Consider the following 57671-nt stretch of genomic DNA (forward strand, 5'->3'; position numbering starts at 1 on the left):
CATCCTAACGCCTACCTCAAAAGGGAGCCAGCGGCGCAATCTACGATCAGCACGCGTACTTGGCCAGAGAGTATATCCCCAACGCCCTCACATCAACTGTACGTCTCAGGGCCGGCCGCAAGGCCGGCCCTTCATCATTTTTACCACCAACTACAATTCAACAGGATATCACCATGGCGGATGAGGCGTTGCATCGTGCGATCGGACAGCTGGAAGGCCAGATATCCGCGATGCAGCAGCAGCTCGCCGCCCTTGCCCCGCAAATTCAGGTGAGCCGGCAGGAATCCAGCGACGGTCGGTCACGCATCTATAAGGAGCTGGAAGCCTTGCGGGCCGAACACTCCACCAGCAAGGCGAATATCGAGCGGCTGGCGGATGACCTTGCCGAGGCAAAACCCGTGATGCACGAGATCAAGCGGTGGAAGGAACGGTTCATCGGCATGCAGATGCTGCTTGGCGCCGGCGCCGCTGCGATCGGCGGCGCCGTTGTGCTGTTCTGGAAATGGATCGCGATGAAGATCGGTCTTGGCTGATCAAGCGTTGGCGACGTCGTCCAGCGCAAAGCGATCGGCGACCATGCGCCCGGCATTGACGCGGGGCTGCACATAGATTTCCAGAAAGACCGACGAACTTTCCCATCCGCCGGCCGTCATGGCTGTGCGGACATCCATTCCGAGATCGATCGCCCTGGTGGCGAAGGTGCGTCGACCGCAGGTATGCGGCGGCTTGTTTTCGATGCCGGCCCGCTCGCACACAGCCTTGATCCGCTCATTGACCGAGTGCCGAGAGGTGTAGCGGAATACGCGGTCATCCGCGCTTTGGTCCACCCTGAGATCGCGTAGGCGCCCGACCAGTCCATCCGTGATGTAGCGCACGGAGTTGGTCGATGTTTTCGTCTTGAGCAGCAAGGCCGTCCGGGCGTTCAGGTCCACCTCGCTCCAGCGTAGCGCGACGGCCTCGCTGATTCTGGCGCCGGTTTGCGCCATGAACATCACGATCGCGGCCAGATGTGGCAGGACGTCACGATCGCATTGACGGGTGAAGTCGTGCATCCATAGCGGCGACGCGGCCTTGAGGCGCTTTGGCTTGTCCGTCTTGAACCGCCGCACGCGGATCAACCCGCACCATCCCTTGTCATATCCCCACATCAGCACCGCACGCGCCGGCGTCACCGCCTGGCGATTGCGCGTTGATCCTTTGGCGAGCGGATAGATCACTTCCGCCATCTCCCTGATGTCGGCAGGGTAGATCGATGCCAGCGGCCGATCGCCGAAATAGTCGATGATCGGCGGAAGATAGCGCTGCTCGCCGCCGGACTTGATATAGGCATCCGCCGCCTCGCGAAAGCTGCGGCCAGTGCGGATGTCGGAAAGGTGTATTGGAGTAACGCCCGTGGGGCGGAATGACATGTCCATTACGGTCTCCCAAGATACCAGAAAAACATTCTTGAAGAGGGTCACGGGCACGGGTCGAAGGTTCGTATCCCTGTGACCAGAACATTCCAGTTTACGGACCGATTGCGGACCGAATGACTGGACGAAACCGGAACGGACGGTGATCAAAATGACGTGTCCGCCCCGGAATTCCTGGGCTTTCGCGACGCCATCTCCGTTCGGGACGTGGGGGTCGAGTGTTCGAATCACTCCACTCCGACCAGTTCGAAAACCTCGCTTCGGCGAGGTTTTTTCGTTTTTGCCGTCAGGAAAACACATCTGTGCCGCCCGGTAACCCCCGGACGGCTTTGTCGACCGTGCATTCTTCTGGTGCCCGACGTGGCAGGGCGCGCCGATTATTCCGACGCAGACCCTGCCGGCCGGGCGGCAAATTGCTTCGACAGCCCCGCGGACGCATAAAGAATGGCCGCAGAGATCACCGGGGCCGCGGTCAGCGCGATCATTTTCAGCGGGACATGCATCTGGGCGGTAAAGCCGTCATCGGCCGCGAACTGCAGCAGGGACAGCATGATGGTCTCGGCAGCGGCGGTCACCAGGATGACAGGCGTCAAAAGCGCGAGTTTCTCCCCATAGGCGCAGACGAAGACGATCAGCAGGATCGTCACGGGTTCCAGCGAGTTGCGCCCCAGGCCGTCGGCGGAATAGCCCCAGAACACGACCATCACGAACAGGGCGGCCACAATGAAGCTGCCGCCGAAAGCCGCCGACTGGCGGTTCCAGCGATGGAACAGCATGGAGACGCAGGCCGCGGCCGCGGCCACGAAACCCAGCTGTCCCGGAAGGCTTTTTGAATATTGGATAAGCCATCTGGATGCATCGTTCAGCGGTCCGAGAAGCCACGCCTTGATCAGGCCGTCGTTGTAAATGGCAAAGGGCGTCAGCGTGTAATAGATGTTGCTGATCCGCGGCGAAATCCATTCCTGAAACGTGGTCGCGGCTTCAAATCCCGTGCCTCGACCAAGAAGATAGGCCGCGAAGGGATCTGGCTGTCCGAGATGGACTTTGAAAGCCAGCCAGGGTGCCATGGTGGCAGCGCCCGCTATGGCTGCCGGCATGCAGAAGCGCGCCGCCCTTGCGATCCACGGCCCTTCGCCGTCCGGTGTCCTGGTCAGCACGAACAGGCCCAAAGCTGGGATCATCAGCGCTCCGACGGGATGGCTGAGCCACGACAATGCGGTGAGGAAGCCTGCCAGGTAGAGCCTGCGCCTGATGATGAAGGCAACGGCGAGCAGCAACAGATAGATCGCCAGAAGCTTGGGCCAGGTGAAAACGGTATTGATCAGGACCACAGGCGAGAGCGCCGCCCAGAATAGGGCGAGATTGGTGCGTGCCGGGTCCGGCGTCAGAGACCGTGTCAGGTGGAACACGCCGAGGATCACCAGCGCGTTCGTGAGCCAACCATAGATCGACGCAAACTCCTGGCCACCCCCGACAATGCCGAGCAGGAAGAACAGCGCGTTGATGCCGAATGGAACCAGCGGCCCGCGCGACGTCAGACCCCACTCACCGAAATAGTCCTCGACCTTTTCGACACCATCATAGTTGTGGCGGAAGTAGTCGGCGGTCGCGAAGGGGATTTCATGGTCGGAAGGCGCTGCGATCATCCGGCCGGGCTGAACCGAGCCGGGCATGAATTCCTGCGAAATGGGCAGGGGATTGTTGCCGATAATCAGGGCCTGAAGCATGACCGCAGCAAACAGGGCATAGGGAAGCGAGATCCGGAATCGAACGTCCTTTGACCGGACCGCAAACACGATCGGCAGGGCAAAGGCCACCAAGAGCCCCCAGCGGATGAAATCGTTGCGGAACCAGGGGAAGAACCATAGGCCCGCACCCAGCACCGCCAGGCATAGGATACCGATAACGGGCGCGAGAATGGCCTTGCTGCTGTCAGCGCCGCTGTTTCGAAAAACAAGTACGGGCCAGAGCGTGAGATAGGACACCAGGACCACCTGATACAAAGTCTTGAGCATCAGGAAGAGACTGAAAAGCATGAAAACGCTCCGTCGCGAATTGGCGGATGATCTGCGTCGGCGACGTCAGGCAGAATGGCTTGGGCGAGTTACATCAGCCGATCATCGCGGGGACGCATGAATATGCGTCTCTCCTGTCAAGGCAAAGCCCTTCGACGTCAAGGCTTTGATGTGCGGATGGTCGGGGCGGGGCCGAGACCCGCCGCCCTGCTATCTCGCCGGTTTGGCCGGGGCCGGCACCACGATGATGCTGGTTTTGTCGTGGCCGACAACGAGGTCGATCGTCTGGCCGGCCTTGACCATGACAGGCTCGGGGAAGGTGTGGAGGACCTGCAGCCAATGGCCTTCATGGGCCTGGTCGGGATGGTTGCTGAAGGTGATGTCGTCGATGAGATCCACATCAAGCCATTGCACGACGCCGGTGGCGCGGCCATCGGCCTTGGCGGTGATCGACATCTTGCGCAGTTCCGGCGCAAAGCTGCGGGCGGTCAGGTCGACCGAGACCAGTTCGAAATCGTCCGACAACCGTGTCCAGTCCGTCATGGCGCCATGCAGCGGCAGGCGTTGCGGCGCAAGCGAATTGAACAAGGTCATGTCGAAGCCGGAGACATCGGAGACATGGGCGTAATTCGATAGCGTCTGGCTGTCGGCCAGGCAGCCGATGGCCCGCGCGGCCCGGGGAATGATGATGGCATCGTCCTCGATCAGGCGCGCATGGGCGTCCTCGAAGGTCTTGAGCACGTTTTCCGCCAGCAGGTCGCTCGACAGGATTTCGGAGACGAAGATATCGGCCTTGCGGGGCAATTCGCTGCCGACAGAGAGGTCCGTGGAGCTCTTGCCGAACACCTTGATGGCCTCCCCATAGCCGTTAGCAGCGACGATACGCTCGGCCGTGCGCGCCACCGCCGGCACCATCTCGCAGGTCACGATGTTCTGCGCCCCGGCCCGTGCCGCCATCAGCGACAGCAGGCCGCTGCCGGTGCCGATATCCAGCACCTGCGCATCCGCCCCGCGACGCTCGACAGCACGCAGGATCGCCGCCTCGAAGGCATCGTTGCGGACACCATCGTTCATCATGGCCGGATGCCAGAAGGGCACGACGGTCGCCGCAAGCCGCCGGAACTGATGGGCGGCATGGATGTTGCCCGGCTGCAGAGTCAAAAGCTGCGACAGTTCCACCAGCGCGTCGTCTGTCCGGCCGGCATCGGCCAGCGCGACAGACAGGTTGGTGCGCACCACGGTATTGGTCGGCGAAATCGCCTTGGCGATGCGGAAACAGTCCACGGCTTCGCCATAGCGCGACAGCTGATGCAGCAGCATGCCCTTTTCGATCAGGCCCACCACATGCCCGGGATGCTGCGTCAGAAGCTTATCCCAGTAATAGAGTGCCAGTTCCCGGTCGCCCCGTTTGGCCACGACGCCGGCAAGCAGCGGCAGCACGTCCAGCATGCGGTATTCCGCTGCCAGAACATGGGCATATTCCCTCTGCGCCAGTTCCAACTGTCCTGCCGCCTGTAGCCCCATGGCGGTATCAAGGGATTTGCGGGCGCGTGTATGTCTGTCGTTGATGTCAATGCTGGTCATGATATCCCTTGCTCCAGGCCGGCTGCGAGCGGCCTCGATATTTTCAGCCAGTGCTAACGTGCCAGTCTTGTCCAAGCCTGTTGCACAAGCGGCGGCTGAGGCCTTTCGCCCGTCGGCAAGGACCACTGGAAGGCATTTGACTCCATGGTCGGAACAGGGCCTAATCGCGCCTGAGACGACAACAAGGCCAGGTCTTCGGACCAGACGATTGCTGTGCAATTTCAAACATCACCGTCCGGCGGGCCGCTGTCCGTCACGAGGTCGAAATGGGGGCGCGTAGAAACATGGCTTGGGCAGCAAGCCGACGGCCCGGCACCGAGGCCATTCTTCCGGCACCAGCGCTTTTCCAAGACTGAAATCTCCATGGAGTTGTCATGTTCATCCAGCTTTCCCTCCTGATCGGTATCGTCGCCGGCCTCCGCGCCATGACGGCGCCCGCGGCCATTGCCTGGGCTGCCTATACCGGCCTTCTCGATCTCTCCGGCTCCTGGCTGGCCTTCATGGGGTCCATCTGGGCCGTGGGTCTCTTGACCGTTTTGGCGGCGTTCGAATTCGTCACCGACCAGTTGCCGTCGACACCGAGCCGCAAGGTGCCGCAGCAGTTCGGCGCGCGCCTTCTTACCGGCGCTCTCGCCGGTGCCGCGATCGGCATGCCCCATGGTGGCTGGATCCTCGGCGTGATCGCCGGTGTGATCGGCGCGGTCATCGGCACCTATGGCGGGGCGGCAGCACGCGCAAAGCTGGCCGAGATCTTTGAGGCCGATCTGCCGGCTGGCCTCATTGAGGATGCGGTTGCGATCGTTGCGGCCATCGTCATCGTCCTGTTGCTGCCAGCGGCCATCGGAGCAACTGCATGAGAGCCTTCGACGCGATCATCATCGGCGCCGGCCAGGCCGGCCCCTCGCTTGCCGGTCGATTGAACGATGCCGGGCGCAAGGTCGCGATCATCGAACGCAAGCATGTCGGCGGCACCTGCGTGAACACCGGCTGCAAGCCCACCAAGACGCTGGTCGCGTCAGCCTATGCTGCCCATCTTGCCCGCCGCGGCGCCGATTACGGCATCATCCCGACCGGGCCTGTGCGGGTGGATATGGCGAAGGTACGGGATCGCGCCTATCAGGTGACGCTGGATTCCCGCGCCGGCAATGAAAGCTGGCTGGAGAGCATGGAAAACTGCACGCTGATCCGCGGCCATGCCCGGTTCGAAAGCCCGACCACCATCAGGGTCGGCGAGGAACTGCTGACCGCGCCGCAGATATTCCTCAATGTCGGTGGCCGTGCGGCGATCCCGGATTTTCCAGGCATCCAGGATGTGCCCTACCTGACCAACAGCGACATCGTTGTGCTGGACCGGGTGCCGAAGCATCTCGTCATCGTTGGCGGCAGCTATATCGGGCTGGAATTTGCCCAGATCTATCGCCGGTTCGGTGCTGAGGTGACGGTGGTCGAGAAGGGACCGCGCCTGGTCAGCCGCGAGGACGAGGATGTGTCGCAGGCGATCCGCGAGATCCTCGAAGGCGAGGGCATTCGCATTCGCACCGGCGCCGAATGCATTCGTTTCCGCTGGCATGAGGACGGTGTGGCGGTCGGGGTCGATTGCACTGAGGGCGCGCCTGAGGTGATCGGCAGCGACGTGCTGCTGGCGGTCGGCCGGCGTCCGAACACCGATGATCTCGGCCTGGACAAGGCGGGTGTGGAAACCGATACGCGCGGCTACATCAAGGTTGGCGACGATCTCGCCACAAATGTCGAGGGCATCTGGGCGCTGGGCGATTGCAACGGCCGCGGCGCCTTCACCCATACCGCCTATAACGACTTCGAAATCCTCGCCGCCAACCTGCTGGATGGCGAAAGCCGCAAGGTTTCCGACCGGGTGCTCGGCTATGCACTCTACATCGACCCGCCGCTCGGCCGTGTCGGCATGACGGAAGGCCAGGCGCGCCAGAGCGGTCGCAATATCCTTGTCGGAACAAGACCGATGTCGCGCGTGGGTCGCGCTGTTGAAAAGGGCGAGACGTTGGGCTTCATGAAGCTCATCGCTGATGCCGACACACGAAAAATCCTCGGCGCATCGATCCTCGGCACCGGCGGCGACGAGGCAATCCACGGCATCCTCGACCTGATGAACGCCGATGCGACCTTCGACACCCTGCGCTGGGCCGTGCCGATCCACCCCACGGTCTCTGAACTCTGGCCGACGGTGGTGCTGGAGATGAAGGCTGGGTGAGGGGCTGCAAGGTAACGTTGTCTTTGCGGTGCGCCTCTTGGGCGTTCGCGCTCAACATACCCCCCTCTGGCTTGCCAGCCATCTCCCCCTCAAGGGGGGAGATCAGCAGAACGGTGCCCCGCCAGCCAAGCCAGCAAACGTCGGGTGTTTTGGGCGAGCGGTCTCCGCAATCGGATCTCCCCCCTTGAGGGGGAGATGGTCGGCAGACCAGAGGGGGGTTGGCGCATGCTACGAAATGCATGTTGGCGAGCGGTCTCCGCAAACCGATCTCCCCCCTTGTGGGGGAGATGCCCGGCAGGGCAGAGGGGGGTATCGCGTATGCTAGAATTCGCATGTTGGCTAGCGACCTCGGCCATAGGATCTCCCCTCTTGTGGGGGGATGAGGCGTGGTCGGCGAAGCCGAGCAATCGATCCCGTGAGTCGGTTGCAATGCCGGACGCCGGCAGACCAGAGGGGGGTGAACCACCGATATGTCGGCTTGCCGACGACCTCCCAATAAGCAACTGACATACACGTACCCCAAGACATGCAAAAGCCCCCGCGAAGGGGGCTTTCACCATCGCACTTCCGGGCGATGTAGAAGACCTTAAGCGGCCTTCTTGTTGACCTTGCCTTCGGCCAGGCTCGACAGGTTCTGGTCGGTCTGGCTTTCTTCCTGCAGGGTCTCGTCCAGCAGCTTGGCGGCATCCTTCATACCGAGATCCATGGCCCAGCGCTTCAGCGTGCCGTAACGGGCGATCTCGTAGTGCTCGACGGCCTGGGCCGAGGAAATGAGACCGGCGTCCAGCGCAGGCTGGCCCTTGAATTCCTCCATGATTTCTTCGGCTTCGGCGATGATGCCTTCGATGGCGTCGCAGGTCTTGCCGCGGGCCTTCTTGCCCATCAGTTCGAAAACCTGCTCTAGGCGCTCGATCTGGCCTTCGGTCTGTTCGCGGTGCAGGTCGAATGCCTGCTGCAGCTCGGCCGACGATGCGGCGCGGCGCATCTTCGGCAGCGCGCGCAGGATCTTCTTCTCGGCGTAGTAGATGTCTTTCAGCGTATCGAGGAACAGGTCCTCAAGCTTCTTTTCCTTGTTCATCTCGGCTATCCCTTTGTTAATCGGTAGGCGCCCCTCTCCATCGGGCGCATCGGTTAACGGAGGAGTTGCAGGACAGTTCCATCGTTCGGACAGACTCTTTCACGCGAAAAGTCTTGCATTCCAGGGAACATTTTTGCGGTCTTCTAGATCACCGCGCAGACCGTCTTCGTCTCCAGGTAGTTGTCGAGCCCCGGTGCACCATTCTCATAGCCCCAGCCGGATTGCCGGTGGCCGCCCTTGGGCAGCTCCGGCGAGAAATAGGAATGGCAATTGATCCAGATGGTGCCCGCCTTGACGCGTGCCGCCAGCCGATGGGCGCTGGACAGGTCCTGCGTCCACACGCTGCCGGCCAGGCCATAGGGACTGTCATTGGCAAAGGCGATCGCCTCCTCCACGTCGTCGAAGGGGGTGACGGCAACGACAGGCCCGAAGATCTCTTCGCGCATCAGCCGCATGTCGGGCCGGACGGAAGTCACGACGGTCGGATCGAAGAAGGTCGAGAATTCGCCGTGCTGGGTGCCACCGGCGGCAATCTCTGCCCCCTCGGCGCGTCCCTCGGCGATGAAACCCGCGACACGATCGGCCTGTTTGCGGTTGACCAGCGGCCCGAGATCGGTTGCGGGGTCAAGCCCGTGGCCGAGGGTGAGCGCACCGGCCGCCTTCGACAATCCTTCCACCACCTGGTCATGCACGCTGCGATGTGCATAGACGCGCGAGCCGGCGACACAGACCTGGCCGGAATTGGAAAAGATGCCGCGGGCCACCCCCGGAATGGCCAGCGCCATATCGGCATCGGGCATGATGATGGCCGGCGACTTGCCGCCAAGCTCCAGCGTCAGCTTCTTCAGATTGCCTTGGGCCGCGCCGACGATCAGCTTGCCCACCTCGGTCGAGCCGGTAAAGGCCACCTTGTCGACATCGGGATGCGCCGTCAGCGCCGCACCGACCGTCTCGCCAAACCCGGACACCAGATTGACGACGCCCTTGGGCAGGCCGGCCTCCAGCATCAGTTCGACCAGCCGGATGGCGGTGAGCGAGGTTTCCTCGGCGGGCTTCAGCACCACAGTGCAACCGGCCGCCAGCGCCGGCGCCAGCTTCATCGCCGCCATCAGCATCGGCGAGTTCCACGGCGTGATCGCCGCCACCACGCCGATCGGCTCGCGGGTGGTATAGGCGAAGATTTGCTTGCCCTCCGGCTGGTAGCCGATCGAAGTGGGGATGGTGGTGCCGAGAATCTTGGTGCAGAAGCCGGCGAAATAGCGGAACTGCTCGGCAGAGGCCGGGATCTCGCCAAACCGGCCCGTCTTGTAGCTCTTGCCCTGGTCCAGTGTTTCAAGCTCTGCCAGTTCCTCGACATGGGCGTCGATCAGTTCGGCGATCTTCCAGAGCAGCTTGCCGCGATTGGAGGGTGTCAGCCCCTGCCATTCCCTGGAGGTCAGCGCCCGCCGCGCTGAGGCCACCGCCTCGTCGACATCCTCAGCCGTGCCCTGCGCCAATTCCGCCAGAAGCCGGCCGGAGGCGGGGTCGAAGCTCTCGAAGCGGCGGCCATCGCCGGCCTCCCGCCAGATGCCGTCGATCAGGATCTTCTTTGGCCCTGCGGCAAGAAAGGCCTTGGCGCCCAGGCTGCGGGGTTCCGGGGTGGTGATGGCTATGGTCATGTCATGCTCCCAGGGCGAGGCCTGCCTCGCGGATGCGGCTCACGGCATTCAGTGCGCCGCGAATGATGGAATGATAGCCGGTGCAGCGGCAGATATTGCCCTCCAGCCCGGCGCGGATCTCGTCTTCCCCGGCATCGGGCTTTTCGGTCAGCAGCGCTGCCAGCGCCATGGAAAAACCCGGTGCGCAATAACCGCACTGGAAGGCATTCTCCTCCGCCAGCCCCGCGCGCAGGGCTAAAGCCAGTGGATGCGCCTCCAGCCCTTCAACGGTCATGATTTCGGCCCCGTCTAGCTGATAGGCCATCACAAGACAGGCATTGACCGCCTTGCCATCCATCAGCACCGTGCAGGCGCCGCAGCGCCCGACCGAGCAGGCGACCTTCGTCGCGGTCATCGACAGGTGCTCTCGCAGGATATCGGCGAGCCGGGTATCGACAGGACAGGTGAGGGTGGTGAGTTGGCCGTTGAGGGTGAAGCTTGTGTTCATGCGGTCACCGATCCCACGGTAGAGTTGTCGCCAAATGTAAAGACCCTCTCTGGCCTGCCGGCCATCTCCCCCACAAGGGGGGAGAAACGCTGGGAGCGGCGCCTCGCCCAGTCATTGACGTTGGTGTGTCGCGAGCGGGCAGCACTAGGTCTTCTCCCCCCTTGTGGGGGAGATGCCCGGCAGGGCAGAGAGGGTTTTGTCACGGCCCATCCCACCCTTGTCGCAACCAACAACCGCCTCCAAGATCCCCTCAGCCGAAAACGGCGTCACCTCAGGCCAATAGCCAATCGCCGCTGCCACGGCGTTGGCAATCGCCGGGGTCACCGCGCCGATGCCGAGTTCGCCGGAGCCGCGAGGCCCGAGATCGTCGCCGGGGTCCAGCCCCTCCAGCGCGAAGATCTTCAGCGACCGCGGCGTGTCCTGGATGCCGGGCAGCATATAGGTGTCGAGATTGGCGGTAAGATAGCGCCCGTCGCGCATCGGCGCATCTTCGCTGAGCGTGAAGCCCAGCCCCTGGATCGCGCCGCCCTCCAGCTGCCCCAGATAGGCCGCAACATCCATGACAGGCCCGGCCGCCGTGTGCTGGTTGAGATCGAGCACGTGCACCTCGCCCGTCACGCGGCTCACCGCCACCCGGGCAAGAGCAGCACCGAAAGCAAAGATGTAGCGGGCATTGGCGTTGGGATAGTCGGTCTTGGGAAACTCATAGGCCACGGTGACACCAGGCAATTCGTCCTCGGCCAGCCCTTCCGCCAGGTCCCGGTAGCTGATCAGGATCTCACCGCTGTTGGATCCGCGCTCCGCCATGCCGCCGGGGGCCAGCACCAGATCGTCGGCATCACGCCCCAGCAGCCTTGCCGCTGCCGCCTGCATCTGGCTGATAAACTCGGGGGCCGCCATCCTGGCCGAGGCCCAGACCACATAGGTGCCGCGCGAGGCCGTGGTGGAGCCGGATTCCGGCGCAAGCCGAGTATCGCCGATCAGCGGCCGCACATCGTCGCGGGCACAGCCAAGTTCGGCCGACAGCGTCGCCTGGATCAACGGCAGCAGCCCCTGGCCCATCTCGTCAAGCCCATAGGCGCCCTCGATCATGCCGTCCTTCGTCAGCGCCAGCCGCCCGCCGGCCGGGTCCGGCACCACGGAGCCAAGGCCATTGCCCTGATAGTTCAGCGCCATGCCGCTGCCGATAACCCATTCGCCGTCGGCACTTTCACCCCTTGGCATCTGCCAGACTGGCGAAGCCTGTGCCGCCTGCAGCATGTCCGCCACCCGCTCCGAAGGCGAAACCACCTGGCCGAGATAACCGGGCGATCCCGCTTCGCGGAGATTGCGGGCGCGGATCTCGATCGGCGAAAGCCCCGTCAGCGCCGCCAGCCGGTCCATCTGGCATTCCACCGCAAAGGTCATCTGGTTGGCGCCAAAACCACGAAACGCGCCGCAGACCCCGTTATTGGTATAGGCAAGCCGCCCATGGGTGGCGACATGGGGCACGACATAAGGCCCGACAGCATGTTCCAGCGCCGTTTCCAGCACGCCCGGGCCGAGCGAGGCATAGGCGCCGGCATCGGCCAGCACCTCGACCTCCTGCGCCACCAGACGGCCAGCGGCATCGCATCCGGTCTTCATGCGGATCGTCATCGGGTTGCGCTTCTGGCCCGCAATCACGGATTCCGCGCGCGACAGCTGCAGCCGGACCGGCTGCCCCGATTTCAGTGCCAGCAGGGCCAGCGCCGGCTGCACCGTCAACTCGTCCTTGCCGCCAAAGGCGCCGCCGGTGGGCGAGGTCACCACCCGGATCTTCTCTTCGGCAAGCCCAAGGATACGCGACAGCTGCAGCCGGTCGCGCCCGCCATGCTGCCCGCCGACAAACACGTTGAGCGTGCCGTCAGGCTCGACAAAGGCATGGCCGCCCTCGGTTTCCATGAAACCGTGCATCTGCCGCGGCGTGATATAGGTAGCCTCCACCACATGGGTCGCCTCGGCAAAGCCGCTGTCGATGTCCCCGCGCTTGAAGACCAGTTCTCGCTGCAGATTGCCCGAGGCGTGAACCGGTTCTGCGCCCTCCGAAAGCGCGCCCTCGGGACTGTCGACAAGCGGCAGCGGCGCGTAATCGACCTTGATCAGCGCAAGCGCCCGTTCGGCCGTCTCCGCATCCACGGCCGCGACCGCCGCCACGGGATCGCCGATATAGCGCACCTTGTCGAAACACAGCGCCGGCTGGTCCTGCACCACGATGCCGAAGGCGTTCGCGCCCTTGATATCGCGATGGGTCACCACGGCCACGACACCCGGCAGCGCTTCCGCCGCCGTCGTGTCAATCGACAGGATTTTCGCATGCGGCACGCCGGCCCGCAGGATACGCCCGACCAGCATGCCGTCGGCCCGCGCATCGGTCAGATAGGGAAGGGTGCCCGCGATTTTTGCTTCGATATCCGGCCGCGTGAACCAGCGATTGTCCTGCCGCGCGCGCGACAATTCGATCTCCTCTGCTAGCGGCTCCGCCGGCTGCACGGGCTTGGACGAGGGCGTGAGGCGACGCCCGGGCAGGGACCCACCGAGCCCATGGACCAACGCATTGGCGCCGACCCGCTGCCGATAAGAGCCGGTGCGGAAGTCGTCATCGGGTGCCTGGATGGTCGCAAGAAGGCAGGCATGCACGGCAGCCCAGTCGATATCGTCAAACGCTCTGCCAGTCAGCAGTGCCTCTGGCGTTGCGAGGCGCGCCGGCGTCACCACCCCGCCGCCAACAGCAAGCCGCGCAGCCGCCAACACGCCGTCATCGATCTCCAGCACGCCAGCGACATTGATGACGGCAGGGGCAAAAGCGGTTCTCAGCCCCGTCTTGCGAAAGGTAAAGCGGGCGTTGGCCGGCTGCGGCTTCAACACGATGCCCGTGATCAGTTGCGGTCCTTCCGAGCGCGCGGAAAGCCAGGCGTCCAGCGGCACCCGCCGGCACCCGCCGGCATCGACAATCTCAAGCTCCGCCTCAAGCACCAGCAGTGCCGGCAGCAGGCAACCGGTGCGCCCCGCGATATTGCCGCCAATCGTTGCAAGATTGCGCACCGCCGGCCCGGCAACGTTCTTGAGCGCCGTCTGCAACAGCGGCAGGTGCGCTTCCATCTCGGGCGCGGCGATCAGGGAGTTGAGCGTGGCGAACGCATCAATCCTAATACTGCCATCGTCCTTCGTCACCGCTGCACCCGTCTTGAACCGAGTGAGATCGATCATGACATCGGGCTTTCTGAGCCCCTTCGCCCATTCCAACTGCAACGCCGTCCCGCCGGCGACGAAGCGAGCACCGTCATGCTCGGCAAACAAGGCAATCGCTTCGGCGGCGGAGGCGGGACGCAACAACTTCATGCGGCGCGCCTTTGTGGGAGTAGGAATGTTGGAGCGCTGGTACCCCCCTCTAGCTTGCCAGCCATCTCCCCCTCAAGGGGGGAGATCCGATTGTCGCACCGGCTCGCCCTATGAATTGGCCCTGAATGGCCAGGGAAAGGCAGGGACATCGCCACGAGTCGATCTCCCCCCTTGAGGGGGAGATGCCCGGCAGGGCAGAGGGGGGTATGGCGAAGGCACCAAGATTGACGTCCGCCCCCCAGATACACCCTTGTGTTGCCTGAAAGAGGCGTCACCATGGGCCAATCTCCCCCCTTGAGGGGGAGATGGCTGGCAAGCCAGAGGGGGTATCCAAGCACCCCAAGCCGATGCCTCCCAAGCCCCGCCCCATCAATGTCCTCCCGCCGTCGTGCCAAACCGAACGCCTTTTTCCTTTAGCCAGCGGCGATAGGCGATGGACGACGAGTCTGCGCGGGTCGGGATCTCCGCGCGGGGCTCCAAAGGCAACAGCAGTGGGCGCTGGTTTTCGACGATGATCCGGTCCTGCAGGAAGATCACCTGTTCGAAATTCAGCAGCGACTTGTGGGTGGAGATGCTGTCGACGAGGTACATCACCGGCGTTGCCCGGCACAGGCCTTCTTCCATCGGCTGGATGAACAGCGCGATCGCGTCCAGCCGGTTGGGCGAGGTGGGACAGACCCGGTAGAGCATCACCACAAAGGGCGAGGGCACCCGGTAGGTCAGGTGCACGAAGTCGCCCTTGTCCTCGGTCGCGGCGATGCGCGGCTGGAAGAAGGTGCAGTTTGTGGCCCAGACCTCGTCCACATCGCGCCGGATTTCCGAGAGGTAATGCGGCACTTCGGTGTGCGGCTCGGCCCCCAGGATATCCGTGTGCACGAAGGGGAAATGCGCCATGTCGAGGAAGTTTTCCACCACCCGAAGGCCGGAGGCCCGCATCGTCACCCAGCCGCAGGGCACATAGCGGCGATCCTCTTCCTCGGCCTCGGAAATGTGGACGACATCCTTCACCGGCTTGCCGAGCGTGGTGAACAGGCAGCCATATCTAACCTGCACCGGCAGGTCAGGGCCGCGCCGACCATCGCCCAGGATTTCCCGCGCGATAAAGCTGCCGCCTTCTCCGGCGAAATACTCGATCTCCTGGCCCAGCAGCTTGGTGGCCACGGGCCGAGAGGTCACCTCGCTCGCCGTCGCAATCGCATACCAGTCGTTCAGCACGGCCTGGTCGGTGGTTTTTGTCATGCCTCGACCTCCCTTTGCGTCCACTGCTTGGTGCCACCGCCATTTTCCGCCAGCCACGCGGCGCGCCGGGCAAAATGGTCGGGCGCCAGGCGGTGGATGCGGCCGATGATCTCTTCGAGGTCGCCGGTCATCAGCTCGCCGTCCTCGACGATCACCTGCCCATCCACCATGGTCATGACGACATCGCTGCCGCGCACGGCATGCACCAGATTGTGCTGCAGGTTGAAATACGGGCCATCGGCGAAGAAGGGCGTCATGCGCGGCGTGTCGCAGCGCACGGCGATGATGTCGGCCCGCTTGCCGGCCTCCAGCGAGCCGATTTCGTGGTCGAGCCCGATGGCCTTTGCCCCCAGGATCGTCGCCATGCGCAGGCACTGCCAGCTATCCATGGCGGCGGCATCGCGATGCCGCAGCTTGCCCAGCAGCGAGGCCGTCTTCATCTCCTCGAACATGTCGAAATTGTTATTTTCCTTCTCGCCATCGGTGCCCAGGCCAACGGCAATGCCCGCCGCCAGCATGTCCGATATCGGCGCGATGCCGGAGGCGAGCTTCATGTTCGACACCGGATTATGCGCAACCGAAACCGGATATTTCGCGATCAGCTCCACCTCGGACGGATCGAGCCAAACGGCATGGGCGATCATGGTGCGCGGCGTCTCGAAGAAGCCGAGATCCTCCAGGGCAAACATCGGCCGCTTGCCATAGCGGGTGATGAATTCCTCCACCTCGATATCGGCTTCGGAGCAATGGGTATGGAAGCCGGTCCGGTGCTTCTTCGCCATGCCTATGGCGCGGCGCTGTCCAGCCTCGTCGGCATAGAAGAGATGTTCGAGACCGACCCAGACATTGATCCGGCCATGGGCCTTGCGATGCCAGGTCTCGATGACAGCCTCGTTCATGTCGAGCGTGTCGAAGTAATTGTAGTCCGGATGCTCGCCGACATAGGGCACGGCGACCAGCCGCGTGCCGAGCTCATCGGCGGCGCGGGCGCTGCCATCCATATGCCGCCACATGTCCACCACGGTGGTGGTGCCGGACAGGGCGGATTCGGCGTAGCAGAGATAGGACGCCGCCTCTGCCTCGTCAGGCCGCAACATGCGATGCATGGGATTGATGTGGATCGTCAGCCAGTCCCACACCGGCAGATGCTCGGCCGTGCCGCGCAGGAAGCCGGAATGCGCATGGGCATTGATCAGCCCCGGCATCAGCACGGCGCCCGGGTTGCGCCGCACCGCGAAATCCGGATAGGCGGCCCGCACCGTGTCGTACGGCCCCACCATCAGGATGCGCCCGTTCTCCACCGCGACAGCGCCATTCTTGATGACGCTGTTGTCGGCATCCATCGTTAGGACCGCTTCACCGGTGATAATCATTGCGGCAGTGTTCATGCTTTCTCCGTGCCTTCCGCGTCAGGCGGAGCTTGATGCAAAATTCAGGCCGTTCCGGCCAAAGCCGCCGAACGCCCCAGCAGGAAATCGGCCGCGCGCTCGCCGATCATGGTGACGGGCGCATGGGTATTGCAGGTGGGGATGATGGGGATGACGGAGGCATCGGCGATCGACAGGCCGTCGATGCCGCGAACCCGCAGCCTCTCGTCGGTGACCGCAAGCGCGTCCTCGCCCATCTTCGCCGTGCCGCAGGTATGGAAGAAGGTGGAGCAGCCCTGGCGGACGAACTCCACCATGTCGGCCCGGCTCGGCCGGCGTCGCGGGGCGGCAAAGCCATCGAACAGATCGGCAAAGGCTTGCGTCTCTGCCAGATCCATCATGGTGTAGCAGGCCCGGACCAGCGCCTCGAGATCGGATGGCTCGGCCAGGAAGTTCGGCTGGATCTCTAAGGGACCACCGGGCTCGGCGCTCAACAGCCGGAGATAGCCAACGCTTTTCGAATGCATCAGCCCGGCACCCAGCGAAAACACCTCGCCCGAGAGATCGTAGCGATCGCGCAGCGTCTGCTCGGCCGAATTGCCCTGCACGGGAAAGGCATGCACATCGGGCTGCACCAGGTCAGGCAGCGATTTCCAGTTCAGCATCGTGCCGCCGCCATTGTCGGTCTTGGGTCCGAGCGGCTGTTTCGACCGGCAGACAATGGCCTGCACCAGCGGATGGTCCTGGAGATTTTGGCCAACACCCGGCAGATCGGCGGCAACGGGAATGCCGAGCCGCTTGAGTTCTGCCGGATCGCCTATGCCGGAGAGCATCAACAGGCGCGGTGTATCGATGGCGCCCAGCGCCAGCACCACATGGGTCGTGACGCGGGTTTCCACCGGATGGCCATCCACCAGATGCAGCACACCCACGCAACGACCGTTTTCGAGGATCAGGTTGATCGCCAGCGAGCCGGTCAGGACCGTCAGCCGCTCATGCCCGAGGATCGGCCTGATGTAACCGGTCGCCGCACTCCAGCGCTTGCCCTGGGATATATTAAAGTTGGAGGGTGTCGCGCCCTCGTTCGTCGCGCCGTTCGGGTCGTCGATGATGGGAATGCCCAGTTCGCCCGCGCCCTCCATCATGGCCCGCGCGACCGGGTGTAGGCCCTTGCTGGTCTCGATCCTCAGCGGCCCGCCGGCGCCACGAAACGCCGTCTCGCCGCCTTCCCAGTCTTCCGCCCGCTTGAAATAGGGCAGGGAATCGGCAAACCGCCAGCCCGGCGCACCGGCTGCATCCCAGGCATCATAGTCAAGCGGATGGCCGCGATACCACATCAGCGCATTGATGGCCGAGGAGCCGCCCAGCACCTTGCCGCGGGGAATGCCGATCACCCTGTTGTTGATGCGCGGCGTCGGCGCATAGCTGTAGCCCCAGTCCCACCGGCTGCGCCCCAACGGCACCCACTCGCGCGGATCGTCGATCTCGGCAACATCAAGACCCGCGTCCCCCGCCTCGATCAGCAGCACAGTGGCCTCCGACCCATCCACCAACCGCCGCGCCACCGCACAGCCACCAGAGCCTGCGCCGACGACGATGTAGTCGTAGGATGTTTGGAGGGGACGGTGGGGAAGGGTGAGGGTCACGCGACGGCCCTCTGCATGTCCGGTAGAGAAAAAAGACCCTCTCTGGCCTGCCGGCCATCTCCCCCACAAGGGGGGAGAATACCTGTGGCTGGCCGTCTGCGCCCCAAGAGTTGCCGCAACCTGATGTATCGATGGCCGGAAGCGAGCGCGGTCCGCGAGTCTTCTCCCCCCTTGTGGGGGAGATGCCCGGCAGGGCAGAGAGGGCCTTTTAAAAGCTCACCCATCAATTGTGCTCGCTCGGCCCCATGATGACGATGCCCTCCGTGGCCTCCACATGGCGCACGAAGATGTATTTGTCCTCCCGCCCGTCGGAATGCTTGCGCTTGATGTCGGGCTGCACCGTGCCGGACACCTTGGCGACGACGATATAGGGCACCTCAGCCTTCAGGCCGGCCTCGCAATGGGCGTCGAACTCCTCCAGCGTGCGCGCGGTATAGGCATGCTCGATGCCGCAACCCCGGGCAATCGCGGCGATATCCACCCGGCCAAAGGCGGTGTGGGTCGGCGGGCCGCCGATCGACTGGTAGCATTCATTGTCCCAGACGACGGTGAAGAGATTCCCAGGCTGCTCGTTGCCGAGTGTGGCGAGAATGCCGAGATTGAACATCATGCCGCCATCGGTATCGAGCGAGATGATCCGGCGATGCGGCAAGCCGGTGGCAAGGCCGAAGGCCTGGGGCGTCACGCAGCCGAGTTGCTGCTGGAACAGGCTGGCGGCGCGCATATGCGGCGCGGCATTATACCATTCGTCGACGGAGGCGCCGAGCGAGAGGATCACCAGTTCGTCCTTCAGCCGTGCGGCGAGACGGGTCATGCAATCGAAGCGTTTCATCGGACGATGCTCCCCCCAAGTGCGATGGCTGAGTGGTAATAGGCGTTGTAGGACCAGTTATAGGCATCGACGATCGACTGCTCGATCTCGTCTTCCTCCCGCACCACGCGGTAGGGGATGCGCAGCGCGTTCAGCACCGGCTCCATGGTTATCCCATGGGGAATGGCCCACCAGTTGTTTTCGCCCAGCTCGCCGCGATAGCTCATCAGCATCACGACCGGAATACCGGCACCAAGCCCCATGCGGGCCAGCGGCTCGACCGAGGCGCGCAGCCCGGAATTTTCCATCACCAGCGCTGCCCGCTTGCCGGAGAGAAACACGCCCCCGCAGATCGCCGCGCCTTCGCCCTCGTTGGTCACCCGGATGGTCCTGATATCAGGATCGGCATCGAGCGCCGGATATAGCTCCTTGAACAGCGAATCCGGCAGGTAGCACACGGTGCTCACCCCTGCCTTCTTGAGGCCGCGGATCACGGCCTCGACGGAAGATTGTTTCATGTCATGCCCTCTTTTCGAAGGCAGGGTCGCAAAGTCGTGATGTTTCGAATAGTCGGCAATTTGCGAAACGATGTTTGCGCAAAACGCAACACCTGGGGAAGGCAACAGGTGTTGCCCTAGCCTTGAATGCGCCAGTTCAGGGCCGCGGGCAGAAACTATTCGAAAAGCTCGGCATGCGTGCCCGTTGCCACGAACACGATCAGGTTCTTCTTGTCATCCAGGGTGTAGATCAGCAGAAAATCCCCGCCGATATGGCATTCCCGATGATCAGCCCAGTCGCCTTTGAGTTGGTGATCCCTGTAGATTGGCGGAAGCGGCGAGTCATTGGCCACGAGGAGCATCATAACCGCTTTTAAGGCGCCCAGATCATGGCGCCCACCCCGCGAGAGGCGTTCCCAGTCTTTCAGGAACTGCTTGGTATAGCTCGAGGCGCGTGGCAGCGCGGCTCGCTTGGACGAGGCAGGCCTGCGCCCTTTATCCTCATTCGGCAAGCTTGCGTCCCTCAAGCGAACTCAGAAGCTCGCCTGCGGTATCGAAAGTCTTGCCCTTGCCAGACTTGATCGCTCTTGCCTCCTCCATGGCCGCGATCGTGCGGGCATTGGGCCTGGTCAATTCTATCGGCAAGGCCTTGTCATGAGCGATACGGGTCATCACCATCCTGATCACATCAGAAGGGGTCAGGCCAAGGCTGTCGAGCACCACAGTGGCGCTATCCTTGATCGAGGAATCGATGCGAGCCCGCACATAAGCATTGGCAGCCATTTGCGCCTCCTTTTACGTGGTGCATATGTAGCTCATTTGAGCATCATTTTCAACTCGACGGCCGTCACCCCTCCCGGGCCGCCGTCGCGACCTTCTGGATCGCCTGCTCCAGCAGCTTGCCCATGGCGGAGGCCGCGTCGGACATTTCCTTTTCCGAGCGGGACACGAGGACCAGTTTGCGGGGGCCGAGCCGGCTGTCGCGCAGCGGCACGAATTTCAGCGTGCCGGCCGCCAGTTCGTCCTCGATGCCCACACGGGTCTGCAGCACGGCGCCGAGATTGCGCTTGGCCAGTTCCACCATCAGGCTGATCGAATTGGTGCGCGAGCGGCGCGGCATGTCAACGAGCGAGCGGCTGAAGGCATCCTCCACCGACGATCCGAGGCTGAGGCTCGAATCCCAGAGAATGATCCGTTCGGTCGCGAGATCGAACAGCTTGATCTCCTGCCGCTTGGCCAGCTCGCTGCCCGGAACGGCCAGCACCCCGATCGGCAGAGACACGGCCGAAAGCCGCCTGATGGTGCGCGGCACCTTGACGTCGAAGACGACGGCGAGATCGCATTCGCCTTCCGCCACCGCGTTGACTGCCTGTTGCGAGCCTAGCACCTTCATGTCGGCGGTGATGCCGGGGTGACGCGTCCAGAATTCCTGCAGCACGTTTGGCATCAGCCCACGCGCCACGCTCTCCACCACCGCCACCGAGACGGTGCCGCGATGCAGGCCATGGAGATCGTTGATCTCGTTGCAGGCGCGGTTCAGTTCCGAGAGCGAGATGCGGGCGTGATAGAGCAGCAGTTCGCCCGCACTGGTCAGCTTCAGCCGCTGGCGCACCCGCTCGAACAGCGGTGCGCCCATCTCCTCCTCCAACTGCCGCAAGATGCGGCTGACGGAGGAGGGGGCGACATTGAGCGAGATCGCCGCCTGGCGGATCGAGCCGAGCCGCGCCACCAGCTGGAAATAGTGGATGCGGGTCGAGACGAGACCGAGGCGGTAAGGGTCCATCAGGCGCCCTCGAACAGCGGCACGATCTCCATCTGCGGCACGGTGACCAGGCCCTTGTCGGTGATGCGGATTTCCGGGATGACCGAAAGCGGGATCAGGTTGAAGCCCATATAGGCAATGGTGCAGCCGGCCTTGTCCCATTCCACCTTCAGCGCCTTTACCTCCTCGGCCACCTCATGGACACGCTTGTCGGAGAGAAGCCCCGCGATCGGCAGCGGCACCATGGCGGTCACCTTGCCGTCCGCCACCACGCAGGCGCCGCCCTGGTGCTCTTCGATGGCCCTCAGCGCCACCTGCATATCGGCCTCGTTGGTGCCGGCAATGATGATGTTGTGGCTGTCATGGCCGACGGACGAGGCGACGGCACCCTTCATGATGCCGAAATTGGACAACAGCCCATGGGCGACATTGCCCGCGGATTTGCCGTGCCGCTCGATCACGGTCACGAAGCACAGGCCGTGCCGCTCGAAATGGGTCTGCCAGTCATTGGCGGGCTCCAACGTCACCTTGTGATGGCCGAGAATGATGCCGGGCAGTTCGGTCTTGATGGTGTTGGCCACCACCTTTTCCGTCGGCAGGTCAGGCGTGAGCTTGATCGCCTTGGGCAGCTTCACCGTGTGATAGGCGGCCTCCGGATAGCGCCATGGCTTGGACAGGGTTTCGTCCAGCAGCGGCGTGATCTTCTTCTGGTCCACCACCAGTTCGCCGCCATACCAGGTCGAAACCGGCTTCAGATCGTCGTCGAGCAGCACCAGGTCGGCGCGCCGCCCGCCGCCCATGCCGCCGATTTCGCCTTCCATGCCGAAGCGGGTGGCGCCATGCAGAGAGCCCATGGCCCAGGCCTGTTCGCGGCTCATGCCGGCCACGCGCGCCTCGCGCACCACCCAGTCCAGGCCGAAATGCAGGAGGTCGTCGGCATCCCGGTCATCGGTGCAGACCGCGATCCGCTTGTGGGATGCGCCAAGCTCGGTCACGGTCTTGATGGCGAGCGGCAGGGAATGCCAGGGCGTGGTCGGCGGACCACCGCGCAGGAAGAGCCAAATGCCAGCCTCCAGCAGGTCGTCGGCAATGTCGCGGTCGATCGCCTCATGGGTGTCAGTCACGCCGGATGCCGCATAGGCCGCGACGAATTCCCGGCCATAGACATGGCCCGAAACCGGCCGCCCGCGCGACAGGGCGGCAGCGAGGATCGCATGGCTGCGCTCGTCACCCATGGCCACCGGCACGAAATCCATCTTCTCGCCCAGCGCAACAGCTTCGGGCCACTTGTCGAACAGGGCGGCGATCTTGTCTGGCGTCAGGTCGCCGCCCGCCGTCTCAAGATCCGGCGTGGTCGCCGGCACGGTGGAGGGCACGGTGAGGAAGATCGACAGCGGCGCATGGCGCGCATCCTCCAGCATCGCCTCGACGCCGGCAACATCCATGACATTGCCGATCTCGTGGCTGTCGCAGAAGATCGTCGTGGTGCCATTGAGCAGCGCCGCTTCCGCATAGGCGCAGGCGGTGACCATGGAGCTTTCGATATGGATATGCGGATCGACAAGGCCAGGTCCGATGATGCCGCCCTTGGCGTCGTAGAGCTTGGCCGAACCGCTCTTGTAGCTCCCCGCCGGCTTCACCGCCGCAATGCGCCCGCCCGAAATCCAGACCTCCCGATCCGGCAGGATGCGCTCGGAATAGGTTGACAGCACCCGCGCCCCCTGGATGACGAGATCAGGCGACGCGCGCCCCGAGGCCACATCGGCCAGCCTGCGGGTCATGGCTGAAAGCGGCGCTACGGAAAATCGGGTGATGGGCATGGTGGTACTCCTATTGTGCGTCTTTGTTGCTTCCAGTGAGCGGGTAACCCCCCTCTGCCTTGCCAGGCATCTCCCCCTCAAGGGGGGAGATCGGCAGGCGGTAAGTCCTCGCCCGCCATCTTCCGTCGAGTTGGGGCGAGGCGCCGGCTCCAAGTGATCTCCCCCTTGAGGGGGAGATGTCCGGCAGGACAGAGGGGGTACGCAGTCACTCAGCCTCAATGATCATTCAGACTCAATGATAATCCGGAATCCCCGGCATTGTCTTGAACCCCTTGATCGTGCGGAAGCGTCTTATCCATCGTCTGAGCGCCGGGAATTCGTCGTGGTCGATGCCGAAGTCGCGGGATAGGGCGAAGATCGGGAAGACCGTTACATCGGCAATCGTCGGTCCAGTGCCGGCAAACCACTCCATGCCGTCGATCTGCCGCAGCGTCATGTGGTCGTCCATGATGCGGAAGGCGCGGCGGGCGGAGGCCTTGAGGCTATCGAGATCCCCCGGCAGGCCGAATAGCGCCACCTTGCGCGCCTCGATCGCCGCGGGCAGGGCGCTGGCGGAAAAGTTCAGCCACTGCATGACCGACCCGAAGATGGCGGCATCCCCTGGCAGCCAAGTGCCGCTCGCATCATACGCCCTGGCGAGATAGGCCAGGATCGCCTCGGTGCCGTAGAATATCAGGTCGCCGTCTTTTAGGATCGGCAGGCTGCCCAGCGGGTTCATCGCCAGCATGGTGGGGCTGTTCTGCTCGTTGCCGGGCACCATGTCCACCGCGAAGGTCTCGTAGTCCAGGCCCAGCATCGAGAGCAGCAGGCGCACCCGGTAGCTCGAATCATCCAGTTCGTAATTGTAAAGCGTGAGGGTGGACATCAGGCGACCTCCGCCAGGGCGGGCTGGCTTTCAAGCGAAAGCCGCAAACCTTCTGCCCATTTCGCCACGCGGGCGACAGAGCCGGGGGCCGCGTCGATCAACACCATATGCAGGCCTGTCTTGGCCGGCCCGATGGATTGCAGGGCGATGATGAGGCGCAGGCCCGCGCCGGAAAGCGAGACGAGATTGCCGCTGATCGTCTTACACTGCGCCGGCTCGGTTTCGCCGGGCAGGGCGGTCCGGGCCAGCAGCCCCAATGCGAGGTCGAGCGGGCAATCGACATAGAGGCTGCGGACAGGTGTTGCACTGCCGGCAACATCTGGAAGCTCGGCCGGGTCGGCTCCTTCTGCTGCAAGCGAGGTCCAGATGATCCCGCCTTTTTCCGCCACCGCATAGGTCGGGATCTTGATCGTCTTGGGAACCTCCAGATCCGGATGGGCCGGGATATACTGACACTGCCCGCCGGTATCGTATTGCCAGCCGTGATAGAGGCAGGCGATGTGGTCGCCGCGCACGAAGCCGAAGCTCATGCGCATGCCGCGATGCGGACAGCGGTCTTCCCAGACATGCGCCGCGCCCTTGCTGTCGCGCCAGACGACGATTTCCTCGCCGCCGATGATCACGCCAGTCGAGGTCGACGCCTCGATCGTGCCGGACAAGGCGATCGGCACCCAGCCCCGTTCATCCGTCATGTCAGCTCCTTCAGATCCAATATTGGTGTGTGTCACGATGTTGCGTAGGGCGCATCACTGCGCATGACGTCGCGCACGATGCAGTCATAGGGACCAAGGCTGCAGGCCATCTCGAACATGTCGACAAGATCAGGCTCCCCCGCCACTGAAACGGTGATCGCGGTGTCGCTGCAGGCGCCGATGTCGAGGCTGATATCCAGCCGCCCGGCGCGATGGCGGGCAAAGCTGATGAAGCTGTCGCAGGCGATATCGCCCTTGAAGGTGAAGTCCACCTGATGCGTCATGCCCCTCGTCCCCAGGCGGCGGTGGGCTGTGGCGCCATGCTGGTCGCTGTCAAATCAGGCTCCTGCGCAATCGTTTTGCATGTGGCTATTTTTTAGTCATGCATGCTATTTAATCAGTCTATCCGCTGCCGCCCTCGAAATTCAAGCGCTTTTTTCGCCTGACTTGTTGCGTTTGGCGCAATCAGCGGATCGCCGAACAGGTTGAATTGCGAACAGTATAGTTTGGTCGAAAGGGGTTGCCCGGGCGTGCGCTGCGCTGGCCTCTGAGGATCTTAACAGTTTGAAAACCATCTGAAATCGTGGAATTTTCGGGCGCTCAGCGACCACCAGTCGCTCCTGTTCGTCCGTCGCGCACGGCTTTGTGCGAGGACTAAATCTGGACCGGCCTCGTGATTGGCATGCTTGTTGCGTTCCTTTTTGATCGGCCTGATGGCGTTCCCGGACCGGTTTCGGACGGGCGCCAGACAATCAACCAGAAGGGGAACACATGATCGACTTGCGTAATCTCTCCCGCCGCGGCTTCCTGAACATGGCAGCTGCCGGCTCTGCTGCGATGATGCTGCCGACCGGCCTCGTGCGTCCGGCCCATGCCGCGCCGCTCGCCGCCATCAAGGAAGAGGATGCCGTCATCGGCTTTGGCCATGTCGGCCCGATCACCGACGAGGGCTGGACCTGGAGCCACCATCAGGGCCTGCTGGCCGTCAAGGAAGCCTTCCCGAAGCTCAAGAAGGTCCTGGAAGTCGAGAACATCCCGTATTCGGCCGATGCCACGCGCACCTATCGCCAGTTCGTCAGCGAAGGCGCCAACATGATCTTCGACACCTCGTCGAATGGCGACTTCCTGCATGAAGTCGTTCGCCGGGCGCCTGAGGTGGCCTTCATGGAATGCAACGGCCACCTGACCATGGACAATCTCGGCTGGTACTACCTGGCCCACTGGTATCCGACCTATGTCGTCGGCGTCGCTGCCGGCATGCTCTCGAAGACCGGCAAGCTCGGCTACGTCGCCTCCTTCCCGGTCGCCTCGGTCTATGCCTCCACCAATGCCTTCCTGATGGGCGCGCGCACCGTCAACCCCAATGCCACGCTGCAGACCATCGTCATCAATTCCTGGTTCGACCCGCAAGCCGCAACCCAGGCAGGCACGGCGCTGATCGACAACGGCTGCGACTTCCTGTTCGGCATCATGGACGAGGCCGGCTATCTGCAGGTCGCCGAAAAGCGCGGGGTCTGGGCCGCTATGTGGAACACCGACATCCGCCGCTACGGCCCGAATTCCTATGTTTCGTCGATCATCATCGACTTCAAGGATTTCTATGTCGACCAGGTCAAGAAGCGGCTGGCCGGCGAATGGACCCCGACCGAAAACCTCTTCGCCATGGGCAAGGGCGTCGACCGCGACGTCTGGGGCGAGAAGGTGCCGGCCGAAGTCGGCAAGGCTGCGGATGCCGTGCGCGACAAGATCATGGCCGGCTGGTCGCCGTTCGAGGGCGAGCTCAAGGACGCCAAGGGCAATGTCAAGGTCGCCAAGGGCCAGCGCATGACCGAGCTCGAACTCTACAACTGGGATTGGTCCGTCGAGGGCGTGACGGGGCTTTGAGGGCGGGAAGGTCCGGCGCTCTTCTCTGCCGTCATCCCGGCCTTGAGCCGGGATCCAGCACGCCCAAGTCCTTGGGCGAGAAACACTCTCTCACGGCGCGGACGCGCCGTGGCTGGATGCCGGGTCAAGCCCGGCATGACGGTTGGGAGTAGGGGCCTCGGCCTGTTCCTGCCACCCGTGCGCGCGTCGAAGGGTTGCGGTAGGGCACGATGGGAGCGGCAAACACTGCCGTCATCCTCGGGCTTGACGCGAGGATCCACTCCGCCGGCCGAATGCTCTCCGCCAGTTGATGGAGCAGGTGCGGTCGACGGCAGCAGATGCTCGGGACAGGGCCGAGCATGACGGGAGAGGGTGAGGCTGCCGCCTGTCCCTGCCAAATGCTGCCACCGGAGGGTTGCGGTAGGGTAAGATGGGAGCGGCACCCACCACCGTCATGTCAGGGCTTGACCCGAGGATCCATCGGCACTCGACGGGCTTGGCTGTGGATCCTCGGGTCAAGCCCGAGGATGACGGCGGAGCAGGGGCGACGGCAGAGATAAGGGTGACGGCGGAGCGAGTGGGGACGCCGCTGGCGAGGCAGAGCGCAGCGACTGGGTTCCGCCCGACCCACCCACCAACAACAACCGGCAAGGGACCCCGGCCCCTTTCCATCCTGCAATCCGATCATCCTCGTTTGCGACAGGCCGCATGACAGATCAATCGAAGACCTATGTTGCACCACCCGGCACCCCGCCGCTCGTCCAACTCAAGGGCATCGCCAAGTATTTCCCCGGCGTCATCGCCAATCAGGATGTCGATATCGAGGTCCTGCCGGGGGAGATCCACGCGCTGCTGGGTGAAAACGGCGCGGGCAAGTCGACGCTGATGAACATCCTGACCGGCATCTATCAGCCGGACGCCGGCGAGATCATCATCGATGGCTATGCCCGGGAATTCTCCTCCCCGGTCCAGGCCATCGCGGCCGGGATCGGCATGGTCCATCAGCACTTCAAGCTGGTGCAGGCCTTCACGGTGGCGGAAAACATTCATCTGGGCTGGAGCGAGACGCCGCGCCGTGCCTCCGCCGCGGTACTCGAAGCCCGCACCGCCGAGCTCGCCAGGCGCTTCAATCTCGACACCAAGCCATCCGCCCGCGTCTCCGATCTCTCGACCGGCGAGCAGCAGCGCGTCGAGATCCTGCGCGTGCTGGCCCGCAAGGCCAAGGTGCTGATCCTCGACGAGCCGACGGCGGTGCTCACCCCTGCCGAAGCGCGCGAGCTGTTCAAGGCCCTGCGCGAGTTCGTCTCGACAGGCAATGCTGTCATCTTCATCTCCCACAAACTCGATGAGGTGCTTGAGATCTCCGACCGCATCTCGATCCTGCGCGGCGGCCGCAAGGTCGCGACCGAAATGGCGGCGGATTGCACGCCGGCCAGCCTCGCTCGGCTGATGGTCGGGCGCGACATCGTGCTGGCCGACATGCGCGGCCGGCCCGAAGGCGCTGCAAAAATCTCCGCCGAGCCGGTCATGCGGCTCGAAGGCGTGCGCGCCTTGAGCGATGCCGGTCGCGAGGCGCTCCATGGCATCGATCTCACCGTGCATGCCGGCGAAATCCTGGGTGTTGCCGGAGTTGCCGGCAATGGCCAGCGGGAATTGTCGCAGATCCTCACCGGCACGCGGTCGATCAGTGCAGGGCGCATCCTGATCGACGGGAAGCCCGTGACCCATGCCGATGCCGCAGATTTCGTCGCTCGCGGCATTGGCCATATTCCGGAGGATCGTCTGCATTCCGGCCTCGCACCCGGCCTTTCGATCACCGTCAACGCGGTCATGCGCGAATATGGCAAGCCGCCGGTCACCAAGGGTGGTTTCTACAATCCCGGTGCCGCCACCACGCTTGCCAAGGAGATTGCGTCGGTTGCCGAAGTCGCCATTCCCGATTTCGCCATGCCGATCCGCAATCTTTCCGGCGGCAACCAGCAGCGCCTGGTCGCCCGCCGCGAAATGCGCGTCGCCTCCAAGATCCTGGTCGCTGCCTATCCCAGCCGCGGTCTCGATGTCGGCGCCATCAACACCATGCTGCGCTACATCGTCGAACTCAGGAATGCCGGCGCCGGGATCGTGCTGATCTCCGAAGAGCTGGAAGAGCTCTTGAACCTCTCGGACAGGATCGCAGTGCTCTACGAAGGAAAGATCATGGGCATTCTCGACAATTCAGGGGTGGATATCGAGGAAATCGGCCTGCTGATGGGTGGCCGCACCGCCGCCATGAAGAAGGAGGCCGCCCATGGCTAATCTGCGTCTGCAGCGACTTCCCTCGGCCACTCCAAGTGCCGCCCTCGGCGCCCGCATTGGGGCCATCGCCCTGGCACTTGTCATTGCCGGGCTGATCCTGGCCGCCACGGGCCGCAATCCCCTTGATCTCGGCGCCCAGGTCGTCAGTTCCTCGCTGGGTTCTTCTTTTGGCATGGAAGATCTCGGGCTGCTTGTCATTCCGCTCATCCTGACGGGCCTTTCGGTCACGGTCGCCCAGCAGATCGGCGCCTGGAACATCGGCGCGGAGGGCCAGTTCTATGCCGGCGCCTTTGCCGCCACAGCCGTCGGCCTCTTCGTGCCACTGCCGACGGGCTTGAGCCTCGTTGCCATGTTTGTCGCCGGTGCCTTCGGCGGCCTGGTCTGGATCCTGGTGCCGACGCTGGCGCGGGCCTATGCCAATGTCAACGAGTTGATCACCACGCTGCTGCTCAACTTCGTCGCCATCCTGATGGTCTACTACGTCTCGACCGATGTCTGGCGCGAGCGCGGCGGCATTGCCAATTCGGCGACGCCGCGCATCAAGGTGGAAATGCCGGAATTCTGGGGCCTCGTGCATTGGGGCCTGCCGATCGCCGTCATTCTCGCCGTGGTCATGGCCGGCCTCCTGACCTTCTCCAAATGGGGTTACGAGGTGCGGTTGATCGGCTCCAATCCCTCGGCTGGCAAATATGCCGGCATCGCCGCCAAGAAGCACCTGATCACCGTCATGCTGATTTCGGGCGCCATTGCCGGCATCGCCGGCATGCTGGAAATCGCGGGCACAGTGCATCGCCTGCAGGGCGGCATTTCCAACAATTACGGCTATCTCGGCATCATGGTCGCGGTGCTGGCGCGCGGCTCCTGCCTCGGCGTCATCTTCGCCGGCGCGCTGATGGCCTTCATCCTGAATTCCGGCATCATTCTCCAGACGCAGGGGCTGACCACCTCGACCGTTCTGGCGATCACCGGCCTCATCCTGTTCCTGACGGCGATCGGGGATGAACTGTCCCATTACCGCGTCGTCCGCGACAAAGCCTGAAAGGATCAGACATCATGGATCTCCTGACCGGTCTTTTCACCACGGCCTTCCTCGCAGGCGGCGTGCTGGCGCTGGCAGCCCTTGGCGAGGTGCTGGCCGAGCGCGTCGGTGTCGTCAATCTCGGTGCCGAGGGCCTGATGGCCATGGGCGCCGTCACGGCAGTCGCGACTGTCACCGCCTTTCCGTCGCCCGTCCTCGGCTTTCTCGCGGCGCTTGTGGTCGGCGCGCTGTTTGGCAGTGTGTTTGCCCTTGCCACCGTCATCGTCAGGGCCAATCAGGTGCTGTGCGGCCTGGCGCTGACGCTGATCGGCACGGGGCTGGCCCAGACCATCGGCAAGGCCTATTCGGGCATGCCGGTCCCCGTCACCTTCGAGGGCGTGAAGATCCCGCTCTTGAGCGAAATCCCGATTTTCGGCCAGGCCTTTTTCAGCCAGAATATCCTGGTCTACCTGATCTTCATCATCCTGCCCTTTGGCTTGAGCTACATCATGTTCAAGACTCGCCACGGGCTGAACCTGCGCGCGGTGGGTGAAAACCCGGCAGCAGCCGATGCCGCCGGCATCCCGGTCACGCTCATCCGCTTCGGCTATGTCGCCGCCGGTTCGGCGCTGGCGGCGGGCGCTGGCGCCTATCTGGTGCTGGCCTTCGTGCCCTCCTGGTCGGATGGCGTGGTGGCAGGTCGCGGCTGGATCGCGGTGGCGCTGGTCATCTTCGCCGGCTACCGCCCCGTTCCCGCGGTGCTTTCGGGCCTGCTGTTCGGCTTCATCACCGCGCTTGGGTTCGTCGGCCAGGCGCGCGGCTGGCCGATCGCGCCGCCCTTCCTGTCGATGCTGCCCTATCTCGGCACCATCGCCTTCATCATCGTGCCGGTCATTGCCTGGCAGCGCATGCGCCGGCTGATGGCGGCCCCGGCGGCCCTGGGCGAGCCCTATTACCGGAGCGTGCGCTGATGGCCACGCTCCTGGTCAAGAATATCGCCCATCTCGCCACCTTCGACGATGGCGCGCGGGAATTGACCGATGGCGCCATGCTGATCCGCGACAATGTCATTGAGGCGGTCGGCACGACGGGCGAATTCGGCCAGGTCGAGGCGGATAGCGTGCTGGATCTCTCCGGCCATATCGTCATGCCCGGCATGGTCAACATCCACCACCATATGTACCAGAACCTGACTCGGGTGATGGTGCAGGATGATGAACTGCTGGTCTGGCTGAAGACGCTCTATCCCATCTGGTCGAACCTGGACGATGACGCCATCGGCGTCTCCTCCCGCGTGGCGATGGCGGAACTGATCGCCTCGGGCTGCACCACGTCGTCGGACCATCTCTATATCCTGCCGAATAACTGTACGCTCGATGCCACCATCGATGCAGCGCAGGAAATCGGCATGCGCTTCCATGCCGCCCGTGGAGCCATGTCGCGTGGCCAGAGCCAGGGCGGTCTGCCGCCGGATAGCTGCGTGGAGAAGGAGGAGGACATTCTTGTCGATGCCGAGCGGCTGATCCACCGCTATCACGACAATTCCCGCCATTCGATGAGCCGCGTCATCCTCGCCCCATGCTCGCCGTTCTCGGTGACACCAGGCCTGATGAAGGATGCGGCGGCCCTTGCCCGTAGCCACCAGGGCGTGCATCTGCATTCACATCTGGCAGAAGACCTGTTCGAGGAGGTCTATTGCCACGATATCTATGGCATGCGGCCGGTCGGTTTTGCCGAATCCGTCGGCTGGCTCGGGCCGGATGTCTGGTTCGCCCATTCGATCTTCATGACCTCTGACGAAATCGATCTGTTCGCCGCGACCGGCACCGGGGTGGCCCATTGCCCCTCAGCCAATATGCGCTGCGGCCAAGGCATCGCCAAGATAAGGGAAATGCTGGACAAGGGCGTGAATGTCGGCCTGGGCGTCGATGGCTCCGCCTCCAACGACACCTCCAACATGTTCATGGAAGCCCGGCTGGCCATGATGCTGCAGCGGGTGGCGCCGAACAAATACCTCTCGGAAACACCCGGCGGCCGCGGCGGCTTCGGCGGCACGCCCTCGGCGCTCTCGGCCCGCGAGGCGCTGACCATGGCGACCCGTGGCGGCGCAAAAATCTTCGGCCGTGATGATATCGGCTACCTCGCACCGGGCATGAGCGCCGATTTCATCGCGGTCAAGCTCAACCAGCTCGGCCTTTCCGGCACCCAGCGCGATCCGCTCGCAGCGCTTGTCATGTGCGGCCCGTTCAAGGTGGACTATTCCTTCATCAACGGCCGCGCGGTCATTGAAAAAGGCGCCTTCGTGTCGCTTGATGTGGAGAAACTGCTGGTGAAGCATGAAGCGGTGATGGAGCGGATTTATGATGCTTGAGGGGGTGTTAAAAGACCCTCTCTGGCCTGCCGGCCATCTCCCCCACAAGGGGGGAGAAGACTTGCGTCGACCGCTCGACAATCGCCAGCGTTAACAAGCTTGGCGAGCGGACGGCCCCCAGCGGTTCTCCCCCCTTGTGGGGGAGATGGCCGGCAGGCCAGAGAGGGTCTTCTAATCCATCGCCTCAACCATCTGACCTTATGACCGAACCAAACCCGAAAAGGACGATCCCATGACAGCGACGGACAGAGCCTCTCTCGACCATTGGTACGTCATCGATACCGAGACGCTGATACCCTACGGCGTATCAAAAAACCGCCTGCTCGGCCATGACCTGACGGTGGTGCGGGCGGAGAACGGCGATCTCACCATCACGGCAGAGGGCAGGGACGCGCCGCTGCCGTTGCGCCGCCGCTTCGGCTTCATCTGGACCACGGTGGGCGAGCCCGCGGGCGAGATCTTCCCCCTGCCGGAAGCCGACGAGGAAGATCGGCGGCATGTCAATTGCGGTGCGGTCTCGGTCAAGGCATCGGGCCTGCGCATCGTCGAGAACTTCCTCGACATGGCGCATTTCCCCTTTGTGCACACCGATATCCTCGGTTCTGAGCCGCATACGGAGGTCGAGCATTACAATGTCGAGATCCGCCGCGATGTCGATGAGGTCTGGGCGACCAACTGCCAGTTCTTCCAGCCGCAGGCGGCGCTGTCGGCCAAGGACGGCATCATGACCCAGTATATCTACCGGGTGATGACCCCCTTCACGACGCTGCTCTACAAGACCTGCCCGAACTCGGCCAATCGCTGGGATGTCATCTGCCTGTTCGTCCAGCCGCTTGATCCCGACCGCTGCCGCGCCCATCCCGTCATGTACCTGATCGACGATGTCTCGACCACGACCGAACTCATCCATTTCCAGCAGTTGATCTTCCTGCAGGACCGCATCATCCTGGAAAACCAGCGCCCGGTGCTGTTGCCGATGGAGCCGCGCAAGGAAATCCCCACCCGCGCCGATGCCTCCTCCATCGCCTATCGCCGCTGGCTCAAGGAAAAGGGTGTGACCTACGGCACATCGGCCATGCTGGCGGCGTGAGCCATGGATGCGATCGACATCGCCCCCGACCTCGCTATCGTCAATGCCACCATCCTGCCGATGGGCGGCGCTCCACAGATCGACCGCGGCACGCTGACAACAGCGGGAGATCGCATCCTGGCCGTCGGTCCCTCGGATCAGGTGTCAACGGCAGGCGCGGCGAAGGTGATCGACGCCAATGGCCGTGTCGTCATGCCGGGCTTCGTCAATTGCCACACGCATATCGCCTCCAACATGCTGCTGCGCGGCCTGCTGGAGGATGTCCAGCTGTTCGAATGGTTGGGCACGATGTGGAAGCTCAAGCGCAATTTCGATGAGGAGACGCTTTACTGGGCAAGCCTGATGGGTCTTGTCGAAATGGTGAAGTCGGGCATGACCTGCTTCAATGAGCATTTCGATGCCTACCGGGTCGAGCCGCAGATCGCGGCGCTCAAGACGCTGCCGCTGCGCGCCACGCTCGGCTATGGCTTTGCCGATCGCGGCGTCTATGCCGACGTCAAGGACTGGTCGTGGAAGACGCTCGACCGCTTCTCCGACAAGGTCTCCGCCCATCACCGCAGCGGCAATGACCGCGTGCATGTCGCGCTCTCGCCCCACGCGCCGTATTCCTGCGGCGCCAACATGTTCCGAAAGGTGCGCGAGGTGGCGGATGACCAGGGCGTCGTCATCCACACCCATCTCTCCGAAGGGCCGCAGGAAATCGCCTATGTCCACGAGACCTATGGCACGACGCCGGTGCAATGGCTGCACGAGATGGGCTTCCTGAAATCAGATGTCACGGCGGCCCATTGCACCCAGCTTGATGACGGTGACATCCGCATCCTTGCCGAAACCGGCACGAAGATCGCCCATTGCCCCTGCTGCAACGCCAAGCTCGATTCCGGCACGTTGCGGCTCCATGCCTGCCGCGAGGCGGGCATCACGGTGGGGCTTGCGACTGACGGACCAGCGAGCCACAACAGCCTCGATATGTTCCAGGAAATGAAGTTCGCCGGCATGATCCACAAGGACAAGATGCACGACGTCGAGTTCCTGAAGACCCGCGAACTGCTCGAAATGTCCACCTGGGGTGCTGCCCAGGCCATGAACCGGCCGGAGGTCGGCACGCTTTCTCCCGGCAAGAAGGCCGATGTTATCATCGTCGATCTCGACAAGGCCCATTGCCTGCCGGTCTATGACACATCAGCCGCCCTGGTCTATTCCGCCCGCGCCGATGACTTGGAAACCACCATCGTCGACGGCGCGATCCTGATGGAAAACCGCCTGGTTGCCGGTATAGACGAAGCCGAAATCCGCGCCCGCTTCCGCGAAGCCGCGCTCGCCCTGCGCGACCGCAGCCTGTGATATACGCCACCATGCGGGCGGCCTGATCGATGGGGCGGCGGTTTGACCGAAACCTTTCCCTAGCGTAGTCTGTATTACAAATGGAGGAAATAACCATGTCAAATCGTGAGCTTTCCGATCCGATCACCATGCGCCTGCCACTCGATCTGCTTGCCGAGGTGGAAGAGGTGGCAGGCATTTGCGAGCGCAGCCGCAGTTGGGTAATCGTCCGCGCCCTCAAGGCCTATCTGGCGCAAGAGGGGCGGGAGATCCGGGACATCGCCAAGGCGCGCGGCGAAGTGCGCGATGGTGGCGGCCATGATCTCGACAGCGTGCTGGACGAAGTCGAGGCCATCGTCAAAGGTGCGGCTGCTTGAAAATCACCCTGCCGCCGGATGCGCGGCACTACGCCATTTCGGAGGCCTCCTATCTCAGGGCGCGCAATCCCGCCGCTGCGCTCCGTTTCCAGAACGACCTGAAGCGCCTAGCCCGAGACATTGGCCGCTTCCCGGAAATGGGTGTCCCAAGCCCCGAGATGCCGGTTCCCGGGGTGCGCCGCTTTGTGATGGGCTCCTATGTGGTGGATTATGAGATCAGGCAGGACGGCATCATTATTCTGGCGATCCGGCATGGTCGACAGCGTCCACCGGGTCTTCCCCCCGATCCCGACTTTGACTTCGAAGCCTGAGCTTCTTTCGCGACGCCCTTTATCCCGAACCCATGCGAGCCACCATGAACGCCGGCCAACACACCCTCCGCAACAAAACCCTGCTTGCCCACGCGTTTCACGCACCCGTCGCCGGCGAGGTGGAGGTGCTGGCCGATGTGCTGATCGGGATCGGTGCCGCGGGCGAGATCCTGTCGGTGACGCGGCCTAGCGATCCCGATTATCAGGAGGCGAAGTCGAGTGCCGAGAGCCGGGGCGTGCTCGAAACTTTGCCGAAAGGCAGCTATCTCCTTCCGGGGTTCGTCGATTGCCATGTGCATGCGCCGCAATATCCGCAGCTTGGCAATGCACTCGATGTGCCGCTGGAAGTCTGGTTGCAGAAGTATACATTCCCGCTGGAGGCCCGTTACCAGGATGCGGCCTTCGCCCGCCATGCCTATGGCCTGCTGGTGGAGGATCTGCTTGCCAATGGCACAACGACAGCGCTCTATTTCGCGACCATCCATCAGGAGGCCACCCGCATCCTTGTCGATACCTGCCTTGAGAAGGGCCAGCGCGCGCTGGTTGGCAAGGTGGCCATGGACCATCCGGAAAGCTGCCCGGACTATTATCGCGACGCCTCTGTTGATGCCGCCCTGGATGGCACCCGAAGCCTGATCGACTATGTCCGCACCCATCCCGACAATGGCGAGGGCAAGGTGCTGCCGGTCGTGACGCCGCGCTTCATTCCCTCCTGCACCGATGCCACGCTGGAAGGGCTCGGCGCCATTGCCCGGGAATGCGGCTGCCACGTCCAGACCCATTGCTCCGAAAGCGACTGGGAGCATGCTTACGTGCTGTCCCGCCACGGCATGACCGATACCGAAAGCCTTGATCGTTTCGGCCTGCTTGGTCGTCACACCATGCTCGCCCATTCCAACCTGCTGACGGCGTCCGACATGGAGACCATTCGGGTCCGCCAGGCTGCGGTGGCCCATTGCCCCCTGTCGAATGCCTATTTCGCCGGTGCGGTCTTCCCGCTGCGGGCGGCGCTGCAAAAAGGTCTGCATGTCGGTCTCGGCACTGATATTTCAGGCGGCCCAAGCGCCTCCATGCTGGAGAACTGCCGCGCCGCCGTCACCATGTCCCGCATGCTGGAAACCGGCGTCGATCCCGAGCTTGGCCCGGAACAGCGCGCCTCTGGCAAGCCGGCCCGCGTCGATTTCCGCCACGCCTTTCATGTCGCCACCGCGGGCGGTGCGAATGCCTTGGACCTGCCGGTCGGGCGTTTTGAGCCGGGCTTTCAGTTCGACGCCATCCTGGTCGATTGCGCCGCCGAGAAGGGCACCATCCGGCTCTTCGACGGGCTGGATGAAGGGGAAAACATCCTGCAGAAAATCGTATTCACCGCCTCGCGCGCCAACATCGTAAACGTGTGGGTTTCCGGACAGAAGGCCGTGTGACCCCTGACCGCAGAATTTGCTCTTCCACGCTCTGTTTGGGTATGTTAATCGATTTAATTTTGATCTATGATAGGCCTTGTGGGATTGATACACGACGAGTGACTAATATTGTTTTTGCTGCGAAAGATGTTTAAAATATACAATTAATGGTTGATCGTTCACGGGTGGTTCTGATCACCTCTCAGGCGGTAAGCTGCGAATGAACGCCTCTTTGCGATAGGTGTCTATTGAAGGTAAAACGACGGCGGCAGCCGCATGACCGGATCACTCTGAGCGACGTCGCCAAGAGCGCCGGAGTGAGCTCGATCACCGTGTCCAGGGTGCTGCGCAACCCCGAAAAAGTATCCCCGCCGCTTCGCGAATCGATCCTGCGCATCGTGGACGAAATGGGCTATGTGCCCCATTTCGCCGCCCGCGCGCTGGCCAGCCACCACAGCGGCATCATTGCCGTGCTCGTGCCGTCGCTCAGCAATTATGTCTTCATGAGCGCCATGCGCGGCATCGAGGAGCGCGCCCGCACCAGCGATCTGAGGATTCAATATGCCAACACCCATTTCGATGCGGCCGAGGAACTCCGGCAGTTGAAGCTGTTCCTGGGCCAGAACCCCGCAGGCATCATCCTGATTGGCGTGGCCGAGCATGAGGAGGTGCGCAACCTCCTGGCGCGGGCGCCTTGCCCTGTCGTGCAGATGATGGATGTCAGCGCGCCGCCGGTGTCCTTGGGCATCGGGATCGACAACAGGGCCGCGGCGATCACGGCAACACGCCACCTTCTGGCCCGCGGCTACAGGAGAATTGCCCTGCTCGGTGGCCAGCCGGATCTGCGCAATGTCAGGCGCACCCAGGGCTATACCCAGGTCATGCAGGAAGCCGGCCTCTATGATGAGAAGCTGATCCTGTCGGTCCCGACCCATACCAGCATCGGCCTTGGTTGCCAGATGCTGGAGATGCTGCTGTCCAAGGTGCCGGACGCCGACGCGGCCTTCTGCCAGAATGACGACATTGCGCTCGGCGTGCTGTTCGAATGCCAGCGCCGCGGCATCCGCGTTCCCCAGGATTTCGGCATTTGCGGCTTCAATGATCTGGACTATGCCCGCGCCGCCTTTCCGGCGATCACCTCGGTGCGGCTGCCGCGCTATGATATCGGCTACCGGGCGGTGGACATGGTCGTCAGGGCGCTGGCCCAGTCCACGGATGGTCCCGCAATCATCGACGTCGGCTACAGCCTCATGGAGCGCGAAACCACGGCGCGATGATCGCGCCGCAGCCGGTTCTTCGATCTATTGGTTTGGGCCGCCGACCTACGCTACGCCGCCTGATAGAGCGTGGCGCGGCTTTCCGGGCGCCGGGCATGGCTTGCGCTGTGTTCCGCCAGGTTGAACTGGGCCATCATGCCGGCCAGCTTCTGGGTTTCCTGCGATAGCGTCGCTGCCGCCGCGCTGCTCTCCTCGACCATGGCGGCATTCTGCTGGGTCGTCTGGTCCATGCCGTTGACCGAGCTGTTGACCTCCAGAAGCCCTGTCGACTGCTCCTTGGATGCCGTCGAGATCGCCACGATGTGATCGTTGATGTCGACGATCAACTGGCTGATATTCCGCAGGGCATTGCCGGTATCGCTGACCAGCTTGACCCCGGTCGAGACCTCCGTCGCGGAGTTTTGGATGAGGTCCTTGATCTCCTTGGCTGCCTTGGCCGAGCGTTGCGCCAGTTCCCGAACCTCCTGGGCGACGACGGCAAATCCGCGCCCAGCCTCTCCGGCCCGTGCCGCCTCGACGCCGGCATTCAGCGCCAGCAGGTTGGTCTGGAAGGCGATCTCGTCGATCACGCTGATAATGTTGGAGATCTTCGAGGAGGAATCCTCAATGCGGCTCATGGCGGCGACCGCCCGTGCAACCACCTCGCCGGATTGTTCGGCACTTTGCTTGGCGGTGCCGGCAACGCCGCGCGCTTCCTGCGCGCGCTGTGCCGACGAGCCGACATTGGCCGTGATTTCTTCAAGTGCTGCGGCAGTCTCCTCGAGACTGGCGGCCTGGCTTTCGGTTCGCCGGGAAAGGTCGCTAACGCCCTGGTTGATCTCGCGCGTGCCTTCCGCCAGAACCTCGACGCTGGCAGAAATTTCCTGGAACGTGCCGCATAGCTGGCGGACAGACGTGTTCAGGTCATGGCGCAGGAATTCGAAATCCGCTGCGAAGGGCTCGGTCAGCTGGAAGCCGAAATCGCCGGAACAGAGCCGCTTCAGGGCGTCTCCAAGCGTGCTCACGGTGTTGACGCGGGCCGTGACATCGGTCGCGAACTTGACGACCTTCACCACCTTCCCATGGATATCCAGAATCGGATTGTAGGAGGCCGAGATGATCACGTCGCGTCCGGATTTTGTCCGGCGCTTGAATTCCGCCGCCTGGTAACGACCCTCCGACAGGTTTTTCCAGAAGGCCTGATAATCCGGCGATGCTGCAAAGGCGGGATCGACGAACATCTTGTGGTTTTGTCCGACGATCTCCTGAAGCGAATAGCCCATCAGGTTCAGGAAATTCTCGTTGGCGCCCATGATGCGCCCGTCGACGGTGAATTCGATGATCGCCTGCGAACGGCTGATGGCGGCGATCTGCGCCGCATAGTCCAGGTTCAGCAGTCGCGCCTTGGCATCAGCCCATTCCACGACGAAGCCAACCGTCTTGTCGCCCTGGCGCAGCGGCGTGACCAGAAGGTCGAAGACGCGTGTGCCGACGGTGATCGTTGCGTTGTGCCTGTTCTTCAGCGCGGCCAGCATGTTGCGCTGATGCGAGGGGTTCTTGTGGAACACGTCGATATTGCTGCCGATCAGGGTCGCAACGCTGAAGCGGGGCAGTTCCTTCTTCAGGTCGCTTTCCGCCTCCTTCAGCAGTTCCATCACGGCCGGGTTCATATAGGTGATGTTGAGCTTTGCATCAGCCACCATGACATTGGCCTGGAGGGCATCCAGCGCCAGCGTCTTCGCCGCAGACAAGGGATTAACGAAGGCTGCAATTCCCATGAAATATCTCCGGTCGGCGCAGTGGCCTGGCCCTTGGAGGCAATCAGAACCACCATCGCAATTAAGTTAGTGAAAGTAGAAATATATACAGAAAATGAAAAATCCGCTAATTTAGCGATTTATGTATATGTTTGGCGGCGGTCGGGGGATGGGCGATTTCCGGTCTCAGGCGGATTGCCCGCCATGCGCTTCCAGCAGTGCAATGAAATCATCGAGATGCGCGATGAAGGACACGCCTGGTATATCCGGCACGGGCTGGTAGCCCGGACCGCCGCTCCAGATGAAGGTAGACGCGGGCAGGGCCGCCCGCAGATCCATTAGCTGGCGATGAAGTTGATCCGGCTTGCCATTCAGCGCGCTGAGACACACGTGGCGCGCCTCGCGCAGCAGCGTGGCATCGATGATATTGGCGTTGGGAAGATTGGGGCCTAGGTACAGCGCGTTCCAGCCGCGCAGCCGCGCGATGAGGGCTGCGACCAGCGCGCCGATCTCGTGTTCCTCGCCCTTCGGCGTGGTGGCGATCAGGCAGGGGGCGTCGACGGGCGCGGGTGGACAGCGATCCATGATCGTTCCGAGGATCCGCTTCACCACCGCCGTCGCCATATGCTCGGCCGCAACGTTGAGGTTGCCGGTGGCCCAGCGCGCGCCGATTTCCTGCATCAAAGGCACGACCGTCTTGCGGACAAAACCCTCCGGGCCATCCTCATCGGCACGTCTTTGCAGCAGCTTTTGCAACAATGGCGCATCCAGCGCATGCACGGCCCGCAACAGCGGTCCCAGCGCCCCGGTGGCGATATGGGCTTCCGCCAAGCGGACCAATTGCTGATCCGGCAGATCGACAAGGGCGCTGATCCGATGGCCGGCATCCGTGCACAGCTTTAAAAGTCGCAATCGCTCTGCCTGCGCCGCCGTGTAGAACCGGCGGCCCGTCTCGCTGCGCACGGCCGGCGCCATGCCATAGCGACGTTCCCAGGCATGCAGAACCAGCTTGGTGATGCCAGCAAGGGCGAGCACATCCGCCAGCCCGAGAAGCGTCTTCTCGTCCTCCGGTTCGGATCGCCGCTTTGAATCGCCTGATGTATCCACCTGAGCTATTTTAGGGCGATGTCACGCGCGGACAAGAGCGTTCTTGCGAAAAGGCAATTGTGAGCGCCATTTCGCGTATACAGCGGCGCTGCGCCGTGCCGCCGCGTCACGATACGCGGTCGGCAAGGCAGGGCAGTGCCCGTGATGTCACCCCTCGATGCCGTCGAACAGGTCGCGGGCCTGGGCTGCGGTCATCCGCCGGGTTTCCACTTCGTCGCGCCGTTCGGCAAAGGCTTCGGTTGCCATCAACTGGTCGGCCAGGTCGGCCGGCAGGGACAGGATCACGCGACCTTCGCCAGCATTCAGCCCGCCGACATCCGCACGCTTGGCGGTGATCATGCCACCGGCAATCGTGTTGTTTGTGTCGGGGTCGATCAGGATGAAGGCGCCGGTATGGCGGTTCAGCTCATAGGCGTCGAAGATCGCCTGTTCGTCGAACTTCAGATGCACCTTGCCGATCGCGTTGAGCGGCAGCCGCTCCGCCGAGGCCCATTTGCCGGACTTCAGGTCGAGCTGGCTGACGGGCTGAACGATCACCCGCTGGCGGCGGCTGCCGGATTTCAGCCAGTAGCGCTTGCCCGGCTCGATGCCATCGGGCTGCAAAGCGACGATCTGGGCATCGAAGGCAAGGCCGGTCTGCGGCTGGCTGTCGAGCGAGACGATCATGTCGCCGCGCGAGACATCCACCTGGCGGTCCAGCACCAGCGTGATCGCATCGCCGGCCACGGCAGCATTGCGCACCAGGTCGAAGGTGACGATCTGCTTGACATTGGCCACGGCGCCCGATGGCAGGATGGCGACACTATCGCCCGGCTTCACGGCACCGCCGGCAACCGTGCCCTGGTAGCCGCGGAAGCTTTCGCCCGGACGCGAGACACGCTGCACCGGCAGGCGGAAACCGGTGGTCTGGGCGGAGCGAAGGGTCGCCAGCTCCAGCGTTTCGACCAGCGTCTGTCCTTCATACCAAGGCATGACGGCCTTGGCGGAATAGACGACATTCTCACCCTTCAGCGCCGACATCGGAATGGCAGTCACCTGCCGCACGCCAAGCGACAGCGCCAGTTCTTTGAACTCGCGGGTAATACGCTCAAAGCCGGCACGGTCGTAATCGGTCAGGTCGATCTTGTTGACGGCCAGCACGAACTGCTTGATGCCCATCAGCGAGGCGATTGTGGCATGACGCCGGGTCTGTTCCAGCAGGCCGACACGCGCATCGACCAAGAGCACGGCGAGGTCGGCGGTCGAGGCGCCGGTTGCCATGTTGCGGGTATATTGCTCATGGCCGGGGGTATCGGCCACGATGAACGAGCGCTTGTCGGTCGAGAAATAGCGATAGGCGACGTCGATGGTGATGCCCTGTTCGCGCTCGGCCTGAAGACCATCGAGCAGCAGCGCGAAATCTGGAAGCCCGAGATCGTTCTGCTGGCCGCTGTCGCGCCGCAGCGTGGCGGCCTGGTCTTCCTTCACCGCCTTGGTGTCCCAGAGCAGGCGCCCGATCAGCGTGGATTTGCCATCGTCGACGCTGCCGCAGGTGATGAGGCGCAGCGGCCGGGAATCGCGGGTGACCTGGAGAATGTCTGCCTTGGGAAGCTCGGTGGCGAGAACTGTCGTTGCTGCGGTCATCTCAGAAATATCCTTCGCGCTTCTTCTTTTCCATCGATCCGGCCTGGTCCTTGTCGATGGCGCGGCCCTGGCGTTCGGAGACGGTGGCAATCTCCAGTTCGGCAATCACCTCTTCCAGCGTGGTGGCATTGGAGCGGATGCCGCCGGTCAGCGGCCAGCAGCCGAGCGTGCGGAAACGCAGCATGCCTTCCTGGATCTGTTCGCCGGGCAGCGGCTCGAAGCGCGGGTCTTCGGCCCACATCAACATGCCGTCGCGTTCCACATATTTCTGGCGCTTGGCATAATAGAGCGGCGGCAACTCGATATTTTCGGCCTGGATGTAGCGCCAGATATCGACTTCGGTCCAGTTCGACAGCGGGAAGGCGCGCACGCTCTCGCCGCGGCGGATCATGCCGTTATAGATGTTCCAGAGTTCCGGACGCTGGTTGCGCGGATCCCATTTATGGTCGGGCGTGCGGAAGGAGTAGATGCGCTCCTTGGCGCGGCTTGCCTCTTCGTCGCGCCGGGCGCCGCCAAAGGCCGCGTCATACCTGCCGGCGTCCAGCGCCTGGCGCAGCGCTTCCGTCTTCATCACGTCGGTATGATAGGCCGAACCATGGGAGAACGGGCCGATGCCTTCGCTCTTCCCACGCGGATTGGTATGCACGATCAGGTCGAGATCGAATTTCTCCGCAGTACGGTCGCGGAACGCGATCATTTCAGGGAATTTCCAGCCGGTGTCGATGTGCAGCAGCGGGAAGGGCACGCGGCCGGGATAGAAGGCCTTGCGCGCCAGATGCAGGAGCACGGAGGAATCCTTACCGATGGAATAGAGCATCACGGGACGCTCGAACTCGGCGGCCACTTCCCGGAAAATGTGGATCGCCTCGTTTTCCAGCGCCTTCAGATGCGGATCCAGCGGCGGCTTTGTCGGACTGTCCTTGGAATGGGGATCGAACTCGGATGAATGGGTGTGCATGATCTTGTTTGTCTTTCCTTGGGCCGCTGCCCAGATAATTTCGTTCGCAGCTACCGGAGCGAAGTCAGTTCAGGCCGGCGTTGGGATCGCGGACGTCGCCGCAGCCTCCGCCACATGCAGGCCGCATTCCCGCTTCTCGTCGTTCTCCCACCACCAGCGGCCCGCGCGCTCTGGCTCGCCGGGCTTGATGGCCCGGGTGCAGGGCTCGCAGCCGATCGAGGGATAACCGCGCTTGTGCAGCGGGTTGGTCGGCACCGCCTCGCGCTCGACATAGGCGTTGATGTCCTCGATCGACCAGTCCGCCAGCGGGTTTACCTTGATCAGGTCGCGCTCGGCGTCATATTCGGCAAAGGGCGTGGAGGCACGATTGCCGGACTGGCCGCGGCGAAGGCCGGTGACCCAGATGGATGCGCCATCGAGTGCGCGTGCCAGCGGCTTCAGCTTGCGCACATGACAGCAGGCATGACGCGCTTCGACGCTGTCATAAAAGCCGTTCAGGCCGTATTTCGCGGCATAGGCGTCGATATCGGCCTGCTCCGGCACGAAACGCTCGATCACCATGCCGAACCGCTCTTCGGTCTCGCCGATCAGGTCGAACGTCTCCTTGAACAGCCGGCCGGTCTCAAGCGTCGATACCGTGATCGGCAGGCGCGCAAGCCCGATGGCGGCGGTGATCACCTGGTCTTCAATGCCAAGGCTCGTCGTGAAAACGGCACGGCCAGAAAGGCGGGAGACCAGTGCCAGGCGTTCTGAAAGATCAAGGTCCGCCAACTGCCTGTCCAGCGAGTCGGCCGTCGTCTGCTTGTCTGCTGCGGTCATTGGGAATTCCTGTGGCGCATTTTGACGAGGAGTATCGCATTTCGGGCGGCGCGCGGACAGAAACAGCCGTGCGCCCCAGGTCGACATCAGAGCAAATATCTCTCTGAAGCGGCGCGCCGGAAGAAAACGCAACCGGCCTGCAGCCGGGCCGTAACTGCCGCAATTTCGGACTATTTTGGGAGCCAGAGAATTTTAAACGACCTGTTTGCAGAGTTTTTACTGCGTCATGCGACAAGCTCGGCTCCATCCAGAAAATCTAATAAATGCCGAATCGAAGACCTCTACGGAACCCCCATGGTAGATACAGCGACTGATTTATCTTCCCCGTCCTCGGCGAACGGAACGCGACGGATCGTGGCGCTGCGAGGCGTGATGCTGCGGGCCACGCGCTCTGTCGTGGCGCAGGTCCGCGCCCGCGTGATCCTGGCCTCCATCGTCGGCAGCCTCATGGTGGTTGCCGCCGGGCAATTTGTGATGGACGAAATGGCGCTTCGCCTCGGCTGGCATGTCTATCGCAGCGGGCTGGAGGACGAGGGCTCCGTTGGTCTCGCCTTCTTCCTGGGAACCCTGGCTGCGACGCGCATCGTCCGCCGGGTCCGCAATACCAGGCCGCAGCCTTGTTCCGAGCAGTTGAGCCGGGCGGTCGCGCTCTTGTCCGAGCAGCCGAGTGCCTGCGCCGGACTGGTGCGGCTTGGCGACAAGGCGCTGTTGTTTTCCGATTGTGGAAAGGCCTTCATCATGTATGCCCGCCATGGCCGCTCGCTGGTCGCCCTGTTCGATCCCGTTGGCGATCGCCATGCCTGGCAGGGCCTCGTGACCCAGTTCTGCGATCTGGCCCGCGACCAGGGCTGCCGGCCCGTCTTCTACCAGGTCTCGCCGGAATTCCTGCCTTATGCTGTGGATGTGGGGCTGAAGACCGTGAAGCTCGGCGAACAGGCCATCGTTGATCTCACTCGCTTCGATACCAAGGGTGGCGATTGGCTGAAGCTGCGCCGCTCCATCAATCGCGCCGAGCGCGATGGCCTGCAATTCGCCCTGCTCCAGCCGGAAGAGGTTCTCGCCGCCATGGACGAACTGGCTGAGGTCTCCGATGCCTGGCTTGCGCAGCACAATGCCGCGGAAAAGGGCTTTTCGCTCGGCACATTCAAGCGCGACTATGTCGCCTCCGGCCCCGTCGCCATTATCCGCCTGGAAGGCCGGATCGTTGCCTTCGCCAGCGTTCTCACGGCAGAGGCGGGCGGCGAGGCCTTCATCGACCTCATGCGCCATCGGCCGGATATCCATCGCGGCATGATGGACCTTCTGTTCGTGCGCACCATGGAGCACTTGAAGGCATCGGGGCATCGTGCCCTCAACCTCGGCATGGCGCCGCTGTCGGGGCTTTCAGCCCATGCCCAGGCGCCGCTGTGGAACCGCATCGGCCGTCGTGTCTACCGGCATGGCGAGCGCTACTACAACTTCCAGGGCGTTCGCGCCTTCAAGGAAAAATTCGATCCGCAGTGGCAGCCGCGCTATCTCGCGGTCAAGGGCGCAACCCTGCCGGTCGTCTCCCTAATCGATGTCACCATGCTGATCGGCGGCGGTCTCAAGGGCATCCTGCGTCGATGATCGCTCACATCGGAAGACGCTGCCGCCGGCTTGTGCCGTGGCTTGCCGCGCTTGCCTGCGCCACGGGTCTTGCCAGCTCGGTTATGGCCGCTGACTTCGGTCTGGAGAGCCTGCCCACGGATCGGCTGGTCAAGCCGGACGGCAAGATTGCCGGTATCGTCGTCCTGCTATCGGATGGCGATGGCTGGTCGCCGGATGAAGACAGGGTAACCGCCGATCTCATCGCCAAGGGTGCGCTTGTCGTCGGCGTCGACCTTCCCAGCTACTATGCAGCCCTGAGACAAATTCAGGATGACTGCCTCTATCTGGTTGCCGATGTCGAGAAGCTGTCGAAGGACCTGCATCGCCGGGAAGGCTTGGCCACCTATCACCCGCCCGTTCTGATGGGGCTGGGCGATGGGGCAACGCTTGCCTTGGCCATGACCGCGCAATCGCCTGACGCGACGATCGCCGAAACGCTTGCCGTCAATCCCGGTGCGGTCATCCCGCTGGAGACGCAGTTGTGCACACCAGCGCCGAAAACCCCGGTTGCCGGAGGCATCTCCTACGGCCTAACGCCGGGCGACCTGCCACAGCCGGTCACGATTGCCTTGGGCAGCGATGCCACTCCGGAAGGCCGGGCGCACACCGCTGCCCTCAAGCAGACCCATCCGGCGATAACAGTCATGGAGAGCCGTTCGCCAGGCCTGGACGTGCTGGAAGAGCAGGGCGTCGCCGCCTTTCAGCGGCAGGCCGCCGCCAGTCAGCCGCTCGATCTGCCCATCGTGGTGATCGACGCGAAGCCGCGTTTCGATACCATGGCGATCATCTATTCCGGTGACGGCGGCTGGCGCGATATCGACCAGCAGATCGGTGCCTATCTGGAGGAGGCGGGCGTTCCGGTCGTCGGCGTCGATGCGCTCCGCTATTTCTGGAGCGAACAAAGCCCGGAACAGACCGCCGCCGACCTGTCGCGCATCATCGCCGTCCATAAGGCCAGGTGGAAGGTGAGCAAGGTCGTGCTGATTGGCTATTCCTTCGGCGCCAACATCCTGCCGGCCACATATCTCAAGCTGCCGGCTGACGACCAGCGGTCCGTGTCCTTCCTGTCGCTGCTGGCCTTGTCCCACGCCGCCGATTTTGAGATCGCCGTCACCGGCTGGCTGGGAGTCGCGGGCGCCGCCAAGCATGGGGATCCCGTCGATCATCTCGCCGGCATAGGAGCCTCCAAGATCCAGTGCATCGAAGGCAACAAGGATGAGGAGAGCGCCTGTCCGGCGCTTCGCCCGCGTATCGCCGACGGCGTCGAAATCGTAACCCGCGAGGGCGGCCACCATTTCGATGGCGACTATAAAACGCTGACCGGCTTCATCCTCGATCGCATCAAGGGCGCGGCGAAATAGCCTAGCCCATCGCGTTCAACCAAAGGTGACCGCGGTCTATGCCTTTCATGCGCTATTCTCCCGTTCAGGTATAAAACAGGGAGACGCAGCATGACCCGTATCCTCGCCGCATCCGCGGCCATCGCCATCCTTGCCACAGCAGGTGCAGCACTCGCCCATCACGGCTGGTCCTGGGCTGAGGCCGACCAGATCGAACTGACGGGCAAGATCGAGAGCCTCTCCTTCGCCCCGCCGCATCCGACCCTGGAACTGGCGACGGCCGACGGCGGCTGGCGGATCGAACTCGGCAATCCCAACCAGACGCAGCGCTCCGGTTTTGTCGAGGGTGTCGCCAAGGTAGGCGACGAGGTGACAGTGCTCGGCAATCGCTCTCTCGACCCCAACGAAAAGCGCCTGAAAGCGGTGCGCGTGACGCTATCCGGCAAGCAATACGACATCTATCCGGAACGCATCCAGACCAACTGATTCCGCAATGGACTGGCTGGCACTGGTAAGCGATACGGCAGTCGCGCGTGCCATGACGCGGCTGCCGGTTCTCTATATCTTGGCAAGTTCAGCCCATATCATGGCGATCGGCGCCTTGTTCGGCTCCGTGCTGGTGCTGGACCTGCGCCTCCTCAGGCTGTTCAGGACGCTGCCGATGTCGCCGGCGATCAAGGTCCTGTCCCGCGTTGCCGCCTATGGGCTCACGGCAGCGCTGCTGACCGGCCTTGTCCTGTTTCTCGTTCGGCCGGCAGGCTACCTGCAGAACTCAGCCTTCCTGGCGAAACTCGCGCTGGTGGCGCTGGGCGGTATAAACGCACTTGCCATCCGCCGCCTCCCGGCCTGGCGGCAGTTCGAGGCAAGCGGGGAGGCATCCATGACCCTGCGTCTATCTGCAGCCCTGTCGCTCGTGCTCTGGGCCTCGACAATCATCGCCGGTCGCTGGATCGGCTTTCTCTGAACCTGGCACGACGTCTGTTGTTGAAGGCCAGATTTGTGATATCCTGCATCGCAATTGCAACGCGGGAGTTTCCAAATGAAATCGGCTACCATACCTTCGCTTCGCGTCGATCCGGCTCTACGTGCGGATGCAGAAAGCGTGCTGAAGGAGGGCGAGACCCTCTCGGCATTCGTGGAAAATTCATTGCGGGCGCAGATCCACTACCGCAAGACCCAGGCCGAGTTCATCGCCCGCGGTCTGGCCTCGCTCGCAGAGGCGGAACGGACCGGCGTCTATTACACGACGGAAGAGGTTTTGGGTCGACTCAAGGCTAAGCTTGACGCGGCAAAGGCGGCCCGTGAGGAATGACATACACGATCCGCTATACCGACGAGGCAATCGAAGACTTTGATCGACTATACGATTATCTAATATCCTTTGACGTCGGTCTGGCAGATAGAGCTTACAAGGCAATAGTTGCGGCGATCGAGCATCTGAGGACATTCCCCTTCAGTTGCAGAAAAGCCCGGGATGAGGACCCGTTTCTGCGTGAACTGATCGTCCCCTTCGGCTCAAGTGGCTACGTGGTCCTCTTTCGCGTCGATGACGGGGGAACGGTGACAGTCGCTGCCGTCCGCCACCAGCGCGAGGACGACTACCACTGACCCCCGTCGATCCGCCTACCTGTCGCTCACCCCAGCGCGCGGGTTCACCCAGGGCTCCTGGTTCGAACGGGGCAGGGGCTGCTTGCCGAGGATATGGTCCGCTGCCTTCTCGCCGGTCATGATCGAGGGTCCGTTGAGATTGCCATAGGTGACATGGGGGAAGATCGAGCTGTCGGCGACGCGCAGGCCCTCGACCCCGATCACCCGTGTCTGCGGATCGACCACGGCCATCGGGTCGTCGGCGCGGCCCATCTTGCAGGTGCCGCAGGGGTGATAGGCGCTCTCCAGATGCTCGCGCAGGAAGGCATCGATCTGCTCGTCCGACGTTACACCTTCACCCGGCTGGATTTCCGGCCCGCGGAACTCGTCAAAGGCCTTTTGCCCAAAGATCTCGCGGGTGAGGCGCACACAGTGGCGAAACTTCTCCCAATCCTCCGGATGGCTCATATAGTTGAAGCGGATGACAGGATCGGCTTTCGGCTCGGGCGAGCGCAGGGTCACCGATCCGCGTGACTTCGACAGGTTGTAGCCCACATGCACCTGGAAGCCATGGCTCTTTGCGGCGGCCTTGCCGTCATAGCTGATCGCGACAGGCAGGAAATGATACTGGATGTCGGGCTGCTTCAACCCCGGCGCCGAGCGCAGGAAGGCGCAGGCCTCGAACTGGTTGGAAGCACCAAGCCCGCCCTTGGACAGCAGCCACTGCGCACCGGCAACCCCCTGCCAGAACCAGGGCAGCCAGGAATAGAGGCTGACCGGCTTGGTCGAGACCTGCTGGAAGTAGAATTCCATATGGTCCTGCAGGTTGGCGCCAACCCCCGGCCTGTCCGCCACCACCTCGATCCCCATCGACTTGAGGTGCGCTGCCGGGCCGATGCCGGACTGCATCAAAAGCTTCGGCGAGTTGAACGACGATGCCGAGACGATCACCTCCCGGTTCGCCCTCACGACCTCGATCTTGCCGCCGCGCTCGACCTCGACGCCGACGGCGCGACCGTTCTCGATCACCACCTTGCGGGCGAGGCAGTGCAACAACTCGACATTGGGCCGCTTCAGCGCCGGCTTGAGATAGGCATTCGCCGCCGACCAGCGCCGGCCGTTATGAATGGTCTGCTCCATCAGGCCGAAGCCTTCCTGCTTGGAGCCGTTATAATCGTCGGTCAGCTCGAAACCCGCCTGCTGGCCGGCCTTGATGAAGGCATGGAACAGCGGGTTTTTCACCGGCCCGCGCCGCACATGCAACGGTCCGTCCGTGCCGCGCCATCCGGCCTCGCCGCCATGGGAGTTCTCCATGCGCTTGAAATAGGGCAGCACGTCAGCATAGGCCCAGCCCTGGGCGCCAAGCTCCTCCCAGCGGTTGAAGTCTTCCGCATGGCCGCGAACATAGACGAGCCCGTTGATCGACGACGATCCGCCGATCACCTTGCCTCGCGGCGCCGTGATCCTGCGGTTGTTGAGGTTCGGCTCGGGCTCCGAGAGATAGCCCCAATTGTAGCGCTTCATGCTCATCGGCCAGGCGAGTGCCGCCGGCATCTGGATGAAAGGCCCGAAATCCGAACCGCCATATTCGAGCACCAGCACGGTGTTCTTGCCGTCCTCGGAGAGCCGATAGGCCAGCGCCGAGCCGGCGGAGCCGGAACCGATGATGATGTAGTCTGCATTCTGCATTTAGCTGCCCCTCATCCGGCTGCCGCCACCTTCTCCCCGCGAGCGGGTAGAAGGCATAGGCCGCGCCGGCTTACTATTCGTCATGCCCCGTACACCGCGTCTCCTCTCCCTGCTTGCGGGGAGATGGTCAGGGTGAGGGGCCTTTGCTCAGTCAATACGGTGCCTCGCATTTGCCCATGCCGACATAGACGGTCTTCAGCTCGGAATAATGCTCCAGCGCCGCTGCCGAATTCTCGCGGCCAAAGCCTGATTGTTTCGATCCGCCGAAGGGGATTTCGACCGGGCAGAGATTATAGGTGTTAATCCACAGTGTGCCTGCTTCCAGATGGTCCACGACCCGGTGGGCACGGGAGAAATCTGATGTGAAGACACCGGCGGAGAGGCCGAATTCGGTGGCATTGGCGCGGGCGATCACCTCGGCCTCGTCCTCGAAATCGAGCACGCACATCACAGGCCCGAAGATTTCCTCGCGCGCGATGGTCATGTCGTCGGTCACATCGGCGAAGACGGTCGGCTGGATATAATAACCTTCGCCGGTGACGCTGTTCGGAATGCCGCCGCCGGTGATGAGCGTCGCCCCTTCCGCCTTGCCCTTGTCGATATAGGAGAGCACCTTTTCCCGCTGGGCGAGCGAGACCATCGGCCCCATCTGCGTCGCCTCGTCCTGCGGGTCACCGATCACGATCGCCTCGGTCCGCTGCTTGAGGCGGGCGAGGAAGCGCTCCTTCAGCGCCTTGTGCACGAAGACGCGCGTGCCGTTGGAGCAGACCTGGCCGGTGGAGTAGAAATTGCCAAGCATCGCGCCCGAGATCGCGCTCTCAAGATCGGCATCGTCGAACACGACGAGCGGCGACTTGCCGCCGAGTTCCATCGTCACATGCTTCAACTGGCTGGCCGCCGCGCCTGCAACCTTGCGGCCTGTCGGCACCGAGCCGGTCAGCGACACTTTGGCCACGTCAGGATGAGAGACGAGCAGCGGCCCCGTGTCCCGGTCGCCCTGGATGACGTTGTAGACGCCCTTGGGCAGGCCGGCCTCGATCAGGATTTCGGCGATCTTGAGCGCCCCAAGCGGGGTCACTTCCGAGGGCTTGAACACCATGGCATTGCCGGCGGCGAGCGCCGGCGCGCCTTTCCAGCAGGCGATCTGCTGCGGATAGTTCCAGGCGCCGATGCCGACAACCACCCCGAGCGGCACGCGTTTCGTATAGGCCCAGTCGCCTCCCAGCGGGATCTGGCTGCCATTCATGGCTGATGCGATGATGCCGCCGAAGAACTCGAACGAATCCGCGCCCGAGGTCGGGTCCGCGACGATGGTTTCCTGGATCGGTTTGCCGGTGTCGAGCGTTTCGAGTTCTGAAAGCTCGCGATTCCTGCTCCTGATGATCTCGGCCGCCTTTTTCAACACGCGTCCACGCGCCGCCGGGCTCCACGAGGCCCATTCCTTCTGCGCTTGGCTGGCAGACGCGATCGCCTTCTCGATGATGGCAGGGGTCGCGGCATGCAGGCGGGCGATCACCTCGCCGGTGGCCGGATAGATGCTCTCGATGACAGTGCCTGCGGTGTCCTCGACGTACTCGCCGTCGATGAAATGGGAGGCTTGTGGTTGAGCTTTCATCGTCATTCTCCTCGCGGATAGCGCTTGGATTCTTCCAGCACGTTGAGATCCATGTGGTTGCGCATGTAGCGCTCGGATGCCTTTTGCAGCGGCTGGTGATCCCAGGGGTAATAGGCGCCATTGCGCAGCGCCTCATAGACCACCCAGCGGCGCGCCTGGCTCTCGCGCACGGCGGCGTCGAAGGCGGCCATGTCCCAGCGCGCCTTGCGCTTCACCGCGAAATAGGTGACCAGGTCCGTGTGGGTCGGCTCGGCCGCGAGGTTGCGCAATTCCAGCGGATCGGCTTCGAGATCGAACAACTGGTCCGGATCCAGCGCGCAGTGAATGTATTTCCACTTGCCCTCGCGGATGCAGACCAGCGGCGCATAGGAGCCCTCGGCGGCATATTCCATCAGGACAGGCGCCGAGCGGTTTTCGCCCTTCATCATGCCCGTGAGGCTCATGCCGTCGGTCCAGGGCATGATCTCGTCCATCGAGATACCGGCGAGATCGCACAGCGTCGGCGTCACGTCGAGATTGGAGGTCGGCTGGGTGAAGAGGCCTGGCGTCACGCCGGGACCTGATATCATCAGCGGCACGCGGGCCGAGCCCTCGAAGAAGTTCATCTTGAACCACAGCCCGCGCTCGCCCAGCATGTCGCCATGGTCGGAGCAGAACAGGATATGGGTCTTGTCCAGCATCCGCGTGCGGGTCAGCGTATCGATCAGTTCGCCGACCTTTTCATCCAGATAGGAGATGTTGGCGAAATAGGCCCGGCGGGAGCGGCGCACATCCTCTTCGGTCACGTTGAAGTTCTTGTAGTCGCAGGAAAAGATGATGCGCTGCGAATGCGGGTCCTGCTCCTCGAGCGGGATTGCCCCCACCTCCGGCTGCAGGTGCTCGCAATCCTCGTAGAGGTCCCAGAATTTCTTGCGCGCCACATAGGGGTCGTGCGGATGGGTGAAGGACACCGTGAGACACCAGGGGCGGCGGCTCTCGTCATCGTTTTCCCGGGCGAGGTGGTAGAGCTTCTGGTTGGCGAGGAAGGCAACCTCGTCGTCATATTCCATCTGGTTGGTGATTTCGGCCACGCCGGCGCCGGTCACGGAACCCAGATTGTGATACCACCAGTCGATCCGCTCGCCCGGCTTGCGATAGTCGGGCGTCCAGCCGAAATCGGCCGGGTAGATATCGGTCGTCAGCCGCTCCTCGAAGCCGTGCAACTGGTCCGGCCCGACGAAATGCATCTTGCCCGACAGCGCGGTGTAATAGCCCGCGCGGCGCAGGTGGTGGGCGAAGGTCGGGATGGAGGACACATATTCCGCCGCGTTGTCATAGACCCGCGTGCGGCTCGGCAATTGCCCCGCCATGAACGAGGCCCGCGCCGGCGCACAAAGCGGCGAGGAGGTATAGTTGTTCTTGAACCGCGCCGACCGCGCCGCCAGCGCCTTCAGATGCGGCGCATGCAGGAACTCCGCCGGACCATCGGGAAAGAATTTCCCGTTCAGCTGGTCGACCATGATGATCAGGATATTGGGTTTCTCTGTCATGCGGTTTCTCTGTTGTTGTGTCGTGTGTGTGGCGGCGACCAAAATATGACTATGCTGGCGGCAACCCCCTCTGTCCTGCCGGACATCTCCCCCTCAAGGGGGGAGATCGGCAAGAAGCGCCAGCGCTCTCACTCCGTGGCCAAACACCACAAGGCTCGCAGCGGGCGGGGCGCCGCCACGAATCGATCTCCCCCCTTGAGGGGGAGATGCCCGGCAGGGCAGAGGGGGGTACTCACGCGCAAACGTGATAAAATTAACGCGCTGTTCCACGCCCAATCCCCGCCAACTGCCCCTCGATATAATCCTCGACTAGCGCCATCGACCCTTCCACCGTCACCGGTGCCGAGCGCAGACTTTGCCGGATATAAAGCCCGTCTATCATCGCAGCCGCGCCCTCGGCGATGCGGCCTGCGTCGTGGGCAGGACAAAGCGCCTTCAGCGCCGAAACCACGTTGGAATTGAGCCGCCGGGCATAGATCACCAGCAGGCGGCGCACCGCCTCGGACCGCTGCGCTTCGGTATAGAAGGCGAGCCAGGCCGCGATGGTCTCGGACGCGAACTGGTCGGCATGGAAGCTGACGCGGATCACCGCCGAAAGCCTCTCGCGCGGCGTCTGCGCATGCCGGAGTGCATCAACAGTGTCGGCCCGCAACTGCCGCAGCAGCGCCCTTATCGTCTCGATCAGCAACTGGTCCTTGGAGCCGAAGTAATGATGCGCGAGTGCCGGCGAAACGCCGGCCGTCCGGGCGATCTCGGACATGGTCACGTCAAGGCTGCCATGCTGGCCGATGGCCCGCAAGGCGGCATCAACGAGCGCCTTACGGCGCACCGGCTCCATTCCGATTCTCGGCATCTCTTCCCCTTTTTGTCCTGCAGCTTATTTTTGATTGATCCATCAATCAATAAAAATCTCCGACCTTAAATGATGGAATGCGGCGGGCTCGAAGCGTGAAGAGAAGTGACCTCCGTCACAAAACCTTCATTTTGGCGAAAGGCTTTCTTGACGATTTGTCGTCAACGTCACCGGCATAAAACACAAAGAAATTGCGGAGATAAATCATGTATTCGGGTGCCGCCGTGGATCAGGGGGTCGTGAAGCGTTTCGCCAACGACCAGCTGATCACCCTTGCCAAGCTCGTTCTCGAAAACGCCTTCCAGCCCATCGTCGAAGTCGGGACCGGCGCAGTGTTCGGTTATGAATCGCTGATGCGCGGCCAGGATAGGATCGGTTTTTCCACTCCGCTGGAATTGCTGGACCAGGCAGAGGCCGGCATGCAGTTGCTGCCGCTCGAACAGATGATGGCCAACCGCGCGCTCGCCAAGTTTGCCTCCCTTCCGGATTATGGCTACTCGACGCTGTTCCTCAATCTCGATGTCCGCCTGATCCGCCATGGCGAGCGGCTGATGGAAGGCCTTCTGGAGCAGTTGAAGCGCGCCGGCATTCCCCCGTCCTCCGTCTGCTTCGAGCTGTCGGAGCGGTTCGACAACACGGGCGTTCCGGAATTTGCCGGCCTCGTGGATACCATGCGCAAGTCCGGCTTCAAATTGGCGATCGATGACTTCGGCGTCGGCCATGGCGAGATGAAGCTCTTGTGCGACTATCCGATCGATTACGTGAAGATCGACCGGCATTTCGTCGCCAGTGTCGATAGCAGTCCGCGCAAGCGCCATCTGGTCAAGAACATCGTCAACATCGCCCATGTGCTCGGTGTGCGCGTGATCGCCGAGGGCATCGAGACCGAGGCGGAATTCCTCGCCTGCCGCGAATTCGGCGTCGATATGGTGCAGGGCTGGTTCATTGCTCGCCCCACCACCTTCGTCAGCGAGCTGGTGCCGTCCTTCCCGCACCTGCAGGACCTCGGCAAGGTCAAGCGCACCAGCCAGTCGCTGGATGAAATCCTGATCCGCAAGCAGATCGAGCATCTGCCGACCGTGTTCGAACATGCCAGCATCGACAGCGTCTTCGACCTCTTCCGTCGCAATCCGCGCCAGAGCTTCTTTCCGGTGCTCAATGCCAATGGCGAGCCGCGCGGCACGATCAACGAGCATCACCTCAAGGAATATATCTACCAGCCCTTCGGTCGCGACCTGCTGAAGAACAAGGTTTACGAGCGCACGATCTCCCATTTCGTCGAGCGTGCACCGATCGTCGGCCTCGATGCCGATGCCGAGCGGCTGATGTCGATCTTTGCCAACACAGGCGGCAGCGATTGCGTCATCCTCACGGAAAACATGCGGTATGCCGGCGTCGTCTCCGCCGCCTCGCTGATCCGCGTCATCAATGAAAAACAGCTGCAGATCGCCCAGGACCAGAACCCGCTGACCAGCCTGCCGGGCAACCGCGCCATCCGCGACTTCATGCAGGATGCCGGCCGCGATGGCGATGAAACCCGGCATTTCTGCTACTGCGACTTCGACAACTTCAAGCCGTTCAACGACCACTACGGCTTCCACATGGGCGACCATGCCATCACCTTGTTTGCCGCCCTGATGCGCCGCTACTTCTTCTCCGAAGGCGATTTCCTCGGCCATGTCGGCGGCGATGATTTCTTCATCGGCGTGCGCGACTGGACCCGCGCCGAACTCACCGAAATCCTCGACCGGCTGCTCAGCGACTTCCACGACGATGTCATCGAGCTTTATTCCGATGAAGATCGCGCCCGTGGCCGCATCCACGGCGAGGACCGCAGCGGCATGATCCGGGATTTCGCGCTGATGCGCTGCTCCATCGGCGTGCTGGAACTGCCCCGGGGTCTGATCATCGACGACATCAACCGCGTCGGCGCCAGAATCGCCAGCATCAAGAAGCAGGCCAAGGAAAGCGACGGCGGCCTTGTGGTGGAGGCCTTCGGCTAATACCGCCGCGGATTGCTCCGCGACGGCTTAAATGCCTCCGTTCAGGGCTATTTCTCAGGCCTATTTCACTGCGGCATTGCCGCCATCGGCATAAAGGGCCGAGCCGGCGACGAAACTGGACATCGGGCTCGCCAGGAACAGCGCCGCGCGGGCGATCTCATCCGGCCTCGCAATGCGCTTGAACGCATGGAGGCCCGCCGCCCAGCTTTTCTGTGCCTCGTCACCGGCCATGGCGGTATCCGTGCCGCCGGGCAAAAGCGCATTGGCCCTGATGCCCTGGCTGCCATAATCGGCCGTGATCCCCTTCACCAATCCCATCAACCCCGCCTTGGAGGCGGCGTAGCATGCCATGCCCGGCAGGCCGACGCTGGTGCCGACAAAGCTGGAGGTAAAGATGATCGAGCCACCGCCACGCGCCAGCATGGCCGGAATCTGCGCCCGGCTGGCGAGGAAGGCGGAGGTCAGATTCGTCGCCAGTGTCTCGTTCCAGGCGTCAGGCTCCACCTCGGCGAGCGGCTTGTAGGGACCGATGGTGCCGGCATTGTTGAAGCCGATATCGAGCCCGCCGAACTCGCCGACCGCAGTCGCCACCAGCCTTTCATGTGTTTCTGCCAGCGCCACGTCGCCCACCACGCCGACGACGCGCCCGCCCCTGGCACAAATCTGGTTCACAACCGTCTCCAGCGCTGCTGCGCCGCGCGCGTTCAGAACCACGGCAGCACCCTCGGCTGCAAACACCTCCGCCGCCGCGCGGCCGATGCCAGACGACGCACCCGTGATGATCGCCACCTTGTTGTCCAACAGTCCCATCGAAAAGCCTCCTTGTGATTGGGGAGGCCGATGGATAGGGGCGGCCGACCCCGCCAGCCACCCGTTTCCTGCAGGATGAGGTGGCGTGGCCGGTCATGCGGCAACCCGTGTCAGCTCAAGGCTTGCAGTTCCGCCCATCGCGCCAGGAGCTCCGCCCTGAAGGCCTTCATAGTCATCGGCGGTCCGACATCGCCCGCAGCCTGCGGTCCAAGCGAACCACCAGGGTCGACCTTGCGACCAGGCGAGACCTCGTCGTGGCCAAAGACGTAGTCCAGTCGGAATGTCTGCTGATAGCGGCGCTTCAGCCACAGGAGGCAGGTGAGCAAGGCTTGATACTGGGCATCCGTATAGGGCACATAGGCGCCCGGCCTGATATTGTCGGTAAGCGATGCCACGTGACGCAGTTGAGCCCTCGAATACAGCTCGCCATTGGGATTGCGCACTTTGGCCCGCCCCTTGGCGTCAACGATGACCTTGCCGTGTTCATTGCGCACAGCGTCGAACCAGGGCACGAAGACGTTCTCGTCT

General features: G+C 63.0%; 51 protein-coding genes (1 of these 51 running past the window's edge). 21 read left to right on the forward strand and 30 right to left on the reverse strand.

The features are described from left to right. Positions 1-173 precede the first annotated feature (173 nt). Positions 174-533, forward strand: coding sequence for a DUF1515 family protein (locus B9A97_RS15690; RefSeq protein WP_084366301.1), 360 nt, complete (start codon positions 174-176; stop codon positions 531-533). Here B9A97_RS15690 and B9A97_RS15695 read toward each other — a convergent pair whose 3' ends face one another. The 3 genes from B9A97_RS15695 to B9A97_RS15705 form a co-directional block, all read right to left on the reverse strand. Further along, positions 534-1415 carry a tyrosine-type recombinase/integrase gene (locus tag B9A97_RS15695; protein ID WP_179145305.1) on the reverse strand — a complete coding sequence of 294 codons (882 nt, stop codon included), beginning with the start codon at positions 1413-1415 and terminating at the stop codon, positions 534-536. A 374-nt stretch (positions 1416-1789) separates the two neighbouring features. Then, positions 1790-3448, reverse strand: coding sequence for a hypothetical protein (locus B9A97_RS15700; RefSeq protein WP_084366303.1), 1659 nt, complete (start codon positions 3446-3448; stop codon positions 1790-1792). Positions 3449-3637: 189 nt separating this feature from the next. After that, a complete protein-coding gene (locus B9A97_RS15705) occupies positions 3638-5011 on the reverse strand; it encodes a 50S ribosomal protein L11 methyltransferase (RefSeq protein WP_084366304.1) in 1374 nt (457 codons plus the stop codon). A 374-nt stretch (positions 5012-5385) separates the two neighbouring features. Here B9A97_RS15705 and B9A97_RS15710 point away from each other — a divergent pair, with 374 nt between their 5' ends. Continuing rightward, positions 5386-5868, forward strand: coding sequence for a DUF4126 family protein (locus B9A97_RS15710; protein ID WP_084366305.1), 483 nt, complete (start codon positions 5386-5388; stop codon positions 5866-5868). Continuing rightward, complete coding sequence (locus B9A97_RS15715; protein ID WP_084366306.1) at positions 5865-7238, forward strand: FAD-containing oxidoreductase; 1374 nt, start codon at positions 5865-5867, stop codon at positions 7236-7238. The genes B9A97_RS15710 and B9A97_RS15715 overlap by 4 nt, the downstream gene beginning before the upstream one ends. A gap of 586 nt (positions 7239-7824) precedes the next feature. Here B9A97_RS15715 and B9A97_RS15725 read toward each other — a convergent pair. The 16 genes from B9A97_RS15725 to B9A97_RS15805 all read right to left on the reverse strand — a co-directional run bounded on the left by B9A97_RS15725 (position 7825) and on the right by B9A97_RS15805 (position 24804). Further along, positions 7825-8316 carry a YciE/YciF ferroxidase family protein gene (locus B9A97_RS15725; protein ID WP_084366307.1) on the reverse strand — a complete coding sequence of 164 codons (492 nt, stop codon included), beginning with the start codon at positions 8314-8316 and terminating at the stop codon, positions 7825-7827. Positions 8317-8459: 143 nt separating this feature from the next. Next, positions 8460-9974 carry an aldehyde dehydrogenase family protein gene (locus B9A97_RS15730; protein ID WP_084366308.1) on the reverse strand — a complete coding sequence of 505 codons (1515 nt, stop codon included), beginning with the start codon at positions 9972-9974 and terminating at the stop codon, positions 8460-8462. Between the two features lies 1 nt (position 9975). Then, positions 9976-10461 carry a (2Fe-2S)-binding protein gene (locus B9A97_RS15735; protein WP_084366309.1) on the reverse strand — a complete coding sequence of 162 codons (486 nt, stop codon included), beginning with the start codon at positions 10459-10461 and terminating at the stop codon, positions 9976-9978. 144 nt (positions 10462-10605) lie between these two features. Beyond that, a complete protein-coding gene (locus tag B9A97_RS15740; RefSeq protein ID WP_084366310.1) occupies positions 10606-13821 on the reverse strand; it encodes a molybdopterin cofactor-binding domain-containing protein in 3216 nt (1071 codons plus the stop codon). A 369-nt stretch (positions 13822-14190) separates the two neighbouring features. Next, positions 14191-15060, reverse strand: a complete 870-nt coding sequence (locus B9A97_RS15750) for a (2Fe-2S)-binding protein (protein ID WP_084366311.1) — start codon at positions 15058-15060, stop codon at positions 14191-14193. Further along, complete coding sequence (locus tag B9A97_RS15755) at positions 15057-16448, reverse strand: amidohydrolase family protein (protein ID WP_084366312.1); 1392 nt, start codon at positions 16446-16448, stop codon at positions 15057-15059. Before B9A97_RS15755 ends, B9A97_RS15750 begins: the two co-directional genes overlap by 4 nt. Before the next feature lie 44 nt (positions 16449-16492). After that, entirely contained in the window at positions 16493-18073 is a 1581-nt protein-coding gene (locus B9A97_RS15760; protein ID WP_084366313.1) for a GMC family oxidoreductase, read from the reverse strand. 223 nt (positions 18074-18296) lie between these two features. Further along, positions 18297-18905, reverse strand: coding sequence for a thiamine pyrophosphate-dependent enzyme (locus B9A97_RS15765; protein WP_084366314.1), 609 nt, complete (start codon positions 18903-18905; stop codon positions 18297-18299). Further along, positions 18902-19402: a thiamine pyrophosphate-binding protein gene (locus tag B9A97_RS15770; protein ID WP_084366315.1), complete on the reverse strand. Its 501-nt coding sequence runs from the start codon at positions 19400-19402 to the stop codon at positions 18902-18904. The genes B9A97_RS15765 and B9A97_RS15770 overlap by 4 nt, the downstream gene beginning before the upstream one ends. A gap of 155 nt (positions 19403-19557) precedes the next feature. Beyond that, on the reverse strand, positions 19558-19893 hold the full coding sequence (locus B9A97_RS15775) for a type II toxin-antitoxin system YafQ family toxin (RefSeq protein ID WP_084366316.1): 336 nt from the start codon (positions 19891-19893) through the stop codon (positions 19558-19560). Continuing rightward, positions 19883-20164 carry a type II toxin-antitoxin system RelB/DinJ family antitoxin gene (locus B9A97_RS15780; RefSeq protein WP_084366317.1) on the reverse strand — a complete coding sequence of 94 codons (282 nt, stop codon included), beginning with the start codon at positions 20162-20164 and terminating at the stop codon, positions 19883-19885. Before B9A97_RS15780 ends, B9A97_RS15775 begins: the two co-directional genes overlap by 11 nt. Positions 20165-20228: 64 nt before the next feature. Beyond that, entirely contained in the window at positions 20229-21164 is a 936-nt protein-coding gene (locus B9A97_RS15785) for a LysR family transcriptional regulator (protein ID WP_084366318.1), read from the reverse strand. Continuing rightward, positions 21164-22963, reverse strand: coding sequence for an adenine deaminase C-terminal domain-containing protein (locus tag B9A97_RS15790; protein ID WP_084366319.1), 1800 nt, complete (start codon positions 22961-22963; stop codon positions 21164-21166). The genes B9A97_RS15785 and B9A97_RS15790 overlap by 1 nt, the downstream gene beginning before the upstream one ends. A 232-nt stretch (positions 22964-23195) precedes the next feature. Then, positions 23196-23828, reverse strand: coding sequence for a glutathione S-transferase family protein (locus tag B9A97_RS15795; protein WP_084366320.1), 633 nt, complete (start codon positions 23826-23828; stop codon positions 23196-23198). After that, on the reverse strand, positions 23828-24520 hold the full coding sequence (locus B9A97_RS15800) for a Rieske (2Fe-2S) protein (protein WP_084366321.1): 693 nt from the start codon (positions 24518-24520) through the stop codon (positions 23828-23830). Before B9A97_RS15800 ends, B9A97_RS15795 begins: the two co-directional genes overlap by 1 nt. Positions 24521-24552: 32 nt before the next feature. Then, on the reverse strand, positions 24553-24804 hold the full coding sequence (locus tag B9A97_RS15805; protein ID WP_244564253.1) for a hypothetical protein: 252 nt from the start codon (positions 24802-24804) through the stop codon (positions 24553-24555). Between the two features lie 487 nt (positions 24805-25291). Between B9A97_RS15805 and B9A97_RS15810 the strand changes: the two genes are divergently transcribed. The 11 genes from B9A97_RS15810 (at position 25292) to B9A97_RS15860 (ending at position 37845) form a co-directional block, all read left to right on the forward strand. After that, the gene (locus B9A97_RS15810; protein WP_084366322.1) at positions 25292-26404 is read left to right on the forward strand and encodes a BMP family ABC transporter substrate-binding protein; all 1113 of its coding nucleotides are present in this window, start codon (positions 25292-25294) and stop codon (positions 26402-26404) included. A gap of 687 nt (positions 26405-27091) precedes the next feature. Then, on the forward strand, positions 27092-28678 hold the full coding sequence (locus B9A97_RS15815) for an ABC transporter ATP-binding protein (protein ID WP_084366323.1): 1587 nt from the start codon (positions 27092-27094) through the stop codon (positions 28676-28678). After that, positions 28671-29717 (forward strand): ABC transporter permease, encoded by a 1047-nt coding sequence (locus B9A97_RS15820; protein WP_084366324.1) that lies wholly within the window; start codon positions 28671-28673, stop codon positions 29715-29717. The genes B9A97_RS15815 and B9A97_RS15820 overlap by 8 nt, the downstream gene beginning before the upstream one ends. Before the next feature lie 14 nt (positions 29718-29731). Then, positions 29732-30667 carry an ABC transporter permease gene (locus B9A97_RS15825; protein WP_084366325.1) on the forward strand — a complete coding sequence of 312 codons (936 nt, stop codon included), beginning with the start codon at positions 29732-29734 and terminating at the stop codon, positions 30665-30667. Beyond that, positions 30667-32067: an 8-oxoguanine deaminase gene (locus B9A97_RS15830; RefSeq protein WP_084366326.1), complete on the forward strand. Its 1401-nt coding sequence runs from the start codon at positions 30667-30669 to the stop codon at positions 32065-32067. The genes B9A97_RS15825 and B9A97_RS15830 overlap by 1 nt, the downstream gene beginning before the upstream one ends. Before the next feature lie 232 nt (positions 32068-32299). Beyond that, a complete protein-coding gene (locus tag B9A97_RS15835; protein ID WP_084366327.1) occupies positions 32300-33157 on the forward strand; it encodes an aromatic ring-hydroxylating oxygenase subunit alpha in 858 nt (285 codons plus the stop codon). 3 nt (positions 33158-33160) lie between these two features. Next, complete coding sequence (locus B9A97_RS15840) at positions 33161-34501, forward strand: amidohydrolase family protein (protein WP_244564254.1); 1341 nt, start codon at positions 33161-33163, stop codon at positions 34499-34501. A 95-nt stretch (positions 34502-34596) separates the two neighbouring features. Then, complete coding sequence (locus B9A97_RS15845; RefSeq protein WP_084366328.1) at positions 34597-34857, forward strand: CopG family ribbon-helix-helix protein; 261 nt, start codon at positions 34597-34599, stop codon at positions 34855-34857. After that, positions 34854-35168 (forward strand): type II toxin-antitoxin system RelE/ParE family toxin, encoded by a 315-nt coding sequence (locus B9A97_RS15850; RefSeq protein ID WP_084366329.1) that lies wholly within the window; start codon positions 34854-34856, stop codon positions 35166-35168. The genes B9A97_RS15845 and B9A97_RS15850 overlap by 4 nt, the downstream gene beginning before the upstream one ends. A gap of 44 nt (positions 35169-35212) precedes the next feature. Further along, the gene (gene guaD / locus B9A97_RS15855) at positions 35213-36589 is read left to right on the forward strand and encodes a guanine deaminase (protein ID WP_084366330.1); all 1377 of its coding nucleotides are present in this window, start codon (positions 35213-35215) and stop codon (positions 36587-36589) included. Positions 36590-36816: 227 nt separating this feature from the next. Continuing rightward, a complete protein-coding gene (locus B9A97_RS15860) occupies positions 36817-37845 on the forward strand; it encodes a LacI family DNA-binding transcriptional regulator (RefSeq protein ID WP_280164087.1) in 1029 nt (342 codons plus the stop codon). 50 nt (positions 37846-37895) lie between these two features. On the opposite strand, the gene B9A97_RS15865 is transcribed toward B9A97_RS15860, so the two are convergent. The 5 genes from B9A97_RS15865 to B9A97_RS15885 all read right to left on the reverse strand — a co-directional run bounded on the left by B9A97_RS15865 (position 37896) and on the right by B9A97_RS15885 (position 44088). Further along, a complete protein-coding gene (locus B9A97_RS15865; RefSeq protein ID WP_084366331.1) occupies positions 37896-39602 on the reverse strand; it encodes a methyl-accepting chemotaxis protein in 1707 nt (568 codons plus the stop codon). Positions 39603-39767: 165 nt separating this feature from the next. After that, positions 39768-40688 (reverse strand): MerR family transcriptional regulator, encoded by a 921-nt coding sequence (locus B9A97_RS15870; RefSeq protein ID WP_084366332.1) that lies wholly within the window; start codon positions 40686-40688, stop codon positions 39768-39770. A gap of 147 nt (positions 40689-40835) precedes the next feature. Then, complete coding sequence (gene cysN, locus B9A97_RS15875) at positions 40836-42311, reverse strand: sulfate adenylyltransferase subunit CysN (RefSeq protein ID WP_084366333.1); 1476 nt, start codon at positions 42309-42311, stop codon at positions 40836-40838. Position 42312: 1 nt separating this feature from the next. Then, on the reverse strand, positions 42313-43269 hold the full coding sequence (cysD, locus tag B9A97_RS15880) for a sulfate adenylyltransferase subunit CysD (protein WP_084366334.1): 957 nt from the start codon (positions 43267-43269) through the stop codon (positions 42313-42315). Positions 43270-43338: 69 nt separating this feature from the next. Further along, positions 43339-44088 (reverse strand): phosphoadenylyl-sulfate reductase, encoded by a 750-nt coding sequence (locus tag B9A97_RS15885; RefSeq protein ID WP_084366335.1) that lies wholly within the window; start codon positions 44086-44088, stop codon positions 43339-43341. A 294-nt stretch (positions 44089-44382) separates the two neighbouring features. On the opposite strand from B9A97_RS15885, the gene B9A97_RS15890 reads away from it, so the two are divergent. The 6 genes from B9A97_RS15890 (at position 44383) to B9A97_RS15915 (ending at position 48665) form a co-directional block, all read left to right on the forward strand. Beyond that, on the forward strand, positions 44383-45696 hold the full coding sequence (locus B9A97_RS15890; protein ID WP_084366336.1) for a phosphatidylglycerol lysyltransferase domain-containing protein: 1314 nt from the start codon (positions 44383-44385) through the stop codon (positions 45694-45696). Next, entirely contained in the window at positions 45693-47078 is a 1386-nt protein-coding gene (locus B9A97_RS15895) for a virulence factor family protein (protein WP_084366337.1), read from the forward strand. Before B9A97_RS15890 ends, B9A97_RS15895 begins: the two co-directional genes overlap by 4 nt. Before the next feature lie 90 nt (positions 47079-47168). Further along, complete coding sequence (locus B9A97_RS15900) at positions 47169-47543, forward strand: DUF6152 family protein (RefSeq protein WP_084366338.1); 375 nt, start codon at positions 47169-47171, stop codon at positions 47541-47543. Between the two features lie 7 nt (positions 47544-47550). Next, the gene (locus B9A97_RS15905) at positions 47551-48021 is read left to right on the forward strand and encodes a DUF6644 family protein (RefSeq protein WP_084366339.1); all 471 of its coding nucleotides are present in this window, start codon (positions 47551-47553) and stop codon (positions 48019-48021) included. Positions 48022-48096: 75 nt separating this feature from the next. Beyond that, positions 48097-48369: a YlcI/YnfO family protein gene (locus B9A97_RS15910; protein WP_084366340.1), complete on the forward strand. Its 273-nt coding sequence runs from the start codon at positions 48097-48099 to the stop codon at positions 48367-48369. Further along, positions 48366-48665 carry a type II toxin-antitoxin system RelE/ParE family toxin gene (locus B9A97_RS15915; protein ID WP_084366341.1) on the forward strand — a complete coding sequence of 100 codons (300 nt, stop codon included), beginning with the start codon at positions 48366-48368 and terminating at the stop codon, positions 48663-48665. Before B9A97_RS15910 ends, B9A97_RS15915 begins: the two co-directional genes overlap by 4 nt. Before the next feature lie 15 nt (positions 48666-48680). On the opposite strand, the gene betA is transcribed toward B9A97_RS15915, so the two are convergent. The 4 genes from betA to betI form a co-directional block, all read right to left on the reverse strand. Further along, positions 48681-50333, reverse strand: a complete 1653-nt coding sequence (betA, locus tag B9A97_RS15920; RefSeq protein ID WP_084366342.1) for a choline dehydrogenase — start codon at positions 50331-50333, stop codon at positions 48681-48683. Positions 50334-50484: 151 nt separating this feature from the next. Next, positions 50485-51948 (reverse strand): betaine-aldehyde dehydrogenase, encoded by a 1464-nt coding sequence (betB, locus tag B9A97_RS15925; protein WP_084366343.1) that lies wholly within the window; start codon positions 51946-51948, stop codon positions 50485-50487. A 2-nt stretch (positions 51949-51950) separates the two neighbouring features. Then, complete coding sequence (betC, locus tag B9A97_RS15930; RefSeq protein WP_084366344.1) at positions 51951-53477, reverse strand: choline-sulfatase; 1527 nt, start codon at positions 53475-53477, stop codon at positions 51951-51953. A 253-nt stretch (positions 53478-53730) separates the two neighbouring features. Then, positions 53731-54330, reverse strand: coding sequence for a transcriptional regulator BetI (betI, locus tag B9A97_RS15940; RefSeq protein WP_084366345.1), 600 nt, complete (start codon positions 54328-54330; stop codon positions 53731-53733). 206 nt (positions 54331-54536) lie between these two features. Here betI and B9A97_RS15945 point away from each other — a divergent pair, with 206 nt between their 5' ends. Further along, entirely contained in the window at positions 54537-56333 is a 1797-nt protein-coding gene (locus B9A97_RS15945; RefSeq protein ID WP_084366346.1) for a bifunctional diguanylate cyclase/phosphodiesterase, read from the forward strand. Positions 56334-56393: 60 nt separating this feature from the next. Here the strand turns inward: B9A97_RS15945 and B9A97_RS15950 are convergent, their stop codons facing one another. Beyond that, a complete protein-coding gene (locus tag B9A97_RS15950) occupies positions 56394-57143 on the reverse strand; it encodes an SDR family oxidoreductase (protein ID WP_084366347.1) in 750 nt (249 codons plus the stop codon). A gap of 110 nt (positions 57144-57253) precedes the next feature. Further along, a protein-coding gene (locus tag B9A97_RS15955; RefSeq protein WP_084366348.1) for a glucosaminidase domain-containing protein crosses the window boundary here: on the reverse strand, positions 57254-57671 show its end. 860 nt of this gene lie beyond the right edge of the window; the window shows 418 of its 1278 coding nt (coding positions 861-1278); its start codon lies off the right edge, out of view; it ends in the stop codon at positions 57254-57256.

The organism is Rhizobium sp. RU36D (assembly GCF_900176345.1).
GTDB lineage: Bacteria > Pseudomonadota > Alphaproteobacteria > Rhizobiales > Rhizobiaceae > Allorhizobium.

Bases quoted from the DNA above. Each gene is read 5' to 3' on its own strand.
- B9A97_RS15690 (WP_084366301.1), top strand. From the start codon at position 174: ATGGCGGATGAGGCGTTGCATCGTGCGATCGGACAGCTGGAAGGCCAG.
- B9A97_RS15695 (WP_179145305.1), bottom strand. From the start codon at position 1,415: ATGGACATGTCATTCCGCCCCACGGGCGTTACTCCAATACACCTTTCC.
- B9A97_RS15700 (WP_084366303.1), bottom strand. From the start codon at position 3,448: ATGCTTTTCAGTCTCTTCCTGATGCTCAAGACTTTGTATCAGGTGGTC.
- B9A97_RS15705 (WP_084366304.1), bottom strand. From the start codon at position 5,011: ATGACCAGCATTGACATCAACGACAGACATACACGCGCCCGCAAATCC.
- B9A97_RS15710 (WP_084366305.1), top strand. From the start codon at position 5,386: ATGTTCATCCAGCTTTCCCTCCTGATCGGTATCGTCGCCGGCCTCCGC.
- B9A97_RS15715 (WP_084366306.1), top strand. From the start codon at position 5,865: ATGAGAGCCTTCGACGCGATCATCATCGGCGCCGGCCAGGCCGGCCCC.
- B9A97_RS15725 (WP_084366307.1), bottom strand. From the start codon at position 8,316: ATGAACAAGGAAAAGAAGCTTGAGGACCTGTTCCTCGATACGCTGAAA.
- B9A97_RS15730 (WP_084366308.1), bottom strand. From the start codon at position 9,974: ATGACCATAGCCATCACCACCCCGGAACCCCGCAGCCTGGGCGCCAAG.
- B9A97_RS15735 (WP_084366309.1), bottom strand. From the start codon at position 10,461: ATGAACACAAGCTTCACCCTCAACGGCCAACTCACCACCCTCACCTGT.
- B9A97_RS15740 (WP_084366310.1), bottom strand. From the start codon at position 13,821: ATGAAGTTGTTGCGTCCCGCCTCCGCCGCCGAAGCGATTGCCTTGTTT.
- B9A97_RS15750 (WP_084366311.1), bottom strand. From the start codon at position 15,060: ATGACAAAAACCACCGACCAGGCCGTGCTGAACGACTGGTATGCGATT.
- B9A97_RS15755 (WP_084366312.1), bottom strand. From the start codon at position 16,448: ATGAACACTGCCGCAATGATTATCACCGGTGAAGCGGTCCTAACGATG.
- B9A97_RS15765 (WP_084366314.1), bottom strand. From the start codon at position 18,905: ATGAAACGCTTCGATTGCATGACCCGTCTCGCCGCACGGCTGAAGGAC.
- B9A97_RS15770 (WP_084366315.1), bottom strand. From the start codon at position 19,402: ATGAAACAATCTTCCGTCGAGGCCGTGATCCGCGGCCTCAAGAAGGCA.
- B9A97_RS15780 (WP_084366317.1), bottom strand. From the start codon at position 20,164: ATGGCTGCCAATGCTTATGTGCGGGCTCGCATCGATTCCTCGATCAAG.
- B9A97_RS15785 (WP_084366318.1), bottom strand. From the start codon at position 21,164: ATGGACCCTTACCGCCTCGGTCTCGTCTCGACCCGCATCCACTATTTC.
- B9A97_RS15790 (WP_084366319.1), bottom strand. From the start codon at position 22,963: ATGCCCATCACCCGATTTTCCGTAGCGCCGCTTTCAGCCATGACCCGC.
- B9A97_RS15795 (WP_084366320.1), bottom strand. From the start codon at position 23,828: ATGTCCACCCTCACGCTTTACAATTACGAACTGGATGATTCGAGCTAC.
- B9A97_RS15800 (WP_084366321.1), bottom strand. From the start codon at position 24,520: ATGACGGATGAACGGGGCTGGGTGCCGATCGCCTTGTCCGGCACGATC.
- B9A97_RS15805 (WP_244564253.1), bottom strand. From the start codon at position 24,804: ATGACGCATCAGGTGGACTTCACCTTCAAGGGCGATATCGCCTGCGAC.
- B9A97_RS15810 (WP_084366322.1), top strand. From the start codon at position 25,292: ATGATCGACTTGCGTAATCTCTCCCGCCGCGGCTTCCTGAACATGGCA.
- B9A97_RS15815 (WP_084366323.1), top strand. From the start codon at position 27,092: ATGACAGATCAATCGAAGACCTATGTTGCACCACCCGGCACCCCGCCG.
- B9A97_RS15820 (WP_084366324.1), top strand. From the start codon at position 28,671: ATGGCTAATCTGCGTCTGCAGCGACTTCCCTCGGCCACTCCAAGTGCC.
- B9A97_RS15825 (WP_084366325.1), top strand. From the start codon at position 29,732: ATGGATCTCCTGACCGGTCTTTTCACCACGGCCTTCCTCGCAGGCGGC.
- B9A97_RS15830 (WP_084366326.1), top strand. From the start codon at position 30,667: ATGGCCACGCTCCTGGTCAAGAATATCGCCCATCTCGCCACCTTCGAC.
- B9A97_RS15835 (WP_084366327.1), top strand. From the start codon at position 32,300: ATGACAGCGACGGACAGAGCCTCTCTCGACCATTGGTACGTCATCGAT.
- B9A97_RS15840 (WP_244564254.1), top strand. From the start codon at position 33,161: ATGGATGCGATCGACATCGCCCCCGACCTCGCTATCGTCAATGCCACC.
- B9A97_RS15845 (WP_084366328.1), top strand. From the start codon at position 34,597: ATGTCAAATCGTGAGCTTTCCGATCCGATCACCATGCGCCTGCCACTC.
- guaD (WP_084366330.1), top strand. From the start codon at position 35,213: ATGAACGCCGGCCAACACACCCTCCGCAACAAAACCCTGCTTGCCCAC.
- B9A97_RS15865 (WP_084366331.1), bottom strand. From the start codon at position 39,602: ATGGGAATTGCAGCCTTCGTTAATCCCTTGTCTGCGGCGAAGACGCTG.
- cysN (WP_084366333.1), bottom strand. From the start codon at position 42,311: ATGACCGCAGCAACGACAGTTCTCGCCACCGAGCTTCCCAAGGCAGAC.
- cysD (WP_084366334.1), bottom strand. From the start codon at position 43,269: ATGCACACCCATTCATCCGAGTTCGATCCCCATTCCAAGGACAGTCCG.
- B9A97_RS15885 (WP_084366335.1), bottom strand. From the start codon at position 44,088: ATGACCGCAGCAGACAAGCAGACGACGGCCGACTCGCTGGACAGGCAG.
- B9A97_RS15890 (WP_084366336.1), top strand. From the start codon at position 44,383: ATGGTAGATACAGCGACTGATTTATCTTCCCCGTCCTCGGCGAACGGA.
- B9A97_RS15895 (WP_084366337.1), top strand. From the start codon at position 45,693: ATGATCGCTCACATCGGAAGACGCTGCCGCCGGCTTGTGCCGTGGCTT.
- B9A97_RS15900 (WP_084366338.1), top strand. From the start codon at position 47,169: ATGACCCGTATCCTCGCCGCATCCGCGGCCATCGCCATCCTTGCCACA.
- B9A97_RS15905 (WP_084366339.1), top strand. From the start codon at position 47,551: ATGGACTGGCTGGCACTGGTAAGCGATACGGCAGTCGCGCGTGCCATG.
- B9A97_RS15910 (WP_084366340.1), top strand. From the start codon at position 48,097: ATGAAATCGGCTACCATACCTTCGCTTCGCGTCGATCCGGCTCTACGT.
- B9A97_RS15915 (WP_084366341.1), top strand. From the start codon at position 48,366: ATGACATACACGATCCGCTATACCGACGAGGCAATCGAAGACTTTGAT.
- betA (WP_084366342.1), bottom strand. From the start codon at position 50,333: ATGCAGAATGCAGACTACATCATCATCGGTTCCGGCTCCGCCGGCTCG.
- betB (WP_084366343.1), bottom strand. From the start codon at position 51,948: ATGAAAGCTCAACCACAAGCCTCCCATTTCATCGACGGCGAGTACGTC.
- betC (WP_084366344.1), bottom strand. From the start codon at position 53,477: ATGACAGAGAAACCCAATATCCTGATCATCATGGTCGACCAGCTGAAC.
- betI (WP_084366345.1), bottom strand. From the start codon at position 54,330: ATGCCGAGAATCGGAATGGAGCCGGTGCGCCGTAAGGCGCTCGTTGAT.
- B9A97_RS15945 (WP_084366346.1), top strand. From the start codon at position 54,537: ATGTATTCGGGTGCCGCCGTGGATCAGGGGGTCGTGAAGCGTTTCGCC.
- B9A97_RS15950 (WP_084366347.1), bottom strand. From the start codon at position 57,143: ATGGGACTGTTGGACAACAAGGTGGCGATCATCACGGGTGCGTCGTCT.